Here is a 57,295-nt window from a genome sequence, read left to right on the forward strand (position 1 = left end):
GTCGATCCGCAGGCCTATATCGCCGATGTCCTCAATAAGATCGTCGATGGACATCTCGCCAGCAAGCTCGACGAGCTCATGCCCTGGGCTTACGCGCAGCCGATCGCTCTCAAAGACGTGGCCTGAAAACAGCGCTTACGAGTAACCGACTGAGGCGGGAGCTTTGGAGAAGAGAGGCCGCTGCCGCGACTCGGTGAGAGGCGACGCTTGCATGGAGGCTCTTGCAGGGAGAATCGGAACGGTCTTCCGCGCCTAGCGGTGTCGTCGCCGCGCAGCCAGACGACTTGAGGGAGCCTGACACGACTCTCCAACGGGTCCGTTACAGGTCCTCTGGAAGTTTTTGCTGGCTCGGCGACTTGCCTAAGCTATTGATTTCATTGGTGGGCGCACTAGGGCTCGAACCTAGGACCCGCTGATTAAGAGTCAGCTGCTCTACCAACTGAGCTATGCGCCCGTCCGTCGGCGAAGTCGCCCTCGGAACGTGGGGAGCGAATATCAAATGCCCGCCCCCCTGTCCAGCGCCGTCTCGCCGGCCCCGCGAAATTTTTGTGACCGCGACGGGCGCTTATTTGCGGGGCCAGCCGTGAACCGCCCGCACGCGGGTCACGAGATCCGACCACGGCCCCTTGTAGGCGTTTCCGGCCTCGGGCGTCGGCGCGGCCTGTTTCCTGGCGCAAACCTCCTTCGCCCCCTCGGACTTCGGTCCGTCGGCGAAGAAATAGATCACGTTGAGGCGCAGCGCCGAATAGTACTGGTCCAGCACCGTGCCGCGCTTCAGCACATTCGTGCCCCACACCGTGTTCTTGCGCTCTCCCGGAGCGCCGGCGGGCTTGAAGCCGTAGCCATAGTCGCCCTCGCCGTGCACAAGGTCGAATCGCACGTAACAGAGCTCGCCCTTGGGGGGCTCGGGCTGGAAGACCAGCTCCCGCGCCACCACCGCGTCCTGGTCATTGTAGCGAACCGTCGTGTCGACTGGAAAATGCCAGACGTCCACCCGCTCGAAATGCTTGAGAAACTCGGCCTCGTCGGGGTCCGTCGCCGCGCCCGCCGGGCCAGTCGTCAACGCGGCCAGTCCCGCGATGGCGGCCAGTGTGCAGCGCAAAAAAGAAATGCCCATTTCCTGATCCCTCAGGCGCCCTGAACGGCGCTCCGCTTGGCAGGTGGGAAACGCCCGCGTCCCTCGCAAGCCCTGCGACATTTGCGCCCGCACCGGCCCGGCGGCCCCGCGCGGGACCGGGCCAATGATCGCAGGCGCGGCCGAAACCCACGTTTTGCGAGACAGATGCGCCGCCTTGCTCCGATCGAGCTTGGCTTGGGTGGAAAAAGCGGCCCCGCGTCTTCCCTCGCGCGCAAAAGCGCGCTAGCAGTTTCGTGGAAATAACAGCACGAGATTGATTATGTCGCGGAAAAAAATCGCTCTGATCGGCGCCGGAAATATCGGCGGAACGCTCGCCCATCTGGCCGGCCTGAAGGAGTTGGGCGACATCGTGCTGTTTGACATCGTCGACGGCGTGCCGCAGGGCAAGGCCCTGGACATCGCCCAGGCGTCGCCGATTTCCGGCTTCGACGCCAATCTGTCGGGCGCCTCGGACTATTCGGCCATCGCCGGCGCGGACGTCATCATCGTGACCGCGGGCGTGCCGCGCCAGCCGGGGATGAGCCGCGACGACCTCCTCACCGTCAATCTCGGCGTGATCGCCAAGGTCGGGGCCGGCATCAGGCAATACGCGCCCAACGCCTTCGTCGTCTGCATCACCAACCCGCTGGACGTGATGGTCTGGGCGCTGCAAAAGGCCTCGGGCCTGCCCACGAATCGCGTCGTCGGCATGGCCGGCGTGCTCGATTCCGCCCGCTTCCGCTATTTCCTCGCGGAGGAATTCAAGGTCTCGGTCGAGGACGTCAGCGCCTTCGTGCTGGGCGGCCATGGCGACGACATGGTTCCCTCGGTCCGCTACTCCACCGTCGGCGGCGTCCCCCTGCCCGATCTCATCGCCATGGGCTGGACGACCCAGGCCCGCATCGACGCCATCGTCGACCGCACCCGCAAGGGCGGCGGCGAGATCGTCGGCCTGCTCAAGACCGGCTCCGCCTTCTACGCGCCAGCCACCGCCGCCATCGCCATGGCCGAGAGCTATCTGAAGGACAAGCGCCGCGTGCTGCCCTGCGCCGCCTTCCTGAACGGGGAATATGGCGTCAACGGGCTTTATGTCGGCGTGCCGGTCATCATCGGCGCCAATGGCGTCGAAAAGGTCATGGAAATCAAGCTCGACGCGGCGGAACAGGGCATGTTCGACAAATCCGTCACGTCCGTGAAGACGCTGATCCAGGCCGCGAAAGCGCTCAATTCCAATTTCGCCTGAGCCAGCCGCGGCGCATCCCCCGGCGCCGCGCCCCCTGCCGCCGCGCGAGGGGGGCGGGCGAGGCGATTCGGCCCTCGCGGCGGCGCCTTGCTGAGCGCTTCCATACACGCGCCCAATGGCGCCGCGTCGCACCCCCGCCCCTGAAACGTCTGAACGTCTTCCCCTTTTCGAACAGCGGCGGCGCCGGCGCGGCCTGTCGCCGGGCTGCCCTTTCGCCGCGAAGTTGACGCTGGCCCGCTCCTTGCTGAAAAACATTGCTGCGCTTTGCGTTACAGAAAGTCCGGGAAAGCCCGCCGCATGTCCAAGCACACGATCGACCATCTCCTCGACGGCAATCAACAGTTCGTCGCGGAGGAGTTTCATCCGCACGCCGCCTATTACCAGGCGATCGCCCGGCGTCAGGCCCCGAGGGTGCTCTGGATCGGCTGCTCGGACTCCCGCGTCAGCGAAGACGTGATCACCGGATCGCGCCCCGGCACCATGTTCGTGCACCGCAACGTCGCCAACATCGTCGCCTTCAACGATGTCAACATCGCCTCGATCATCGAATACGCCATGGCGCATCTGAAGATCGAGGACATCATCATCTGCGGCCATACGCGCTGCGGCGGCATTGCGGCGATCGAGGACGGCGTGCACGAGAATTACATTGCCGACTGGCTCTGCATCGCGAGCGGAGCCAAGGCTGTCGCCGACCGGATCGCCACGGAACGGAAGCTCTCCCGCGAGCAGAAGCTCGAAGTGCTCACCGAGGAGAATGTCAAATTGCAGATCAAGCATTTGCGCAGCCTCGCCATCATCCGGAACATGCGTGAGAAGGGGACGCTGCCGCGCATTCACGGCTGGCTCTACCGGGTCGAGACCGGCAAGATCGACGTCCTCATCGATGGCCGCGAGGGGCATGGCGCGCCCCCCTGACGCCCTTCCCGCGCGGCCTCGAGGCGGCGCGGAAAGGCGCTTTCCACGATTTGCGCCAGACCGCAGCCAAGCCTCCCTCTTCCCGCCCCGGCGGGGAGAGGGTCCGGGTGAGGGGCAGGCCGCTTGTCCGGGCGCCGCGAAAGGTCCGGCCAGCGGCGCGCCCTGGACGTCACAGGCGCAGCCACGCCCCTCACCCCAGCCCTCTTCCCGCATGCGGGAAGAGGGAGGAACGCCCCGCGACCTCCCGTCCGCTTGACGTAGCTTTCGCGCCATGGCCATTAGTCGCCAAGCCCGAGCGGCGCGCCGTTTTGCTTTGAGGAGAGACTTCGGCATGAATATCCACGAATACCAGGCCAAAGCCATTTTGCGCGCATTTGGCGCCCCGGTCGCCGCTGGCATTCCGGTTCTCAAGGCCGAAGAGGCCGCCGCAGCGGCCAAGCAGCTCCCCGGCCCGGTTTACGTGGTGAAGGCCCAGATTCACGCCGGCGGACGCGGCAAGGGCAAATTCAAGGAAGGCTCGGCCGGCCCGCAGGGCGGCGTGCGCATCGCCAAATCCATCGAGGAGGCGGAAGCCTTCGCCAAGCAGATGCTCGGCGCGACCCTCGTCACGCTCCAGACCGGCGAAGCGGGCAAGCAGGTCAACCGCCTCTACATCGAGGACGGCGCCGCCATCGACAAGGAATTCTACCTCTCCATGCTGATCGATCGCGCCACCTCGCGCATCGCTTTCGTCGTCTCGACGGAAGGCGGCATGGACATCGAGACCGTCGCCCATGACACGCCTGAGAAGATCGTGACCTTCTCGGTCGATCCGGCCACCGGCCTGATGCCCCATCACGGCCGCCGCGTCGCCGACGCGCTCAATCTCAAGGGCGACCTCGCCAAGCAGGCGGGCGACCTCGTCGAAAAGCTCTATGCGGCCTTCGTGGCCAAGGACATGGAGATGCTCGAAATCAATCCGCTCATCACCACCAAGGACGGCAAGCTGCGCTGCCTCGACGCCAAGGTGAGCTTCGAGAACAACGCGCTCTACCGCCATCCGGAGCTCATGGAGCTGCGCGACCTCTCCGAAGAGGACGAGAAGGAAATCGAGGCCTCCAAGCACGACCTCGCCTATATCTCGCTCGACGGCAATATCGGCTGCATGGTCAACGGCGCCGGCCTCGCCATGGCGACCATGGACATCATCAAGCTCTATGGCGCCTTCCCGGCGAACTTCCTCGACGTCGGCGGCGGCGCCACGGCCGAGAAGGTCACGGCGGCGTTCAAGATCATCACCGCCGACCCGAATGTGAAGGGCATTCTCGTCAACATCTTCGGCGGCATCATGCGCTGCGACACCATCGCGACGGGCGTGATCCAGGCGGTGCGGGAAGTCGGCCTCAAGGTGCCGCTGGTCGTGCGCCTCGAAGGCACAAATGTCGAGCTCGGCAAGAAGATCATCGGCGAATCGGGCCTGAACGTCATCGCCGCCGACGACCTCGACGACGCCGCGCAGAAGATCGTCAAGGCGATCTCCTGATCGAAGGACAGACGGCGGCGATCCGCCGCCTCGCGATCGACGAAGGGACGGCGAGGGCCGTCCCTTTTCTTTTGGGCGGCCCCACGCCGCAGGGACGCCCCGCCCTTTCGCCTTGCGTCCGGAGCGTAAAACGGCCATCTTCTGGCACGACTCTCGGCATTCCCGGCCACTCGTCCAGGCGGTCCGGTCGCGCCTTGCCATGGGCCGCGCCGCCTCTCTTCTAGGAAAGCGCCTGTGCTCCAATTCGCTCGTCCGCTCGCCTCCCTTTCCCGCGGCGTCAGGCGCCGGCTGCTGCGGCGCGGCGCGGCGCTGGCCGCCCTGTCCCTCGCCTGCTGCGCCTTCCCCCACGCGGGCTTCGCGCTGGCGCGGGAGGGCGGGAATCCTCTGTCGGTTTCCCGGCCTTTCGAGGTCGGCGCCAGTCTCTCCGGCAATTACCTCGCGGCCATCGTCGCCGGCGCCGAGCGGGACACTCTGGCCGCCTCGACCTTCTTCCGCGAGGCCCTGCGCGACGATCCCAACAACCAGGATCTGATCGACCGCGCGTTCGTCGCCGCGCTCGCCAACGGCAATATGGCGGAGGCGGCGTCGCTGTCGTCGCGGGTCATCGCCCATGACAAGAGCAACGGCCTCGCGCATCTCACCAAGGGCGTCGATCTGTTCAAGAACCGCCGCTATGCGCCGGCGCGGGCGGAATTCGCCAAGGGCGGCGGCGAGCGGCGCCAGGACATCACCACGACGCTGCTGACCGCCTGGACCTACGCCGGCGCCAAGGACACGCGCAAGGCGTTGCAGACGCTCGACAAGCTCAATGACGAGCCGTTCATCGTCTTCCGCGACTATCACGCGGCGCTCATCGCCGATATGGGCGGGGACAAGGCCGAGGCCGAGAAGCGCTTCAAATCCGCCTATGCGGCCGAACGCAACACGCTGCGGCTCGTCGACGCCTATGCCCGCTTCCTCGCCAGCCGCGGACAGCGGGACGAGGCGAAGAAGATCTACGAGGGCTTCAACGAAGTCGCCCCCAATCATCCGATCATTCTGGCGGGCATTGCCGCGCTCGACGAGGGCAAGCCGCTGCCGCCTTTCGTGCGCACGGCAGATGAAGGCGCCGCCGAAGTGCTCTACGGGCTCGGCGCCGTCGGCGGCCGCCAGGGCGACGAACTGGCCTCGCTGATCTATCTGCGGCTGTCGCTCGCCCTCGCGCCGGAAAACGCGCTCGCCATCATCACGCTCGGCGACGTTTACGAGCGGATGAAGCAGCAGGAGGCGGCGATCGACCTCTATGACAGCGTGCCAAAGGACAGCCCGCTGCGCGTCAACGCCGACGTTCAGGCGGCCCTGATCCTGGAGACGATCGGCAAATCGAAGGAGGCGACCGACCATCTCTCCGCTGTCGTCGCCGCCAATCCCAAGAATCAGGAAGCGCTCACGGCGCTGGGCAATCTCCAGCGCTCGCGCAAGCTCTTCTCCGACGCCGCCGCGACCTATACCCGCGTGCTCGATCTTCAGCCGAAGAACGACAAGGGTCTCTGGCTGATCTATTACTATCGCGGCATCGCCAATGAGCGCCAGAAGGACTGGAAGGCCGCCGAGACGGATCTCAAAAAGGCGCTGGAGCTCAATCCCGACCAGCCGCTCGTGCTCAATTACCTCGGCTATAGCTGGGTCGATCAGGGCGTCAATCTGGACGAAGCCTTCAAGATGCTGCGCCGCGCCGTCGATCTGCGGCAGCGGGACGGCTATGTCGTCGACAGTCTCGGCTGGGCCTATTACCGCCTCGGTCGCTATGACGACGCCGTGCGCGAGCTCGAACGCGCGGTCGATCTCAAGCCGTCCGATCCGGTGATCAACGACCATCTGGGCGACGCCTATTGGCGCGTCGGCCGCAAGCTCGAAGCGCAATTCCAGTGGAATCATGCGCGCGACCTCGGCCCGGACCCTGAAGACCTGCCGAAGATCCTCGACAAGATCAAGAACGGCCTCAACGACACCCCCGCCGTCGCCAACGCCAGCGGCAAGTCCGGCGGCTAATCCGGCTGCTCACGCGGGAGATGCTCGAGGAACCAATCGCCCGAGAGGGCGACGACATCCTCGAGCTTGCCCGGCTCCTCGAAGAGATGCGTCGCGCCGGGGACAATGGCCAGCTCCGCCCGACAGCGCAGGGCGGCCAGCGCCTGCCGATTGAGCGCGAGAACCTCCACATCGTCGCCGCCGACCACGAGCAGCGTCGGCGCCGCGACGCGCGGGAGCGCTGCGCCCGCAAGGTCCGGACGCCCGCCGCGCGACACGACCGCGCCGATGTCATCGGGCGCGTCGGCGGCCGCGACCAGAGCCGCGCCGCCGCCCGTGCTGGCGCCGAAGAGCCCGATCGGAAGACGCCCCGTCTCCTCTTCGCGCCGCGCCCAGTCTACGGCGCCCCGCAACCGCTCGGCGAGCAGGGGGATGTCGAAGACGTTGCGGCGGTCGGCGGCTTCCCCGGGCTGCAGCAGATCGAACAGCAGGCAGGCGAAGCCGCGCGCCGAGAGCCTCTCCGCCACCCGCGCGTTGCGCGGGCTCAGGCGCGACGATCCCCCGCCATGCGCGAAAATGATCAGGCCGAGCGGCCGAGCGGGCAGATAGAGGATGCCCGGCAGGCCGGGCGGCTCGATTTCAACGTCCCGGATCGCGGCCCGCATCCCTGCCTCCTCTCGCCAGACGCCCGCGGTGGCCCCGCCGCGTCGTGACCAAGACGCGCTACAGGAGCGGCGGCGTGAAGCAGCCGAATTCGCGCTCCATGAGCATGGCGACCATCAGCGGCGTGCGATCCTCCAGATAGGGTCCGATGATCTGCACGCCGATGGGCAGGCCAGCCGCCTGGCCGATTGGCGCGACCGTCGCGGGAAGCCCGGGCGGCGTCGCCAGCGTCGCCCAGACGAGCTGCGCGTCGAGATAGGAGCGGGACATCCCATCCACCCGCAGCCGGCGGGCTTCGAGCGGCAGCGCGTGATTGTGCGGAAAGGCGAGCGTCGGCGCCGCCGGACAGATGACGGCGTCCAATTCCTGGAAGAGCGCGGCCCAGCGCCGGCGAAGCTCCGCACGCTCGGCCTCCGCCGCGAGCCAATCGCGATAGCTCAGCACCGCGCCGCGCGCGCGCTCGGCGGCGAGACTGCGGTCCTTCGGCGCGCGCGCGGCGGCGGCGGCGAAGAGTTTCTCATACTCCAGCGCCGGAAGGCCCGCGCCCCAATAGGCCGACATGAGCCGCGCATGAAGGCGGGCGGATTGCCCGAGATCGGGCAGCAAGGACGACTTGTCGGAAACGCGCGCGCCGGTCCGCGCCAATCTTGCCGCAAGCGCCGCAAGCGAGTCCCTGATCGCCCGCGCCGTTGGCCCGAGCGGATGCGTGTCGATGACGAGGACGCGAAAATCCCCGAGTCTGCCCTGCCGCGCCGGCGGCAGGTCCAGCCTGTAGCCCGGCTCCTCGGGCCCCGCGATCAGATCGAGCGCCAACGCGAGATCGGCGGCGCTTCGCGCCATCGGTCCGACCGCCGCAAGGACGTTTTCCGGCGGCGTCGCCGGCCCGCCGGGCGGCGCGTGGCCACGGCGGGGCGCGAGGCCGTAAGTAGGCTTGTGCGCATAGACGCCGCAATAATGCGCCGGCGCGCGCAGCGACCCGCCCATGTCCGAGCCCAGCGACAGCGCGCCGAAGCCTGCGGCCAGCGCCGCCGCCGAACCGCCCGAGGAGCCGCCCGGCGTCAGCCGCCGGTTCGAGGGATGATTGGTCGTGCCGTAAACGCTGTTGTAACTCTGCCAGTCGCTGAGCCAGAGCGGCACGTTCGTCTTGCCGAGAACAATGGCGCCCGCCTTCTTGAGACGCGCCGCCGCGACGGCGTCTTCCACCGGCGTGAAGTGACGGAAATGCGGATCGCCCCAGCAGGTCGGCAGGCCGGCGATGTTGAAGGATTCCTTCACCGTGACCGGGACCCCGAGCAAAGCGCCCGTCTCGCCGCGCGACAGCGCCGCATCGGCGGCCTTCGCCGCCGCCCGCGCGCGATCGAAATCGCGGACGACGACGGCGTTGATGGCCGGGTCGAGCGCCTCGATGCGCTTGATCGTGAGGTCGATCAGTTCGACTGCGGACATGTCGCGCCTGCGCAGCGCGTCCGCGAGCGCGCGCGCCGAGGCGTACTCCCATTGCGAGCCTGAGATTTTTTCGGCGCATGCGGGAGCCAGAGGCGCCGCCGCCAGCGCGCCCGCCCCGATCAGAACCTCGCGTCTCGTCGCGCTCATGGATTACAGTCGGTCGGACCCGCCGTCCGCCGCGCGAGACCCGATGGCCATATGGCCGACTGGCCCTTCGACATGGAAGGGCAGTCCCGTGATGCGCGAAAACAGGTCGATGTCGCCAACCCCGATGGCGCAGGCGCCGAGATTCATTTCAGTCGACATCAGATAGAGAGTCTGCATCAGCACGCCGACATGCTTCAGGATCAGCGCATAGGCGAAGCCGCTGTATTTCCAGGACACGCGGCCGAAGCGCGCGGCGATGGTGATCAGGATCTGCGGCGGCCACGGCGCGCCCATGGCGAACTGGCCATCGTCGATCAGCGCGCCGAGCTGGCGGTCGTTTGCCGCGATGGCGACGAGCGCATGGCGCTCGGCGTCGTAGTGATAGAAGCCGCGCGGCAGACCCTCGCATCTGCCAACGGCGAGATAGAGTTCGAGCTCATAGCTCGCACCGCCCGAAGGATAGGGACGCGCGGCGATGTCGAGCCCCGGCTCGTCGCCCCCGCCGTCGCCGATCGACTGGCGCGACACGATCCGCGCGGCGCCGTCGAGAAGGCGCGCCACCTCGGCCAGCGTGATCGGATGCTGATCGTCATAGACGCGTTCGGAATGCCGCGCGCGCAGCAGCGCCGCGCAGGCCGAGTCGGACGCGCCGGGAAACTTCGTGAGGTCGATCGCGGGGCCGGGCCAGGCCGGCCGCACCGCCGGCGGTTGCGGGACGAGACGCGCATGGGCGTAGAGCCCCCCGGTCGGATTGGCGTGGCGTCCGTTCGTGCTGCGCGCATGAAAGAGCAGATCGTGAAACTCCCACAGGAGGAGCGCGTCGTCTCCCTCCGACGCGCGCAGGCCCTTCCCGGCGTCGAAGGGATGGAGCATCTGACAATCGCACAGCAGCGCGAGCAGTTCCGCGCCGGGGAACATTCCCTCCGCACGCAGTTCGGCCGCCGTCCTTGGCTTTGCGAGGCTGGCAAGAGCGGATGCGAGACGCGCGTCGCAGAGCATGACGGCGGCGTTGGCGCGCGGCGACTCCAGCACCATGTCCTCCCCGCGCCGTCGCAGATAAGCGAAACGCGAGAGGACGAGCGGCGTCGCTTCATCGATGTGAGGCAGGCGCGGCGCGTAGTCCCGCATCTGCGGTTCGATGATCGCCATATCCTTGCCGTCGGCGCCGACGAGCCGGTATTCCACCAGTCCGTGAAGGGCGAGCCTGCGGCCCGCGTCGAGGATTTCCTTGTCCTCGGGCGCATCGCGCGCGCGCGCAGGGAAGATTTGCACCCCGGAGGCCAGTTCCGCCGCGCGGCTCCGCGCCCCGGCGCTGAACTTGCCCAGCGGAAGCGTCTCGCGGTCATAGCGCGCGGAAAGAATCCCGCCGGCCTCTTCCTTCAGCGAAACGCCCGGACAGAGTTGCAGCAGGAGTCGCGCATGCGCGTGGGTGTCCGGGCTCAAATCAGGTCCGTGGGAAAAGTGGATTGAGATCCGGCTCCCGCGTCGGCCGCTTGCGCAGACCGAGCGCGACAGGCACGTCGTAAAGCCTGCCGGGTCCGAAGCGGCGGTAGAAATGCCGCAAGCCCGGCACGATCACGCGCACGACAGGAACCTCGACGTCCGGCCGCGTCTGATCGAGAACCAGAAAATCGAACCCTTTGCGCGCCATATGCGTCACACAGGCGAGCACCTGCTCGCGCCGGTCGAGCGTGGCGAAGGTCTTGAACGGCGAACGCGCAAAGGACGCCTTGCCCTTGGGGCGGACATAGGGGTGTTTGCGCAGGGGCAAGGGATCGCCGCCACCTTCGCCCTCCACGGGCGCGGGCCGGCCTCTCAGCTTTTCAATGGCGAGAAACTGATTGAGCTCGGTCATCGCGCGCAGCGTCGCGATGCGCGGATCGAAATGCGCGCCGGCGGCGACTTCGATGAATTCCTCATCGCCCTCTGTCCAGTGCGCGATGGCGACGACGACGGGCACGCCAATGTCATTGGTGACGTCGAGCGCCCAGACGTCGCGCCCCGTTGCGGCGAACGCGGCGCGCAGGTCGCGGATGTAACTGTCGCCGAGCTTGTCGAGATCGACCTGCGGGCATTGCAACCGGTTGTACCACCAGATGGCGTAGGCGTCGCGTTCGACCAATTCGAGGAAGCCCTGGAGAATGGCCTCCTCGATGGTGTTGCCAGCGGCGCAGCCATTGGAATCCGCGCTGAAGCTGCTGTCGCAGCCGGCCTCGTGAAAGAAATACAGAAGGCCGGTCGGCGCATGTTTGAACCGCTCGTCGCGCAACGACCAGACCGGCGACCATTCCATTTCGGCGGAGGGATCAAAGCGTCGCGGCGCGCCGTCGCTTGTGCAGCAGCCGCTGGCGCTCTCCTGATACTGCGCCTCGCTGAAGTGGATGATCTCTTCCGGATGAATGGCGTCGCCGGCCGGGAAGTCGATGAAGCGGCGGGTCGCCCGGACTTCGTCGCCCTGGAAAATCCCGCAGTAACGCTCGATCGCCTCCATCAGGGCGCTGGCCTCGCCCTGCTCCGCCGTGCTGCCCTTTCCATAGCTGTCGCCGCTCAGCCCCGCCTGCAACGCGTCGACGCTGTCGGGACGCGGCGAGAAATTGTGGCGGGCGACGAAGCTCGCGTCGAGCGGCTGATCGCTCCTGATCCGCTCCAGATGCGACACCACGCCCGTGAGCGGGCTGACATGTTTGCGATACCGCGAGACCGTCTCGGCGGGCGCCATCGATCTGTAGCCGCCGCTCGTCACCACGATCCGGCCGCCGGCGCGCAGCCGGATTGGAAGCGGCCTGCGCGCGGGGTCGCGCAATTCGGCGGCGCCGCAGACCGGGCATTGCGGCCGGGTCGGCACATAATGGCGCGCCACCTCGGAGCCGAGCATGTCGAGGCTGACGATATGCTCGTGAAGATCGGTGCGGAAGCCGCTGGCGATGGCCTTGCCGATCTCGGCCGCCGCCAGGCCGAAGCCTCCGCGACCCAGCGCATTGGCGCCGAGCGGCGACGCCGAAACGCAGCGCGCCGACGCACGGTCGAGAAAGGCCCTGACCTGGCGGTTCCATCTCATCCGGTCGGCGAGACATTGCCAGCACGGCCCCTTTCCGGGGCTGAACATTGGCCCGACCAGCGGAAACACGCCCGTCGGCTGAACGAGAAGCCAGTCCCTCTCCTCCTGAAGGCGGCGTCGATTGACCGCGTCGAGGGCCTCGTCGAGATAGTCTCCGACGAGCACCGCCGTCAGATCGGCTCCCTCGTCGACGACACGAACGCCGAAATCGCGCAGGGCCTCCGCGAACGCGTCGCGGCCGGCGACGCCGATCGCTTCGATCCCGACGCCGACCTCGCGCAGATTCTCCGCCGCCGACTGCGGCTTCAGACCCAGGCTCGCCCAATAGGCCGCCGTCGTGTCCTGCGCCGCGCCGCCCGGCAGGAGAAATCCGCGATCAATCAGCCTCCTGAAAGCCTCCTCGATCTTGGCCACGGGAAACTGCGCGGCGAGCGCATGGACAATCTGCGGCTCGGTCTCGCCGGCGCCGATCCGCTCGGCGAGCGCGCAGTAGAGCGCGCCGCGCAGGAAGAATTTGCGGTTCTCGGAATAGAGGCAGACCGCGTCGGGCGGGAGAAGGTAAACGGAATAATTGGGCGAGAAGCGCGGCGCGCTGTCGGCCTGCTCCTGCAAATGCCGCGTGGGGGCCTCTAAGGTCATTCGAACGCCGCGAGCTGACGCCACAAAACCGCCGCCAACAGGGCGACGCGCCTGGCGTTTCCGGATCGACATGTCATGCGGGGCGGGCGCGTCTTTCCGGACGATGGCGGGGAATCTCGACTCTCAGCCAAACGCGCCCGGCTGTCCCGATCCGGTTTGCATCGGATCGGGTTTTTCGTCCGCTTGCCCGTTCGCAGGAAAGCGCGCCGAATGCCGGACTAGCCGCCGCAGCCGCGGCACCCACGGCACCCGCCGCAACCGCGACACCCGCGACACCCGCCGCAACCACGGCAGCCGCGACAGCCCCAACCCCACCAGGCGACGGTTTCGGGCTTCGCGTCCTTGACCTCCTCGCGGTCGAACAGGCGGAACGAGCTCATGCCGACGTCGAACGCTTCCTCCTCGTGGAGGTCGACGTCGAGCGCGCGCATGTTGGGATTTGTGGACGCGGGATCAACGGCGGCTTCGGCCGGAGCATTGGCGTAGACGGCGCCAGCGAGCGAAACCGATACGCCGATCGCGCCGAGGGCTTTCTTACCCCGTTGTGAATCCTTCGTGTGGTCTGATGAACGCGCCATGTTTTCGCCTCCACAAAGGTGATCTGATCTGCAAAGCCCCGCCGGAAAATTGTAGCAGCCGTCTGACGATCGTCAATGCGTCTCTTCCACAGGCGCCGAGGCGCCGCGCCCCCCGCCATCCGCGCCCCGGCACAGAAAGGCATTCCTAACCAACATGTTGGGACGTTTCCTGCTCACGTTTCCGATGTGAGGAGAATATCGCCCATGAACAGCGCGTCCAGACCGGCGCCGCGGAAGGTGGCGATGGCGTGCGCGGGGGTGCAGACGATGGGCTCGCTGTCGTTGAAAGAGGTGTTGAGCACGAGCGGCACGCCGGTGCGTTGATAAAAATGCGTGATCAGCGCGTGATACCGCCGATTGGCGGCGCGGCGCACGATCTGAACGCGGGCGGTGCCGTCCTCGTGGATTACGGCCGGGATGCGCTCGGCCCGTCCCGGCCGGGTTGGGCAGGCGAACAGCATGAACTCCTGGCTTGGCGACGGCGGACCCATATCGAACCAGTCTTCCGCATGTTCCGCGAGCACGCTGGGCGCGAAGGGGCGGAAATCCTCGCGACGTTTCACCCTCCGGTTGAGAATGGCGCGCGTGTCCGGGCGACGTGGATCGGCGAGAAGGGAGCGATTGCCGAGCGCGCGCGGCCCAAATTCCATGCGTCCCTGAAACCACCCGACGATATTGCCGTCGGCGACCATGTCGGCGGCTTCTCGCGGAGCGTCCTTGCACTTGCGCGGCGTGAGCCCCGCGGCCCGGACGGCGGCGAGAATCTCGCTTTCGTCGAACTCCGGGCCGAGATAGGGCGAAGCGCCGCCCGTCGGCTGGCGCGCGCCATGCTGCGCGCAATGGGCGGCCAGCGCGGCGCCAATGGCGGTCCCGGCGTCATGCGGGGCCGAGGGAATGAAAATCTCCCGGAACGGCGACATGCGCGCGATCCGCGCATTGGTGACGCAATTGAGCGCCACGCCGCCCGCAAGGCACAGGCGCTCGCCGCCGGCGACCTGTTCCAGACGACGCAGCAGCGACAACACGGCGGCATCGGTCGCCTCCTGCAACGCCGCCGCGACATGCATGTGATGCGCGAGGAAATCGCCGTCGGGCGCGCGGCGCGGGCCGAACAGCGCGTCGAGCCCGCGCGGATCGACGGACTCGAATCCGACAGCCTGAGCATCCACGCAATAGCCCTGCGCGCCCGGCTGCAGGATGTCGGCGAACTCCCGGCGGAACACCGCCGGGTCGCCATAGGCGGCCAGTCCCATGACCTTGGCGGCGTCGTAAGGCGAAAAGCCCAGATAGACGCTCGCATGCTCCCACAGGAATCCGAGCGAGTGCGGATAGCCCAGGCTCTCGATGACGCGAATATGCGTTCCCTCGCCCCGCGCCAGCATGGAACAGTCGGCTTCGCCGATGCCGTCGATGACGAGGATGGCCGCCTGCTCGAATCCGGAGGGATAAAAAGCCGAGGCGGCGTGCGCGACATGATGCGGCACATATTTGAGCGCGCGGCCCATGGACCGGCCCATCATCTTCGCGACGGCGCCGTCGACCTGCTCGAGCGACGTCAGAAACACATCTTCGAGACTTTTGTCCGGCCACCACTCGGGCTTGAATTTCGCGCGCCTCAGCTTCGGTTCGAAAGAATAGGCGACGATGTCGATCTCCTCGGGCCTCAGGCCGGCGTGATCGAGACAGAAACGCACCGCCTGTTCGGGAAGCTCCTGCGGATTGTCCACCCGCGCCTCCTTGGCGTGCTTGACGCGTGAAAATCTCTCCTCCTCGCAGGCGGCGCGCACCTTTCCATCGACCACGATGGCCGCCGCGGACTCGTGAAAGACTGCGTTAATCCCGAGAATCTTCATCTTGCGCTCACTCGTTCCGCCCTCTCCGGGCGCCCATCACGAAACGGCGCCCGCCCGACCCGAGCGCCCGGCTCCCGGCGTTTCGGGCCATGTCTCCCCTTTGATGATGCCGCAGCTTTCCCGAAACGGAAACCGCCTCCGCCCCGCGCGCAAAGCTCGCGCCCGCCGGCCCGCAGGTGCGCGGAGCCGCTTCACAAGCGGGAAAAATTGACGCATTCAGGCAATCGGTTACGGACCAGGAAACAAAATGTTCGCCAGATCGTCTTTCGCCTCCCGCCTCGTCGCCCTCGTCACAGGCTCGGTGATCACCTCGACGCTGCTCGCGTCGGGTCTCTCGGCGTGGTCCTTCTACAGTGACAATCTCGTTGAAATCGAACGTCAGGGTCTGACCGTCGCGCGTCTGCTCGCGCGCGCCTCCGCCGTCGCCAACCAGACTCCCAAGGATGTCGAGCAGGTGATCGCCAAACATATGATCGTCGCCGCGACGTCCTTTGCGGAATTCGTCGCCGCCGCGGAAAAGGCGGGGTTTACGCCCGCGCAGATCAACGACCGGCTGACGCGCGCCGTCGACAGAACCATCCTCGATGAAATCTGGATCACGGATGAAAAAGGCTTCGCCTATCTCCATACCAATACATCCTCGGATTTTCAGTTCAGCCCCTCTGCACGCGACCAACCGCAGGCGCATCAGTTCTGGGAGCTTTTGACCGGCGGGAAGGAGTCCATCGTTCAGGATATTCAGAAGCGCGAAATCGATAATGAGAAATTCAAATATGTCGGCGTTCCCGGCGTCGACAAGCGGAGGATTGTCGAAGTCGGTTATAATGCGCGCTACTTCGACAGCCTCGAAGAACAGATCGGCCTGCAACGCGTCGTCGACAGCCTCCTTGCCGGCGACGAAATCGACGCCATCTTCATCTTCGACACCGGCTCCCGGCTGATCGTGAGCCCGCGCCCTGGCGCCGAGCCAGAACCCGGAAAACTCAGCGACGCGGAAATCTTGCCGGTCGCCGGCGTGCTGAGCACCGGCGTGCCGAAATCCATGCAATCCGACACGAGCCTGAGCGTGATCGCGCCCATCAATCGCGAGGACGGCGCCCTGCTCGGCGCGGCCCTGATCCGGCTGCCGATCACCCGGCTCGGCGAACATGTTCGCGCGCAGCTCCAGGCGGCGCTGGCGATCTCCGTTGCGACCTCGCTGCTGGGCGCGGCCATGGCCGCCTGGATCGCTCGCCGCCAGACAGCTCCCATCGAGGCCATCACCACAGCCGCCAGCAATATTGAGCACGAGCATGTGCTCGACGAGGGCCTCGCCGCCGTCGCCGCGCGCGGCGACGAACTTGGTCAGCTCGCGCGCGTCTTCCGAACGATGGCGCAGGAGTTTCTCACGCGCGAAAAGACTCTGGACGCTCTCGTGGTTCAGCGCACCGCCGCGCTCGAGGAAAAGAACAGCGAACTCGAACGTCTCTCCGCCCGACTGTCGAAATATCTTTCTCCGCAACTTTATGAAACGCTTTTCCGCGGCGCCAAGGTCGCGCCGACCTCCTCGCAACGCAAGAAGCTGACCATCCTGTTCGCCGATATCGTCTCGTTCAGCGAAATCGCGGAATCCCTCGAATCCGAGGATCTTACCCGCGTCCTCAACGAGTTTCTCAATGAGATGGCGGAGGTCGCGCTCAAACATGGCGCGACGATCGACAAATATATCGGCGACGCGGTCATGGTCTTCTTCGGCGATCCGAAAACCCGGGGCGTGGCCGAAGACGCCCGCGCCTGCGTCTTCATGGCGATGGAAATGCTGGAGGCCGCCCGCCGCCTCGACCACAAATGGCGCGAGTCCGGCCTGGGCTGTCCGCTGCAGATCCGCATCGGCGTCAATACGGGCTACTGCACGGTCGGCGACTTCGGCAGTCAGCAGCGCATGGACTACACGATCATCGGCCATCAGGTGAATCTCGCGGCGCGCATCGAAAAGGCCGCGGCGCCCGGTTCGATCCTGCTGTCGCACGAGACCTGGTCGCTCGTCCGCCGGTCGATCAGATCAGAGGAGCAGGCGCCGATCGTCGTGAAAGGCATCCACGCGCCCGTGCAAACCTATAAGGTCCTCGGACCCGCCAAGGCGCGCGGCGACGCCCTCATTCACGAAGAGAGCGAAGGGGTCCTGCTCAAGGTCGATCTCGACGCCGCCGACAGGCGCGAAGTGAAGCGGATATTGAGCAGCGCGCTGAAGCAGATCGACGCCAGGACCGACGCTGGCGAGGATGGGCGTATCGACGGCAGGCGTGCGCCGGCAATCGAGGAAGAGCGATAACTAAATGTAACTTTTATTCACAACATACCTGGCCGCAGAGGCCTTTCCTGGGTGCGTCGACTGCGACGCCCCATCGGCCTGGCCAAGGGGCCGCGATGTTCAGTTGGCCTCCCACGATGAAGCCATGACAGACATGGACCGCCTCTCGTGAAAAGCCGACAAAATCAGGATAGTGCAAGCGTTCAGCGGCGGCCGGACGAACCCCGCCCGCACGCGACCTGGCGTCAGCCGAGCTGATAAATATAGGAGGGGCTGATTCCATGCTTCCGTGCGAGGTCCGCGACGGGGACGCCGGCCTTACGCTCGGCCTTCAACATCTTGCGGAACGCGGTGAGATCCTTCCCGGAGCGACGGATGCGAGAAGGGCCGTTGCTGGAAGCGGAACGGCCGCCCTTCGTCTCCTTCTCGCCCGCCTTCTCAAGAAGTGTCTGGGCGATCGAGATGATCTTTTTAAGCTGGGCGGCGTCTGCGGCAGTCAACTGCATCGGGTCCTCATAAGTAACTGGATAACGCATTAATATGCCCCACCAAGGACTTTGTAAATCACGCTTTCGATAATTTTTTACTACTAGTGCGACGCCTGGCCGCCACCTTCGACACATGAAGCGCACATCACCCCTAAGTGAGAATGTCAACTAATGGACCAATATAATAAAATCGTCTGCGAACGCTTCAGCGCAGTTGACGCGTTTATTCTTTGCTAACTGTCGCTAAGTTACAGCAATTGCGAGGCAATTGGCGCCGGCGCTCCCTCGTTGATCGACAGTGCGGCGGATCAGCAGGAGCGCCCTGTTCAGCTCGTGACGCCGGCGCCGGAGGGCCCGGCGCCAGCGAGCGCCCTCTCAGGCTGCTGGCGCGTTCGCTGGAACGAGGCCATGAAGACAGGCGATGCGACACAACCGCAATACACCGGGTCTGGCCGTCTGGGTTCTTTGGACAGCGGGGTTCACATTACTGTCGGGACCATTCTGGCCCCGCGCCCCGGGGCTTGTCTTCATGGGGCTGGGGCTTTTCGGCGTTCTTCATCTCGGCGTTCTGATTTTCGAGCGGATTTCCCTGCCGCAATTTGACGAGAAGATGACCCCTGCAGAATTCGAACACTATTGCGCCGAGGTTTTGCGCGCCTGCAACTGGACAGCGCGCGTCACGGCAATCAGCGGCGATCAGGGCGTCGACATTGTCGCAGAAAAGCGCGGCGTGCGGATCGTCCTGCAATGCAAAAAATACGCGAAGCCGGTCGGCAACCGCGCCGTGCAGGAGATCGTCGCCGGAATCGCCCATGAAGAGGCCGAGCGCGGCGTCGTCGTGACGACGAGCGGTTACACGCGCGCGGCAGAACGACTGGCCGCCTCCAATAACATCCTGCTTTTGCACCACAACGACTTGCCCCGCCTCGACAGGCTGCTCGGCCGCTGACGAGGCGGCCGCGTCACGACAGGATCCGCGCCATGTCCAGCACCATGCCGATTTCGCCGTTCGACAGAAGCGCGCAACCCATGACGTTCTTGATTGCCGAGAGATACCCCTTCATCGGGCGCACAATGACCAATTGTTCGCCCACCACCTCGTCAATGGACAGAGCAATCTGGCTGGAATTGCTTTCGGCGATGACAAACAGGCATTTGAGCTCCGCGCCCCTGTCCCGCGGGGCGAGAATCAGCGAGCGTGTTTCGGAACTGTCCGAAAGAAAGCGGATCGGCACGATCCTGTCTGGTCCGAGTTTCACCTGAATGTTGCGGCCATCCGCCGAAAGGTAAATGAGATCGCGCAGGTCGCAATGCACGATTCTCTGGATGGCGTGAATCGGCACGACATACATGATCGGCCCGGCGCGCACGATCATGCCGCCGAGCACAGTCATGGACAAAGGAAGAACAACATCGAAGCGCACGCCGCCCGCCGCCGACGCGCCAACCTGCACCTCTCCGCCTCTGGACCGGATCGACTCCTTCACCGCCTCCAGCGCGGAACTGGATCGCGTCGCCTCGTCGAGCCCGGCGCCGTCGTCTTCGACGGTCGCCACCACGCGATCCAGATAGCGCACGATGCCGACGCGCATCTCGGCTTCGGCCGCCTTTCCCTTTCCGAGCCGCACCGCCGGCGGCTCGACGCTATGGGTGATGGACATGGAAATCAGCGACCGCAGCGGTTCGGCAAGCCTCTCCAGAAGATCCAGATCGATCTGGTCGGTCTGATGAAAGGGCGAGAAGCGCAGCGCGCGGGCGTGACGCTGGGCGGCGCCCGCCGCATATTCGATCAGGAACTGGATCAGAGTCGACGCCGGACGCGAGCGGGCGGAGACTGTATCCTCCTGGAGCTGATGCAGCCGTTTGTCGAGCTGGGTTTCAATCTGGATCAGACGCTCGAAGTCATCCTGCCAGTCCTGAAGCTGACGATTGACAACGTCGCGCGCCCTCCCCCAGGTCCCGTGAACCGCCATCGCCTGATCAATGATGGCAAGCACGCGCTTCTGCTCGAAGCCGGCGAGAATCTCGCGAATGGCGCCATGTCCGGTGACGATCTCCTCGATCGATTCCAGCATTTGCGCCGACGACGCCGATGATCGACCCGCGCCGCCATCGAAGCGACTGCCGCGCGAGGCCTCTTCCACGGCGCCATCCACGCCCTCGACGCAGGCATGGCCGAGCACTTCCATGATGCGAAGCGCGTCGCCGCTCGGATCCAGCTCGAGAAGCTCCGCCGTCACACCCTCCGGATCAATCCGCGACGTCAGCAGGAAGTCGAAAATCGGCTTGTCGGCGGGAACGGTGATGCAGCCGATCATCTTTCCGCTGGCGTTGACCCAGTCGAAAAAGCGGTTGGTGAGCTCCGGAAAGGGATCAATGTCCGCGCGGACGATGAAGAAGCGTTCGCCCCTGGCGTAGGCTTCAGCGGCCGCCTTCGCGCTTTCCGGCGTCAGAATGCCTTTGAAGCTTGCCGGCAGCCGGAGCAGGTTTTCCATCGATCGCACGGGCGCCGCGCCGCTCAGCACTTCCGTGACTTCCACGGTCTCACTGAGGAGGCGCTGCATCGCCTCCCCATCTTCGGAGCGCAGGGCTTTCTCCGAGACAAAGGCGCCGATGGCGCCGTTGAACGACGCCATCACCTTCAGCAACACAGGGTCGGGAGGGATTTCTCCGGACGCCACGCGAGCCGACAGATCGAGCAGAACGACCGCCACGCGGCCGGCGACCTCCATGCCGAGATAATGGCAGGCGCGTCGCAACCGCTCCTGGAGCGCGACGACTTTTTCCCAGTCCACCTCCTCCGGCGAACGATCCAGCGCGGCGCCCAGTTCCGACAGCGTCACCGGCATATGGTTGGCGTGCCAGGATTTGAGAAGCCGCGCGGCCTTTCTGGATGTCCCCGCCGAATGCGCCAGGCCGAGTTCCGAACTTTCGATGAGGCACAGATCCTCGTGAAACTCGGAGAAAAGCTGTTCGAATTTGCGGAAATCCGCAAGCGACGCCGGCAGCCCCGCCACCGTGTCGGCGATGCGAATATAGCCCTGCCTGGACGCGGCCTTCTGCATGGGCGCGCAAAAGGCGTCGATGCGGCAGCCTCTGGGATCTTCCGCCGACAACAGCAAATCGCAAAGCGCATCGAGGGGCCCCGCGATCTCTCTCAGAAATGCGCCCGCGCCGAAGCCGCCGGTCTCTTCCACCATGAACGAGTCCGTCTCATGCGCCGGAGCCATCTCCGCAACATCGGCGTCTACAAGCACGTCGTCGCGAAGCGCGGACATCCCCTGTGCGATGGGCGACGGCGTTTCCGCTGGCGCCTGGGGCGCAGAAGCGGGCGCCGGAGGGGGGGCCTCTGTCTCCGGAAGTCCGCTCGCGCGACGATAGAGTTTCTGCGCCCTGTCGAGCAGCTCCAGCAGACGCGCCTCGTCGGACGCCGCCGAATAAAACTCGGCGGCGAGCTTCGGCCATTCGGCGATGCCGATGCGCGTCGCCGCGTTATTCAACATATCCGCCGCGTCGAAGATCGCGCGAACCTTTGCATCAGCCTCGAGCTGCGGCGCCCTCACCGCCGCGGAAATCGTCGCGATGGACTCGCTTGCAATTTCGAGGAATATCTTGAGATACATGGGGATCGGTCGACAGATTTTCCCCGGCGCCGGCGAAAACCACCGCCGTCTCGAATGAGTCCCCCTTGTCGGCGGGCGCGGCGGTTGGCTGCGCGCGCGGAAGCGGCGTTGCGCCTGCGTCGTCCGGCCGCCCTGTCGCGCCCGCGTCCGCCTCGCGCAGCCGCGCATATTTGTCCTTCATGCGATATGTGATGTCCGCGCTCACCGCTTCATCCGCGTCGCGGCGCGTCGACACGGCGAGCTCCATCATCTCACGCAGACGATCAGAGGCCTCGAGAAGCAGTTCGAGCATTTCGGCGTCGAGTTCGACACCCTCATCGCGGACAAGCCCGACAAGATCCTCGGCGATATGCGCGCAGGATTCGATCGCAACGAGCCCAATGAGCCTCGAATTGCCCTTGAAGGTGTGCATCGCCCGAAAGAGCTCGGCGATCGCGTCGCGGTCGCAAGCGTCTCTGCGCAGCTTAAGAAGCGCCGCCTCGACCGTATCGAGCGACTGGGCCCCATCGTCTGCATACAATGCCCAGATTTCGTCAAGATCTTCGGACAAGCGGCGGTCTCCGTCGGAACGCTGTGGCGGATGCTGATCAAAAAACTCCGGCGACCCGCTCAGGCCGCCAGCACACGGGACATGACGCGCGCGAGCTCGGCGCCGCGCTTATCCGCCAAATCCATGGAAACCGCCCCAGACGGCTTGGTGATGATCGCGTCGGCGCCAAGCGAACGCGCTTCCGAAGCCTGCCGGGACCCGGCCGAGGCGACGGATGACAGAATGACGACTTTCGCACGCGTCCTCATCTTGGCGTGACGCAGAAACTCCAACCCGTTCATACCGGGCATCTCGATGTCCAGCAGGATGAGATTGAGGTCGGGGAATTTTGACAGGAGCTCCAGCGCCACCTTTCCGTTCTCCGCTGACGCCACCACCTTGAACTCCGGCAGCGACGAGACGAAATTCGAAATCACCACGCGCATCATGGCGGAGTCGTCGACAACCATAACTTTGTGCATCTTTCTCTCCATGGAACGGCGGCCACGCTGTCGCGCGGGCGCCCAAGCGATGGGTCGCGTCAGAACCCGGCGAAGCCGCGCTCATCCTGATCAAGCGGAATGATCGCGCCCGGAGACTTGCGATGCTTGCCGCCCGCGCTCGCCATCTTCGCAGGCGCCTGCAAGCCGCGCTGTTGTGCGCCGAGAAGCGCCTTGAGCTGCTCCACCATCTCCGCCGTCATGCCGTTGAGGCCCGGCAGACCCATGCCGCCGCCATGTGCGCGTTCCCGAAGCCGGAAGCGGCGCACGCCCTCGTTCATCACTTCGGCGAGCTTGCCGAGTTCGGAGGCGGAGGCCGCAAGCTGCTCGGCCTGCTGGCTCCCTTCCTGCGACGACTTGCTGACCTGATTCATCGCGATGTTGATCTGCGAGATTCCGCGCGACTGCTCCGCGCTCGCCACCGCGATTTCCGCGACGAGATCCTTCACCTTCACCACATTGCCGACGATCTGATCGAGCGCGTCGCTGGTCTCGCGGGCGATGGTGACGCCCTCATTCACGCGCTTGACGGAATCCTCGATCATTTCCGCGGTTTCACGCGCCGCCTTCGCGCTGCGCCCGGCGAGATTTCGCACCTCCTGAGCGACGACGGCGAAGCCCCGTCCATGCTGGCCGGCGCGCGCCGCCTCCACCGCGGCGTTGAGGGCGAGCAGATTCATCTGGAACGCAATTTCGTCGATGACCTTGATGATCTTGCCGATGCTCTGAGCCGAGGCGCTGATCGCGTTCATCGCTTCGCTCATGACTTCCATCTTCGCCTGGCCATGGCTGGCCGCCTGCGAGGCGCTGATCACGAGCTGATTGGCCGCATTGGCGTTCTCGGTGTTCGCCTGCACCTGGGAATTGGTTTCCGTCACGCTGGACGTGACTTCCTGAACGGCCGCCGCCTGCTCCTCGGAATTCGACGCCATGCCCTGCGACGCCGAGTTGAGCTGCTCGGAAGAAAGTCCGACCTGTTCGACGGCGTCGACGATCTTGTAAAGCGAGTTGTTGATCCCCGTCATCGCCGCGTCGAACGCTTTCTTCACCGCAAGGAAATCGCCGCGGAAGTCGCCGTCCAGATTGGCGCTGAGATCATTGCGTCCAAGCGCCTCGATCGCCCCCGCGATGTTGCGAACCGGCCCGATGACCGAGTCGAGCGTCTCGTTGATGCCCTGAATGATCTTGCGAAAATCACCTTGGTGACGCCGCGCGTCGGCACGCTCCTGAAGCTGACCCTGCGTGCCGGCGACCGAAAGCCTGTTGACGTCTTCGACCAGCGCCTCGAGATTGGAGCGCACTTGTTCGGCGTCGCTCTGCAGCGAGCCGAACGCGCCCTCGAGCGGCGCATCGGCGACCTTCGTCAGATCGCCATTGGCGACGCGGTTGAGACCCGCGCCGACTCTGGCGAGACAGGCGCCGCTGATTTCGATCAGCTTGTTGATGGATTCGCCCAGCAGCTTGAAAACGCCGTTTGCGCCGCTCAAATCGACGCGACGCGAGAAGTCGCCCCGCCCGGCCGCCTCGATCGCGGCGATGAATTCCTTTTCGATGCGCGCCTCGACCGTTCTGTCGATCCACTCGACCGCGACGGCGGCCTTCCTTCCGCCATTGTCGAAAATCGGCGAGGCCACAAGCGAGAAATTTCTGCCGCCGACGACGATCTGAGTGCGATAGGTTGACATCAAGCCTTCGAGCACGCGGCGTTGATGGCGCGGATCACGATGAAATGTGTCGATATTGGAGCCCACGACGCGGCTCGCGCTGAAATTTGGCAGATCCCTGCGCACGTCGGACTCAGCCGTAGACAGCATGTCCAGAACGGAACGGTTGGCGTAGAAGATGCGTCCGTCCGTGTCGGCGATCATCATCGAAACCACCGAATTGTCCAGCGCCTGTCGCGCACGCTGATTTTCGGCGATGTTCACGGCGGTTGTCTCCAGCGCCGCGTTCAGCTCGCTCACAAGCTCCGCCCAATCGCCGCTGACGCCCGCGACATTGGCGCGCGCGTTCAGATCGCCGGCCTTCAAGGCGCGGATGGTGCGAATGACTTCGCGCAGCGCAGGCGTATATTCCACATTTGACATGACGCTTTCCTTCATTTCATCTGGCAAGGATCGGACCGAGGAGCCCGACATGCTGAGGGGGTCATCATCCGGGTTCGGCTTCTGAGATCCCGGAGCGGGCGTTTCAACGGTCCCCCCAGGGGGATCGGGACAATCATCGGCGGCGCTCATTGGACGGGTCCGGCGTCGGCCATGTCCTGGAGTCCCTCGCCAACGAGTTTGCGAATATCGAGCAGCACGGCGACCCGGTCGCCCGATTTGCCGAGACCGCGAATGAGACTCTCATGCGTGCGGCCCGAATTGAACTTCGGAGCAGGGTCGATCTGGGACGGCGGAATTTCCAGCACGTCGCTGACATTATCGACGACGAGGCCAATCGGCACCGAGTCGACGTCCAGAACGATGATCACGGTCCGCTCCGTGTAAGGTTTCTCCACCATCTCGAAGCGGCAGCGCACATCCATCACGGGAATAACTTTTCCTCGCAGATTGATCACGCCCTTGATGAATTTCGGAACGTCCGGAACCTGCATGACACGTTGCATGCCAACGATCTCGGTGACAAAGGCGATCCCGAGGCCATATTCTTCCCCGGACACGCCGAAGGTCAGGAACATGTCCTCGATATTATTTTCTTCGTTGAAGATGAGGTCGGCGGTCTCATTTTCGAACTTGCGCGACGGCGCACGTCCTTCCCCGCTCTCTCCCGTAACGGCTTCGGCCATGATCGTCTCCATATCAGTTTCGTTTGGTCGCTCTCGTCAGGAACGCGGGAATCTTCTGTAGAGGCGCGACCAGCTCGGCGGCGCCGATTTCATGCGCCGCTCTTGGCATTCCGTAGACCACGCAGGTTGCCTCATCCTGAACAACTGTGCGCCCGCCTGCGTTTCGGATCGACAGCAGCCCCGCCGCGCCGTCCCGTCCCATCCCCGTCAGAACGGCGGCGGCCGCATTTCCGCCCGCGGCCTTGGCGACGGAATTGAACAGAACGTCGATTGCGGGCCTGGGAATTGACCTCCGGGCCATCCTTCAACTGCACACGGTATTCGCGGCCGGAGCGAGCGACCGTCATATGCTTCGATCCACCCGGAGCGATGAGAACGAGGCCGGTCATCACACGGTCTCCTTCCTCCGCCTCCTTCACACGCATCGCTGAAATGCCGTTGAGCCGCTCCGCGAATTTCGCCGTCACGCCCGCGGGCATGTGCTGGACGAGAACGATTCCGCAGTTGTTGGCGGGGAAAGTCGGAATAATATGATTGAGCGCCTCGACGCCGCCGGTAGAAGAGCCGATCGCAATCAGCTTGTCGGTCGTCTCATCCAGCGCCGCCTCTTCCCGTTCGATCGGACTCGATGCGATCCGGCCGAAGCGCGAAACATCCACGCGCGCAGCGTCCTTGACTCTCCGGCAGATGTCATCGAGCATCAGCGGCAGATCATCCACGAGCCCGGATCCGGGCTTGGTGATGACGTCCACCGCCCCTGCTTCCAGCGCCTCGAGTGTAATTCGCTTGCCTTGCTGGGTGAGCGAACTGATCATGACGGTCGGGGTCGGCATGGTGGGCATGAAGTGCTTCAGAAACGTCGCGCCGTCCATGCGCGGCATCTCGACATCGAGCGTCACGACATCCGGTTTCAACTCGACCAGAAGATCGCGCGCACGATAGGGGTCGCTTGCCTGTCCGACGACTTCGATCCCGCCATTGCGGTTGAAGCCATCCACGAGGAGTTTGCGCACCAGCGCCGAATCGTCGACGACAAGGACGCGAACGGGCCGATTTTGAGCGAACATCATGCCGGTTTCCTGTGCACGCCGCTGGCGACCGTGACCCAGGACACACCCAGATCGCGAAGCGTGAAACTCACGTCTGTCAGCAGCCATCCATTCGGTTGTGTGACCTCATAGATCAACTCGAGCACTTCACGCTGCGTCGCGGGCCTGAAGTAGTACAGAACGTTCCGACACAGCACGATGTCGAACCTCTTCTGAAACGGGTAGGGACGCGATTTGAGATTCATGCGCCTGAATGTGCACATGCGCTTGATGTCGTCGACGATGGCGAAGCGACCGTCGGCTGTTGGCTTGAAATAACGGCTCTTGATGTGGAACGGCACATTTTCCAGGCTGGACGGTCGATAGGCCCCGGCTTCCGCCAACTGGATGACGGGCCCGCTGATGTCGGTGCCGAGGATCTTGATCCGTTCCGATGCGACAGACAAATCCATCGTTTCGGCGCTGAGCATCGCACAGGTATAGGCCTCGTCTCCGGTCGAAGCGGCGGCGCTCCAGATCCGAATTTCCGGTTGAGACGCGAGCCCGGGCAATATCCGGTCGCGAAAGACATTCAGTGTGTCCATCTCCCGGAAGAAATAGGTGTGATTTGTCGAGGCCGCGTGCACCACCGCGGCGGTCACGTCGTCGCGTTTGCCACGTTCGATTTCATCCGCGAGGCGTTCCAGAGTCCCCAAGCCGAACTGGTCCAGCACGCGCCCGAGACGTTGTCCCATGACCTCGAGATCAGCATCACCGAAGTGCATTCCGCAATGATCGTGGAGCCAGGCGCCAATGCGGCGAGTGGCTGCGGCTCTTCCATGGCCGAGAAGGAGGGCTGACGGATTTGGACTCACAGTGCGCCGTCCGTCAATTTTTCGCAGTCGAGCATCATCGCAACCTCCCCCGTGGCCAAGAGAGCGCAGCCGAAACTCGCCCTGATTCTTTCAAGATGCCCCTGCAGGGGCTTCATCACGACTTGCTGCTGATCGAACAGCTCATCCACGGGCAAGCCGATTTTGCCCTGGCTGGTGTGAAATACGAGAATGATCTTCTGATCGAGCGCGTCCGGGCATCTGTCCTTCTCGCCGTAAAATCGCTCCAGGCGACAGATGGGAATCATGGCGTCGCGCACCTTCACGAGCTCGCCGCCGCCATCCGCGGTGATCACCGTGAGCTGCTCGTAGACCGGGCGGAAGATCTCCGCGACAACGGCAATCGGCGTTGCAAAGAGCCGGTCGCCAACACGCATCACCAGACTGTCGATGAAGGCCAGTGACAGCGGAATCGCCAGCACGACCCGCGCGCCCGCGCCCCATACGCTCTCGACGACAATTCGCCCGCGCAGGCGTTTGATCGTCGTTTCCAGCACGTCCATGCCGACGCCCCGGCCAGAGAGATTGGTGACCGCTTCCGCCGTTGAAAATCCCGGCTTGAAAATAAGCTGCCACAGCTCACGGTCCTCAGGCTGCTCGTCCGGACCGATCAGGCCGCGGGCGCGACCGCGCGCGAGGATCTTTTCCCGGTTCAGGCCCCGTCCGTCATCTGCAATCGTAATGCGGATGTCGCCGCCGACTTGCGCGGCTGAAAGCGTGATCCTGCCGCGCCTGCGCTTGCCGGCGGCCTCACGCTCCTCTGGGGTCTCCAGCCCATGGTCGACTGAATTGCGAACCACATGAACCAGCGGCTCGAAGAGCTGATCGACGACGATCTTGTCGATTTCCGTGTCCTCGCCCTGGACTTCGAGATCGACTTCCTTGCCCGTCTGACGCTCGAGTTCGCGCACGAGTCGTCCCATGCGCTGGAAAACGTCGCCGATCGGCACGAGACGCAGCTCGGCCGCCGCCTCCTGCACCTCCCTCAAAACGAGCTTCAGTCGATGCGCCGACTTCTCGAATTCGCCGAGGTCGAGGTCGACAATATCAGAACTGTAGATCGTATCAGAAACGCTGAGGCTGAGCTCGCCCACGAGATCCATCAGGCGGCTTACCTTTTGCGCCGAGACGCGCAACTGGCTGGCGGTCGTCGCAGAGGCGTCTTTGACCATTGTGGAGGTATTCGCTTCCCGTTTTGTCACGGCCAGAACTTACCTGCTGTTTGCAACATCTCCGCCGCCCACCACCGCGAAGCGGCGTTCGCGGCTGCTTGCCGGGGCTGCGCGCAGGCTACCAACACGCCTGTCATTGTAATTGGGAGAAAGGAGTTCGGATTTGCACCGAAGCGGCGACTCGGCCTCATGCCCGCGATCATCGCCTGCCGCTACACTTGCGAGTAAACCACGCGAAGCTTATCCTTGTCTGAACACGCTGACTGGCGTGAAAATTTCTCCACGCTCAAACCATCAAAACATCTGGAAATCACCCGAACCATGCGGGTCGTGGGACTCGCCCGCGCGGATGTGACTGAGGCGCTCGCGCAACTTCGACAGTTTCACCTTGCTGATCGCGTCTCCACTTTCCACGCGCCAGGACTCCGGCGTCGTTTCGGACAGCTCGGATACGAAGGCGGCGAGCGCAAAGAGGTGCTGTTGCAGAATGTCGATTGTTTGGGCCTGGTGTAGGAACGTCTCATTCGTCCCGCCGCATTTCACCGTCGCGTCGACCAGTGCGTGCAGATCGTCAACCGAGGCCGCCGCCTCTTCGAGCTCAACGCTGATGCGCACGAGAATTTCGACCAGGGGTCTGTCGGCGTATTCGTTTTTCATTGCGTTGCTCCTGTGTGACGGCGGAGACCGATGGAGGCGAAGCCGATCAGAACAGCTCCAACGTTCCATGCGTGTCCGGCTTCGGCGCGCGCTTTGGCGGCGGCTCCATGATTTGTGGCGTAGTGGGCAACAGAATTTGCCGAGCCCGCCCCGAAAGCGGGTAGTATTCGAGCCGGCGCCCGTGCCTGCCGCCGAGATTCTCAGCGACAATGCGAATCCCCTCGTTCTTGAGGAATTCTCTCGCAAACGCTGCATTCTGTGCGCCAATGTCGGAGAGCCCTTCGACCATGCGCGCGCCGCCGAACAGCTTGGCTTCGATTCGCTCGCGCCGCGCGCCGCGCTTCAGCAGTCCGTTGATCAGCAACTCCATCAGATAGGCCCCGTAGCGTTCGGCCTCGAGCGGACGGGCGGCCTGCGCGCCGGGGAGCAGGAAATGATTCATGCCGCCGACGCGCGCCTCGGCGTCTCTCACGCAGGCGGCGACGCATGATCCAAGCACAGTGGAAAGCACCACGTCGGCGTCGGTCACGACCTGATACTCGCCCTGGATGATGTGGATCTTCCGGAGGGGTTTGTTGGCGCTTTCCTCCATCACAGCTTCCCAAATATTGCTTCGATTGCGGATTTCAGTTTCGTCACGGTCACCGGCTTGACGAGATAATTGTTCACGCCGAGTTTCGCCGCCGTTTCGATGACGCTGCGGTCAGCCTGCCCCGTCAGCATGATGAATGGGACACGCTGCGTGGGCTTGTATCCCCGCACCGCCTTCAACAGGCCCATGCCATCCATGATGGGCATGTTGACATCGGAAATGACGAGATGCGCCGGCGTGTCCATCATGAATTTCAGAGCCTTTTCGCCGTCCGTCGCGAAGAACACCTTATGCACGCCGATCTGATCCAGCGCATCGCGAAGGAGCAGCCGGCTCGTGCTCGTGTCATCGACGATGAGCACCCGCGGTGGTCCGCTACACTCATCTCACCTCATCCTCGTTTTATTCGTCATGGCCAAGATGCGTTCCGCGATGACGCCGAGCGGGAGTTGCACGCCCACGGCGCCCATGTCGAATGCGGCTCTCGGCATGCCATAGACCAGAGATGTTGCTTCATCCTGACCGATCGTCTCCGCGCCGCTTTGCCGAAGTGTATGCAATCCCTGCGCGCCGTCGCGACCCATGCCCGTCAGAATGACTCCGATCGCACGCGGCCCAAGCGTGCGGGCGACAGACTGGAACAGAGCGTCGACAGAGGGCCTGTGGCCTGAAATCAGCTCGCCTTCCTGGAGTCGGCATCTGGGCCGATCAGAACCGGACACGAGCATATGCCTCCATCCCCCCGGCGCGATGTACACGTGGCCGGGAGTCAACGCCGCGCCATCCTCGGCTTCCATGACCTTGGGCCGGCACAGACGGTCGAGACGATCAGCGAAGCTCTTGGTGAACAACGCCGGCATATGCTGCGTGATGACCGTGGGCGGGCAGTTTTCGGGAAACCGGCTCAGCAGCGCGCACAGAGCCTCCACCCCGCCCATGGAAGCGCCAATGGCGACAACACGGCCATCCGACATATAGGACCCGACCGCAGAGCTGGAATCGGAGGGGCGGCGCATGGCCGGCGCCTTGACCAGCCTGGCGCCAGCGGCGGCCTTCACACGCGCGCCGAGATCGTCAAGAGAATCCCGGTTGCGGGCGGATGGTTTCGCAATGCAGTCGACAGCGCCGATTTCCAGGGCGCGGATGCTGGTTTCGGTGCCACGCTCCGTCAGACTCGAAATCACGATCACGGGCGTCGGACGCAGGCGCATGATGCGCTCGAGGAAGTCGAGCCCGTTCATCTTGGGCATCTCGATATCGAGCGTCACGACGTCCGGACTGAGTTGCTTGATCGCTTCCCGGGCCTCGAACGCGTCCGATGCTTCGCCGACGACATTGATCTGCGGGTCCATGGCGAGCGTCGCAGCGATCAGCGACCGCATGGTGCGGGAGTCGTCGACGACGAGAACACTACAGGGCTTCACGCGGCGGCTCCTTTCACGGCTCGGTAGGTTGTCACCCCGTCGGCGACAAGATCATGCGACGCGGGGCCGGATATGCGCTCGGAATGGCCGATGTAGAGAATGCCGCCCGGATTCAGCAGCGGAACGAAGCGGCTCCATATCTGCTGCTGGGTTTTCTCTTCGAAATAGATCGCCACGTTTCGGCAAAAGATGGCGTCGAATTTCCCTCTCATCGGCCAATTGCCAATCAGATTGAGCTCGCGAAAGGCGACAATCGAGGCGAGCTTGCGGTCCACCTTCCACATGCCGTTGTTTTGCGGCAACAGCCACTTGCGGCGAAGGTCGTCGGGCACCGCGGTGACGACGTCCTCCGCATATTCTCCCGCCGTCGCGGCCGCGATCATATGCGTGTCAATGTCAGTGGCGAGAATGCGGATATTGAGAGTGTCCGCATCTGGCAGTTGTGAAAAGACCGTCATCGCGATGGAATAGGGCTCCTGACCATTCGAACAGGCGGACGACCACACGCGCAGGCGCCCGCCCGAGCGCAGAGCCGGCGTCAGTCTTTCAACGACGTTCCTCCTGAAATGGTCGAAGTGATGCGGCTCCCTGAAAAAGCGCGTAACGTTCGTGGTCAGCGCGGCGATCATCTGTCGACGCTCTTCAGCGCCTCCCGCGCCTGTGATCAGAGAGCAGTAGTCCTGAAAGCTTTCCAGTCCGAGAGCTCTGAGCCTCTTTGTCAGTCTTGAGTAGACGAAGGGAGCTTTTGCGTCCGAGAGATAGATGCCCGCTTCGGTGTTCAGAACGCGCGCGATCTGACGAAAGTCTCCGTCGGTGAACTTGAAGGGAGACATGATTTCGGACTGGCTTGCCCGTATAGAAGGGTCCATTTCTTCTCGAACTCCGCTTTCCTATGTTCCGACGGACGCCAATCGGCCCCGGCGGCTCCCGATGACCTCTAGAAGGTTTCCAGAGACGCCTCGCTCATGTGATAGTCTCCTCGCGAGAGGCTGAGGACAGCGTCCACGTCGACGATGAGCGCGACCCGGCCGTCGCCAAGTATCGTCGCCGCGGCAATTCCAGGAACCTTGCCATAATTGGCCTCCAGGCTCTTGATCACGACCTGACGCTGGCCCTGAATCGCATCGACCAGCAATGCGCATTTTTCGCCGCTTTCGGACTCGACAAGCAGCGCGACTTGCGTCGTCGGATCGATCTCCTGGAAGCGGTAGGAAAGGATCATGCCAACATCGATGAGGGGGATGAAGGCGTTGCGATTTCCGATCACCCTGATGCCCGAGCCGAGCGCATGGATGTTCCCCGTTCTGGGTTGAAGCGTCTCGATCACGGCGGTGAGCGGCAACACCAGAATCTGGCCCGCGACATTGACGACCATGCCGTCGAGAACGGCGAGCGTGAGCGGCAGACTCATCGAGAAAGTCGACCCGCTGCCCTGGCGTGACGAGATGGAGATGCGGCCGCCGAGCGCCTGAATGGCGCGCTTGACGACGTCCATGCCGACGCCGCGCCCGGAGATGCTCGAGGCGGTCGTGTTCGTCGAAAAGCCAGGGAGGAAGATCAGCCCGTCGGTCTCTTCATCGGAGAGCACCGCGTTTTCCGGAATCAATCCCTTCCGCACGGCAATCTCGCGAACACGCGCGCGGTTGATCCCGGCGCCGTCGTCGGTGACTTCGATGATGATCCGGCCGGACCGGTGCGTCGCCGACAATCGCAGCGTGCCCTCCTCCGGCTTGCCCGCGGCGATACGGCCTTCCGGACTCTCGATGCCGTGATCGACCGCATTGCGCACCATATGGGTCAGCGGATCGGTCAGCCGTTCGATGACGGTCTTGTCGACCTCCGTGCCCTCGCCATCGACGACGAGACGCACGGCTTTCTTGGTGATCGACGCGACCTCGCGGACAATGCGGGACATGCGCTGGAAAATCGGCTTGACGGGCTGCGCCCGTATCGCCATCACGCTGTCCTGGATGTCGCGCGTGAGCTGCTCGAGCTCTTCGAGACCGATCATGACGGAAGAACCGCGCGGCAGCCCGGCTTCCGAAACCCGTTGCGACAGCACGGCCTGATTGATCACCAGTTCGCCGACGAGATTGACGAGGCGGTCGATCTTGTCGAGATCGACTCGGATGGTCTCCTGCGCCGGTTGCGGAGGAGGCGGGGGCGCCTGCTCCTGCGGCTTGGCGCCGGCGGGCGCGGGCTCGGGGAGCGCCGCCGCGGGCGCTTTCACGGGCTCCGCATCCAAAGGCGCCTCCGGCTTGATCTCTTCCACGCACAGATCGATCGGAGCTTCCGGCGGCGGCTCCTCCGGCTCCTCGTCGAAGGCGAGCTCGATCGCATAATCGCAATCCGCCGCCACGAATTCGAAGATTTGCTCGACATCCGAGGCGAGGGCGTCCGTCTCAAGCTCGATCGACCAGGCGAAATAGGCGCCCTCGGCGTCGATCTCCGTGAGCAACGGCAAATCCGTCAGGTCGCAGGTGATGACGACCGAGCCGAGCGCCTTGATCTCGCGAAGGATGCGGATGGCTTCATTGGCCCGCGCGTAAAGCGTGGGCTTTGGCCGAAAGAAGATCCTGAATCTGCGCTTATCGATCTCCTCCTCTTCACCGCCGAATATGGCGTCGAGGGAAATCGAAATGGGCTTGAAATCGATCTCGTTCGCGTCTGCCGCCGGCCCGGCCGGCGCAGGGGCGCCGGCGCCCTGCGCTTCTCCGCCGCACACGGCTTCGAGGCTGACCTTGGCGGACGCGACCTTCTGCGTGTCCCAGGTGGTCTCGTTGCGAACGCCGTGGATCAGATCCGACAGCACATCCGAGGAATGCAGCAAAACCTTGGTGACGGCCGGCGTCGGTTTCAACTGCTCCGATCTGAGCAGGTCGAGCGTCGTTTCGAAAACATGCACGAATTCGACAAGTTCGTCATAGCCGAACGCGGCCGCGCCGCCCTTGATCGAATGCACGGCCCGGAACACCGCATTGATGATTTCCGGATGATGGTTGCCGTCTTCGATCTTCAGGAGACCGCTCTCCAGTTCCGCGAGCTGTTCCTCGCATTCCTGGAAGAAAGTCTGCTTGATGGCTTCCAGATGGTCCAAGACCGCCTCCGCGTTTCTAGGCGCTTACACGCTTGATCGCGCTCACCAGTTTGGCCGGATCGAACGGTTTCACGATCCATCCGGTGGCGCCCGCGCGCCGCGCGCGCTCCTTCTTCTCGGCGTCGCTCTCGGTCGTCAGCACGAGAATGGGGATCGCGCGATGACGCTCATGCGTTCGGACTCCCTCTATGAATCCGAAGCCGTCCATCCGCGGCATATTGATATCGGTCACAATGACGTCCGGCGTGGTCGATTCGAGCGTTTCGAGGCCCTCCACGCCGTCGCCGGCCTGCACGACCTCGAAGCCTGCGGATGTCAGCGCCACTTCCAGCATTTGGCGCATCGTCTTGGAGTCGTCCACGGTCAAAATCTTCTTCGTCATCTGGCTGGCTCACTTTCTACGATGCTGTCGATGTCCAATCCCGTGTCCGCGCAAGCGGCGAGAAAGTCCTCCGTTGGATTGACGATGGTGAGCGGAAAGCCATCGCGTTCCCAGGTCTGTCGGGCCGAAATGATGACCTGCAGACATTGTGCGCCAACGGTCTTGACCTGCGAACCATCCAGTCTCATCCCGCCGCCTCTTGCCGAGAGCAGCGCCGTCGCGAGTGGCACCGCGGCTCTCAGATCGAGGGACGCCGGCAGGTTGATTTCGTAAAGAGATGCGTGCCCTGTTGTGCTCTTCATGACGTCTATCGCCTCTTCGCGCGCCATGCGTCAGGCCGCGAGCTGCAAGCTCTCGGGCAGCAGGTTCTTGACGATCAGCACGCTGATCACCTGCTGCTCCGCGGCCACGATGCCCCGAATGAAGGATTTCGACAGATCCGACGCCACCTCAGGCGTCGGCTGGATGGCGTCGGGCGCGATCGTCATGATGTTGGACACCGCCTCGACCAGCAGCCCGACAACCTGCCCATTGCTCTGCACGACGATGACGGCGTGCCGCGCGGTCGGCTCCTTGATCGGCAGACCCAGACGCGCCGCCAGATCGACCACGGGCAGCACCGATCCGCGCAGATTGATCACGCCGCGCACGAAAGACGGCGCGTGCGGCAATGGGGTCGCCGGAGTCCAGCCTCTGATCTCGCGCACGGCGATAATGTCGATGCAGTAGGTCTGCTCGCCGACATGGAAGGCAATGAACTCTTGCGGCTCCACGCCCTGAGCTGACTGAATGGGCGCTCCGGTCATAATCAGAATTCCTCCCAGTTCTGCGTGTCGGGCATCGTTTCAACTTTTCGCGCGGTGGCGGCGCCGCCACGTGGTTGCGAGTGAGTGCGTTGAGGCGGCGGCGGGGCCGCCCGGACAGGCGGCGGAGTCTTGATGAGCGGCTGCATTTCCAGCGATCTCGGGAGCTTGAAGGAGGAGACCGCGCGGATGACGGCGCTGATCTCTCCCTCGAGATTGCGCGTCGCGGCCGCGGTCTTCTCGACCATGGTGGCGTTTTCTTGCGTGAATTTATCCATCTCTGCCAGCGCGCTGTTCACTTCGAGCAGAGCGCTGGACTGCTCCCTGGCCCCTCCGGCGATTTCTGCGACGACGTCATTGGCCCCTGTCACCTGCGAGACGATGCGGGTCAGCACGTCACCCGTTTCCGAGACGAGTTGAACACCCTCGCGCACCTGCGTCGTCGAACCTGCGATGAGGCTCTTGATCCCCTTCGCCGCTTCGGCCGATCGCTGCGCGAGCGCACGCACTTCCGAGGCGGCGACCGCAAAGCCTCGCCCGGCTTCGCCGGCGCGCGCCGCCTCGACGCCCGCATTGAGGGCGAGCAGATTGGTCTGGAACGCGATTTCATCGATGACGCCGATGATCTTCTCGATTTCCTCGGAAGAATTCTCGATCCGCTCCATGGCCTTGATCGCTCTGCGCACCACCTGGCTGCTCGCTTCCGCATTGCTGCGGATATCAGAGACGAGCGAACTCGCGTTTTGCGCGTTCTCGGAGGTTTTGCTGACAGTGGTCGTGATCTGACGGAGCGCGGCGGTCGTCTCCTCGAGGCTCGCCGCCTGCTGGCAGGTGCGCTCCGAGAGCGTTCCGGAGGCGGAAGCGATCTGGTCCGTCGATGAGCCAAGACGATGCACGCCGGAGATGGTCGCGCGGAAGGCCGTGTTCAGCCGATCGACGCTCTCATTGTAGCAGACCCGCAATTTCTCATAATCACGCGAGAAGGGCCTTTCGAGACGCACGTCGAGATTGCCGTGGGAGAGTTCGATGAGCGCGTCGCAGAAGGTCGTCATGAAGAATTCATGGGCCTCGACGTAGCTCTTCGAAAGCTCGCGATCCTCGGTCTGTCGCCGCTTGTCGGCGTCTCTCTCCGCGACGAGCTCCTCGCACACGTCGACGAGCTGCTGGCGGAGCGCCTTGCGCATCCTTTCGACCTCGAGCATCAGCTCGGAGGGAGCCGGCCCCACGTCCAGCGGAGAGTCATAGCCGGCGGCGGCGCTGGCCGCGATCGCCTGGCTCAGCCCGCTCGTGTCCGAAAGCGCGTCGTCTCGCGTCATGTAGAACAGCACGAAGAACGAAAATACGACCGTCAGCGCGACGAAGGCGGCGAACCACGGATGCGCAAGCAAGACGCTTCCGGAATAGCCCATGACGATCAGCATCCAGGGCGTCACGGTCAGACCGATGATCGGCGCCAGCAATCTGAGCAGAACGCGCATTCTTGCCTCGTTTGAGATGCGATACGTCAGGGTGGTTTCGGCAAGGCTGGCTGGCCCTGCTCGCCGGGAATGTCAGGCAGAGGTCTCGGCGTCCCGCAGCGAGACGGCGAGTGTGGCTGCTGAAGAGTTGGGGAAATTCCGGATCGCCGGCATACCGGTCGCGGCCTCATGCCTTTGGCGATCCGTCGTCGGCGCCAAGCCCGGTATTGGAGAAGTTATAGCGGTAGAAGGTTAAGCGAAGCTTAGTCGCAGCCCTTGAAAAACAAATGATTTTGACGCCGCCGTCGCTTTTTCGCCGCGTCGCCGCCTGCGCGTCGACATGCGAAACGCCGCACGCTCGAGGCGCGCGGCGTCCGTGCGAACAATTGGAGAGTTCAGTACTGGCCCGCGGCCTCCAGCCGAGCGCCGAAGGCGTCGGCGATCCGCGCATGGGCCGAGGCGACGGCGTTCTCGGAGTCCCGGCCCGAGTCGACGCCCGTGCGGAACTGCGCCACACGTTCCGCAAGCTGGCTCGATTCGGATTTGAGATTCGATGCGGCGGCCGTCGCTTCCTCAACCATCGCGGCGTTCTGCTGCGTGACCTGATCCATCTGCGCAATCGCCTGATTGATCTCATGCAGGCTCGACGCCTGATCTTCGGAAGAGGTCGCGATGACGGCGACAAGCTTGTCGATCTCGGCGACCCTGCCGACAATCGCATTGAGCGTGTCTCCGGTTTCCCCCACGGATTTCACGCCGCGATCCACATGCGTCGAGGAATTGGCGAGAAGGCTCTTGATGACCTTCGCGGCTTCCGCCGAGCGCTGCGCGAGAACGCGAACTTCCTGGGCGACCACCGCAAAGCCGCGGCCCGCCTCCCCCGCGCGCGCCGCCTCGACGCCGGCGTTGAGCGCGAGCAGATTGGTCTGGAAGGCGATTTCGTCGATCATGCTCAGCGTGCCGCTGATCTTCTCGAAACTCGCCTTGATTTCGGCCATGGCGACATTCGCGCCCTGCATGACGTCGCTCGACCGCGCGGCCTCGACGCGCGCGCCCGCCACGATATCGGCGACCTTCTTGGCGCCGTTGGCGTTCTGAACCACCGCCTCGGTGACCTGGTTGAGCGCGGCCGCCGACTCCTCGAGACTCGCCGCCTGCTTCTCCGTGCGGCTGGAGAGATTGTCGGACGCCACCGCAATCTCGCCGGCTGTTCCCTGAAAGGATGCGACGGCGGCGCCGATCGCCGTCATGGCGTCGGACAGGCTGTCGAGCGCCGAATTGAAATTGGTCCTGAACTTCTCGTATTCGCCCGAAAGCGCCACGTCGATTCTGGCCGTGAGGTCGCCATCCGCGAGGCGCTGCAATTTTTCGTCGAAGGCGGCGAAGATCGTGCGCTGCTCGTCCTCCGACTGCACGCGGCCTTTCTCGCTTTCCTTCCTCTGCGCATCCAGTTCCTCGAGATAGACGGAGATTGCGAGCTCCATGTCGAGCAGGGTCGCCTTCACAAGGGCGCCGAGCTCCTGCGCCACCTGCTTGCTGTTGGGGCCGCGCGCGCCGAAGACAACCTTGGGCCAGCGCGATTCAATGGCTCTGCCGACGAGTTGCTCCAGGATGAGCGCATAGCCGCCGATATACCAGCGCGGCGAAAGGCCGAGCCGCGCATGGGTGCGGCCGATCGCGACGCTGGTCTTGAGAAATTTTTCACTGAAATCCGCGTTGGCGATGGCGATCCAGTGCTGGATTTGCCGGCCCTTCGCCGCCTCGGTGGCGTTCTTGTTGGGAAAGAAATGACGCAGACGGCCCTGAGCGAGGACACGCTGGTAGAATTCATCCAGCGCCCCCGGCAGTTCCTTCTCGACAACCGGTTTCAGGGCAATCAGATTTTGTCTGGCGGCTTCGTCCAGACCCATGAATCTCAGGCGCTCGGTGATTTCGGGCAGGTCGTTCAAGGCGGTCGTCCTCTTGGCAAGAGCCCTTCTTCGCGCCATCAGGCGTACAAAGGCCCGTCCATTGAACCGCACCAGCATTGCGCGGGCGTTGCGGCCGCGGCGACCACATTCAGAAACTTGTGCGACCGGGCGCCCCGCAAGCTCCCGGCTCCTCGCGTCCCTGCCCGGCAAAAAGACGCCCGGGCGAAAGCCCGGGCGAGTTGGAAGAAGGGAGGTTTCTATCCAAAATCATAACAGCCTGCGCAAGGCGCGACAGGGCGGCGACGGTCAACATGCGCGCAAAATCCGCCACGCGCGCAGCGAAGGCATATAATGCGGCGCGTTTTTCCCTGAAGGGGCCACATATGTCCTACTCGCTCATGATCCATGGCGGCGCGGGCGCCATTCGCGCGCCCGAGCGCTATGCGCCCTGCCTGCGGCGCATCATTGAGACCGGCGCCGGCTTGCTCGCCGGGGGCGCCAGCGCGCTCGACGCCGTCACGCGCTGCGTGGCGCTGCTGGAAGACGATCCGCTTTTCAACGCCGGCTGCGGCGCGGTCCTCAATGCGGACGGGGAGGCGTGTTGCGACGCCTCGGTGATGGACGGACGCACGCTCGCGGCGGGCGCCGTGGCGGGGGTCAAGGGCGTCCGCAATCCGGTGCGGCTGGCGCGGCTCGTGATGGAGACGACCCCGCATGTCTTCATGATCGGCGCCGGCGCCGAGCGGCTGGGCCGCGCGCATGGCCTCGCCTTCGAGCCGGACTCCTATTTCGCCACGCCGGAGCGGTGCGAGCAACTGGCGCGCGCCAGGGCGCGTCGGGACATGACGCTCGATCACGCGTCGCCCACGGACGGCAAGCTCGGCACGGTTGGCGCTGTCGCGCGCGACGCGTGCGGCCATCTCGCGGCGGCGACTTCGACGGGCGGTCTCGTCAATCAGATGAGCGGGCGCGTCGGCGACTCGCCGGTCATCGGCGCCGGGGTCTTCGCGGACAACGAGTCCTGCGCGATCTCATGCACCGGAGTGGGCGAGCAATTCCTGCGCACCTGCCTGGCGCGCACCGCCGCGTTCTACGTCGAGTCGCAGCGCATGACGGCGCAACAGGCCGCCGCCGCCGCGATCAATTATCTGACGCGCAAGGTGCAGGGCTCGGGCGGGCTCATCATCGTGGATCGGGAGGGGCGATGGGGCGCGGCGCATTCGACCCCCGGCCTGCTGATGGCGTCCGCCGAAGACGGCGACATCCACGTCGGTGGGGCTTGACGCCGCCGCCACTGCCGCGCGCAGGAAACAAAAAGCCCTCCTTGCGGAGGGCTTTGTCGGGGGTCTAGTAATTGTAGAAGGCGACGCAGGTGCGGTTGCCGTAATAATCATAGCCCCACCTGGCGCAGCGCTGCGGCGGGGCCGTCGCCGCGCCGACCACCGCGCCGGACGCCGCGCCGATCGCTGCGCCGGCGAGCGTGCCGCCCGCGCTGCCGCCAGAGGCCAGCGCGCCAATGCCCGCGCCCCCCAGACCGCCGATGACCGCGCCGCCGGCGGCGCGCTCGCCGGGCGAATAACAGCCCATCAGCGGCGCCGCCATGACCACCGCCGCCGTCAGCAGCAAAACCTTCTTCATGCCTGTCTCCTCCTGGGGATGACGCCCGCCGCGCACGCGCGCCTGGACCGGCGCAGCATTGCTTATGGGTTTCGAAAAAAGCGTAAAGAAGGCGTGGACGAAAAGCTGTCGCCGGTCGGCAACAGGCGGAAGCTTTCGCTTTTCCAATGGCCTAAGAACCGCCACAGCTTTGCCTTCCCGGCGCGCTGTTTGGCGCCGGGGCGGGAGTTCCGGCGCGCGGGCCTTGGGCTTTCCCGCCGAATTTGCTAGCAGCGTGACGAACGGGTTTTGCAGAACAAAGGACAGCAGATGAACGCCGCCAATCGCGCCGAGGAGTTTCGCCGTCGCCTGGACGCGGCCGCCGAGGCCACGGAGGCCGCGCTCGACGCGCTTCTGGCGCCGACGGCGCTGCCGGGGGAGATCACCCGTCCGGCGCGGCTGCTGGAGGCCATGCGCTATTCGACGCTCGGCGGCGGCAAGCGGCTGCGGCCCTTTCTGGTGATCGAAAGCGCCCGTCTCTTCGGCGTGGAGGGCGCGGGGGCGCTGCGCACGGCCTGCGCGCTGGAGATGATCCACTGCTATTCGCTCGTCCATGACGATCTGCCGGCGATGGACGACGACGATCTGCGGCGCGGGCGCCCGACCACGCACAAGGCCTTCGACGAAGCAACCGCCATCCTCGCCGGCGACGGCCTGCTCACTTACGCGTTCGACGTGGTGGCCGATCCGGCGACCCATGCCGACGGCGCCCTGCGCGCGGCGCTGGTGCTGGCTCTGGCCCGCGCGGCGGGACTGGGCGGCATGGTCGGCGGCCAGGCGCTCGATCTTGCCGCCGAAACCGCCGCGACGCCGCTCAACCAGGCGGAGACGCTGCAGATGCAGGCGATGAAGACCGGCGCCCTGCTGCGCTTCGCGGTGGACGCCGGCGCCATTCTGGGCGCCGCCACGCCGCAGCAGGCGGCGGCGCTGCATCGTTATGGCAAGGCGCTGGGCGCGGCCTTTCAGATCGCCGACGACATTCTCGACGCCGAGGGCGACACGGCGGCGCTCGGCAAGCGCGCGGGCAAGGACGCCGAGCGCGGCAAGGCGACGCTGGTCGCGCTGCTGGGCCTCGACGCCGCGCGGGCGCGCTGCGACGCGCTGGTCAATGAGGCGACGGCCGCGCTGGCCGAGACGGGGCTCGGCGAACGCACGGACGTGCTGGCGGAAGCCGCGCGCTTCGTCGCCGCGCGGCGCAACTGAGCCGCGCGCGTGGCGGCGCGGGGCGCAACCCGTTCGTGGCTGCTCGCGCCCCTGCGCGTGCTGCGCGGCCATTACCGGCTCGCGATCTGCGGCGCCATCGGCGTCATCGTGGGCGTCTCGCTCCCGGCGGCAATTACCCCGCCGCAGGGCGCGCCCGACTGGCTGCCGTTCGAATTCAGCGCGATCACGCGCGGTCTGATAGGCTGGAACGTCGCGGTGGCGCTCTACCTCGTCGCGGTGACGCGCATGATCATGCGCTCGACGCATGAATCCATCCGCCGTCGCGCCATTCTCTCGGATGAGGGACGCAGCGTCGTTCTCTTTCTCACGGCGACCGCGACGTGCGTCGCCATCGGCGCCATCGTCGCAGAGCTGGGACAATCGAAAGCGCTCATCGGAGAGGAGAAGGGCGCGCATATCCTGCTCGCCGTCTTCACCGTCTTCGTGTCATGGGCCTTCATGCATCTGATCTTCGCGCTCCACTATGCGCATGAGTTCTACGCGGAGACGACCGCGCCGCCGAACGCCGGGCCGCACACGTCCGGCGGCCTGCATTTTCCGATGACGCAGACGCCGCAATATCTGGATTTCCTGTATTTCTCCTATGTGATCGGCGTCGCCTGCCAGACCGCCGACGTCGAAATCTGCTCGCGCCGCATGCGCCTGGTCGCGCTCTTGCATGGCGTCGTGGCCTTCTTCTTCAACACCACCATCCTTGCGCTGATGGTGAATATCGCGAGCCAGTTCGTCTGATGCTCACGCGCGCACAACCGGCGCCCGACGACAGGGCGCGGATCGGCGCCATTCTCATCGGCTCCGCCGGCAATCTGGTGGAATGGTACGATTTCTACGTCTATTCCGCCTTCTCGCTTTATTTTGCCGACGCCTTCTTTCCCGGCGACGATCCCGTGGCGCAAATGCTCTCGGCCTCGGGCGTCTTTGCGCTGGGCTTCTTCATGCGCCCGATCGGCGCCTATACTTTCGGCCGCATCGGCGACGGGCGTGGACGGCGCGCGGCGCTCATGCTGTCCGTCCTGCTGATGTGCGCCGGCTCGCTGATCATTGCGGTCGTTCCGACTTATGCGGCCATCGGCGCGGCAGCGCCGGCGCTGCTGCTCCTCGCGCGACTGTTGCAGGGACTGAGTCTCGGCGGCGAATACGGATCGAGCGCGGCCTATCTGGCCGAGACGGCGCCGGCGGCCCGCCGCGGTTTCTATTCCAGTTTCCAGTATGTAACGATGATCGCCGGGCAACTGCTCGCGCTTGGCGTGCTGCTCGTCCTGCAGAACATCCTGCTCGACGAGGCGGCGTTGCGCGACTGGGGTTGGCGGATTCCCTTCGCGCTTGGCGGCTTGCTCGCCGTCGTCGTTCTGATCATGCGCCGCGATTTGCCGGAGACAGCGGCGTTCGAGACGGCGCACGAGGAAGCCGGCGGGTTGCGCGGGCTCCTCGCGCACAAGCGCGAGACCGCGACGGTGGTAGGGCTGACATTGGGCGGCACCATCGCCTTTTACGTCTATACGACCTACATGCAGAAATTCCTCAAGCTCTCGGCGGGGCTGAGCGCGACCCAAACGACATGGATCACGGCGGGCGCGCTGCTGTTCGCGCTCCTTCTGCAACCTGTTTACGGCGCGCTGTCGGATCGCGTCGGGCGTCGGCCCATGCTCATCGGCTTCGGCGTGCTGGGAACGCTTTTCACGACGCCGCTGCTCACCGCCATCGAGAAGACCCGCGACGCCTGGTCCGCCTTCGCGCTGATCTGCTGCGCCTGGCTGATCGTGGCGCTTTACACGTCGATCAATGCGGTGGTGAAGGCGGAGCTCTTTCCCGCCGCGATCCGCGTGACGGGCGTGGCCTTGCCTTATGCCGTGACGGTCTCGCTGTTCGGCGGCTCGGCGGAATATCTCGCCTTGTGGTTCAAGGCGCGGGGGCATGAAAGCTGGTTTTACTGGTACGCCAGCGCGGCCATCTTTGTCTCACTGGTGGTTTACGCGACAATGCCCGAGACGAAGGCAAGGTCGCGGATGGAGGATTGAGGGCTCGCCTCTCTCCCACAATTCGCTCTTGCGGCCTAACCCTCTCCCCGCGTGCGGGGAGAGGGTTAGGGTGAGGGGCAAGGCCACTCATGCGCATGCAGGAAGACGCCAAGACGGCGCGGGATCAGTTGTCCAGAAAGCTTCTCAGCTTGCGGCTGCGGCTCGGATGCTTGAGCTTGCGCAGCGCCTTCGCCTCGATCTGGCGGATACGCTCGCGCGTCACCGAGAACTGCTGACCAACCTCTTCGAGCGTGTGGTCCGTGTTCATGCCGATGCCGAAGCGCATGCGCAGGACGCGCTCCTCGCGTGGCGTCAGCGACGCGAGCACGCGCGTCGTGGTCTCGCGCAGATTGGACTGGATCGCCGCCTCGATCGGCAGCACCGCGTTCTTGTCCTCGATGAAATCGCCGAGATGCGAATCCTCCTCGTCGCCGATGGGCGTTTCGAGCGAGATCGGCTCCTTGGCGATCTTCAGGACCTTGCGCACCTTTTCGAGCGGCATCGCAAGCTTTTCGGACAGCTCCTCCGGTGTCGGCTCGCGGCCAATCTCATGCAGCATCTGGCGCGAGGTACGCACGATCTTGTTGATCGTCTCGATCATGTGCACGGGAATGCGGATGGTGCGGGCCTGATCCGCGATGGAGCGCGTGATCGCCTGACGAATCCACCAGGTGGCGTAGGTCGAGAACTTGTAGCCGCGGCGATATTCGAATTTGTCGACCGCTTTCATCAGGCCGATATTGCCTTCCTGAATGAGGTCGAGGAACTGAAGACCGCGGTTGGTGTATTTCTTGGCGATGGAGATCACGAGGCGCAGATTGGCCTCGACCATTTCCTTCTTGGCCTGACGCGCCTCGCGCTCGCCCTTCTGCACCATGTGCACGATCTTGCGGAACTCGGAGATTTCGAGGCCCGTTTCGGTCGCGAGCGCATGGATCTCGGCGCGCAGATCGCGAATGCGGTCTTTCTCTTCCGAGACGAATTCCTTCCAGCCCTTCGAACCGAGCTTGGCGACGCGCATCACCCATTTGGGGTCGAGCTCGGAGCCGTGGAACTTGTCGATGAAATCTTCGCGCGCCACGCCATGGCCGTCGGCGAGGCGCAGGAGCCTGGTTTCATAGCCGATGAGGCGCTTGTTGATGTCGTAAAGCTGCTCGACCAGCGCCTCGATGCGGTTCTGGTTCAGCGACAGGGACTTGACGTCCGTGACGATCTCTTTCTTGAGCTGCTTGTATTTGCGTTCCTGCGCTGGCGTCAGCGTCTCGTTCTTGAGCTTGTTCTCGACGTTCTGGTCCTGAAGGCGGCGCAGCTTCTTGTAGGCGTCGGCGACGCGCGCGAAGGTTTCGAGCACGCGCGGCTTGAGCTCCGCCTCCATCGCCGAAAGCGACACGGAATTCTCCATGTCCTCTTCTTCCTCGAACGCCTCCTCTGGCGGCGCGCCCTCGGCGAGGCCGGCCGGCGGCGTGCGCGGCGCGGTCGCGGGGGCCATGTCCACGCCCTCCTCGCCGGCCTCCGCCGCTTTCGCGGCCTTGCCGTCGGGACCGGCGTAGGTCGCCTCGAGATCGATGATGTCGCGCAGCAGAACCTTGCCCGCCTCAAGCTCCTCGCGCCAGATGATGATGGCCTGGAAGGTCAGCGGACTCTCGCACAGGCCGGCGATCATCGCCTCGCGGCCGGCCTCGATGCGCTTGGCGATGGCGATTTCGCCCTCGCGCGAGAGCAACTCGACCGAGCCCATCTCGCGCAGATACATGCGAACGGGGTCGTCGGTGCGGTCGGCGGGCTCGGAGCTGCGGGTCGCGACGGTCGTCGTGCGCGGTCCCTCGACGAGCTCGCCGCCCTCGGCCTCCTCTTCCTCGGCCGCCTGCTCTTCCTCCACGTCGTCGGGATCGTCGCCCTCGGAGACGGTGATGCCCATCTCGGAGAGCATCGCATACACGTCCTCGATCTGGTCGGAGGACACTTCTTCAGAGGGGAGAACGGCGTTCAACTCGGCATAGGTGACGAAGCCGCGCTTTTTGGCGAGCTTGATCATCCGCTTGACGGCGGCGTCATTGAGATCGAGAAGCGGCCCGTCGGCGGCGTCTACCGTCGCGGCGCCCTCATTTTCGACCTTATCTTCGTCTTTCTTCGCCATACACAGCTCCAAAGGGCCCCCGGACGCGGTCCCTCAGGGACGACGGCGACCGGGCCTCGCATCTCTCGACATCGTCCAGGGACAGCCCGCCCCGGCTCCGCCCCCCATCCGGCGCGCCGGCGCACCGCCAGCCGCCGATTCGATCCCAACATTCCCCAAGTGGCCTTAACGTCCCGCTAACCACATTCGACGGCGACAAGAAAAACAAGGATATCAAAGCGATCGCGTCGATCGGCCCGAGGAGGCCCCAAACCCCTCGACCGCCGCCTCCGCGCCATCTAGCGCGGACAGTTGCGTTTGAATATCCCTCAGTCGCGCCAAATCATATTCGCTGGCGTTCTCGGCCAGTCGGGCCTCCACCGCGCGAAGCTCTTTATTTAACGCCCAAAAGCGCCGATGCAAGACCAAAGCCTGACGCAGGCTCTCCGCCGCGTCCGACGGCGCCGCGTCGGGGCGTACGTTCCAGAGCGCCGCATGGGCCACCATGCCCGACAGGCGGGACGCGACGCCGGCCAGACCCGCGGCCTCGAGCGACCGCTGGAGATCGGCCCGCTCCACCCCGCCGGACTCGGCCCAGCGCAGCATGCCGTCCCGCAACGCCACGGCTTCGGCCGACGAAAACTCCAGGCCCGCGACCTCCTCGACCTGGGCGGAGAGCACCTCGGGATGGTTCATGAGGATCAACAAAATCAACGCGTCGCGTGGCGCGATGGGGGGCCTGACGCCCCGAAACAGCGGCGAATTGGCGAGCGCCGGGCTGATCCGCACCGGCCCCGGCTCCGGCTCGCCGCGGCGGGGGAAATTGCGCGGGCGTGGTGCGAAATCCCGCCCGCGCCCTCCGGATCTGCCAGCTCTCCCGGCCCCCAGCAGGCGGGCGAGGCGGTCGCTGAAGTCCTGGGCGTAGTATCGGCGCAGGGTCTCGTCGCCGATCTGGCCGGCGATCTCGCGCAGGCGCCGCTCCAGCCCGGCCCGGCGCTCGGGCGTGTCGAGCAGCGCGCCCTGGGTCTCGCGCATCCACACAAGGTCGACGAGCGGCAGCGGCCTTTCGAGCGCCTGCGCCAGCGCCCCCGGCCCGCCGCTCCGCAAGAGCTCGTCGGGGTCCTGCCCGTCGAGCAGCAGCACGAAGCGCAGCGTCCGGCCGGGGCCGAGAAGCGGCAAGGCGGTGTCCACCGCCCGATAGGCGGCCTTGAGCCCCGCCTTGTCGCCATCGAAACAGAGGATCGGCTCCTCCGACAGGCGCCACAGAAGCTGGCACTGATCCGCCGTCAGCGCGGTGCCGAGCGGCGCGACGGCCTGTGGGAACCCGGCCGCCGTGAGGGCGATGACGTCCATATAGCCTTCGACGGCGATGACGTTTCCCGCCTCATGCGCCGCCTTGCGGGCGTTGTGCAGATTGTAGAGCGTCGCGCCCTTGTGAAAGAGCGGGGTCTCGGGGGAATTGAGATATTTGGCGACGGACCGCCCGTCCGGGCCCTGGGCCTCCGCCGCCATCGCCCGGCCGCCGAAGGCGATGACGCGGCCGCCCCGGTCGCAGATCGGGAACATCACCCGGTTGCGGAAGCGGTCATAGGGGACGGCGATGTCCGCGCCATGGATCAGAAGCCCCGCTTCGATCATGGTTTCGACCGAGACGCCCTTGCCCGCGAGATGGTCGCGCAGCGCATGGCGATCGGGCGGCGCATAGCCGAGGCGGAAGGTCTCGCGCGAGGCGGCCGAGACCTGGCGGCGGTCCAGATAGGCGCGCGCCTCGCGGCCGGCCGGGGCGGCGAGCTGCTTCATGAAGAACGCGGCCGCCCATTCCAGCGCGTCGCCCAGCGTCGCGCGGCGGGCGTCCTGCTCGCGCTCTTCCGCGGTTTCGACGGGCATGGTCAGGCCGGCGACGGCCGCGAGCCGCTCCACCGCCTCGGGAAAGGTGAGCCCCTCGGTCTCCATCAGAAAGGCGAAACCGTCGCCATGCTTGCCGGAGGAGAAATCGTGGAAGAAGCCCTTCTGGTCGTTGACGTAGAAAGAAGGCGTCTTTTCAGCGTTGAAGGGCGAGAGGCCGCGCCATTCGCGCCCTTCCTTTCTGAGCTTCACCTTCTGGCGCACGACCTCGGACACGGGCACGCGCGCCCGTATTTCGTCCAGGAAGGAGGGTGAAAAACGCATGGGCGGGTTTTAGCAGGTCCCGGGGGCGGCCGCACGTTCGCGTTTTTGGCTGGCTCACGCTCAGGCCGGGCCGCCCTCCCCATGCAGGGGTGGGAGGGGCTCGCGATCGGCGTTCTCGGCTTCCGCCTCCGCCGGGACGACGACAAGCTGGCCATAGCGCACGCCGCGCTCCCCGACGATGTGGCTCGCGAAATGCTCGACCTCGGATTTCCTGCCTTTCAGCAGAGAGACTTCGAGACAGCTCGCGGCGTCAAGATGGACATGCAGCGTCGCGATCGACATGTCGGCGTGGCTGTGGTGATCGTGGACGAGCTTCTTCGAGAGCTGGCGCGTCTCATGGTCATAGACATAGACCAGCGCCGCGACGCAGGCGCGCCCGCCGTCGTCGACCCTCGGCTCCTTGAGTAGCCCCGCCCGGACGAGGTCGCGCACCGCTTCCGAGCGGTTCTGATGGCCGCCCGCCTCCATGTAGCGGTCGAGCGCGCTCATCAACTCGTCGTCTATGGTCACCGTCACGCGCTGCATCCGCCCTGCCCATCATGGTTACCCGCCCGACTTTTTTAGCTCTGGCGGAGGAGCGCCGCAACGCTGGCGCCGGCAGGCCGGCGCGCGGCCGGCTGTTTCCGCTTGGGCGGAACGGGCAATTTTGCTGGCGGAACGCTTTTCATCCTGCGGCCCCGGTCTTGTCCGAGACCCGCGCCTTTGGCATGGTGCGCGCCAACCAAAATAAGAAGGAAACGCCAAAGATGACGGGGACCTGGAGGAGGCTTGCGGCCTTCGTGTTGTTTTGCGTGGGCGTAAGCCTCGGGCTCGCCGGACCGGCGCGCGCGCATACGCCGGATATTTCGACCGGCAAGATCGCCCCGAAGGGCGAGCGCGTCTATCTCGTCGACGTCGGCTTCCTCGCCACCGACCTCGAACGCATGTTTCAGGAGACCATGGACGAACGAACCGGGGTCGACCTCTCGCCGCCGGGCGTGCTCGAGGAGGAGATCGGCAAATTCGTCGCCAGGCGCGTCGCCATGCGCGACGAGGCCGGCCGCGCCTGCATGGGGAAGATCGAGAAGGCGGGCGAAGACCCCACGAACCAGGACAGCGCCCTCGTCGTGATGCGCTTCGACTGCACCGGCAATACGGGCAAGATCTTCTACGATCCGACCCGGCTGCTCCAGGCGCAGGGCTCGAAGGGCAAGCATCTCGTCTCGCTCATCGGAACGCCCAACGCCGGCGAGACCATGCGCTATCCGCAGGACCCGCCGCTCGACCTGGCGCAGCCGATGGAGACGACCGGCCAGCTCATGAAGAAATTCTTCGAGGCGGGCGTCGAGCACATCGTCACCGGCTACGACCACCTCTGCTTCCTGTTCGCGCTGATCCTGTGGGCGCATCGGGTCTGGCCCGTGGTGAAGATCGTCACCGCCTTCACCGTCTCGCACTCGATCACCCTGTCGCTCGCCGCGCTCAACATCGTGACGCTGCCCTCGACCATCACCGAAGCGGCGATCGCCTTGTCGATCGTCTATGTCGCGGCGGAGAATTTCTGGTCCAAGGACGTCGAAAAGCGCTGGCGCAACACCTTCCTGTTCGGCTTCATCCACGGCTTCGGCTTCGCCTCGGCGCTGACCGAAATGGGCGTGCCGCAGGGCGCGGTGGTTCCGGCGCTGGCGGCGTTCAACATCGGCGTCGAGGCCGGCCAGATCGCCATCGTCATGGCGGTTCTGCCGGTGCTGCTCTACATCGACCGCCACACGGCCGGAAAGCGCCACGACAAGCTGGTCTACGTCCTGTCCGGGCTGATCGGGCTCGCCGGCGCGTTCTGGTTCCTGCAACGGATCGGGGTCATTCCGGGGGCCTGAGGCCCCTCCCCACCCCTGCGCGGGAGAGGGAGCAGAGCAGCGCCGTCATCGAGACTGCGGATCGCAGGCGTCCCCTCTCCCGTGAAACGGGGGAGGGACAGGGAGGGGGTCTTGCCGCGTCATGGCGCGCCCCTATCTCCCGCCGCTCACCGGAGCAGCGGCGGCCATGAACACCCTCAATACCGACGATTTCCGCGTCGAACGCAAAGACAGCGAGTGGGTCGTCACCTTCACGCCGACGGGCGCCCGCTTTCACTTCGGCGACGACGGGATGGAGACGCGCGCGGGCGACGCCGACGCGCCTGTGGAAGCCCCGCCGATGGACTATGACCCGCTCGAAGTCGAGCGCATGGCCGCGCTCATCGCCTATGCGGCGCGCGGCCACGCCACCTGAGGGTCAGCCCTTCACCCGAACATATTCGCCAGGCGCGTCGCAGAGCGGCTTCAGCCTGCCGCCGCCGGGCGCGCGCGCGGGAACCCTCTGGGGCGCCTGCGAGGTGACCCACGACAGCCAGTGCGGCCACCACGACCCCTTGGTCTCCTTCGCGCCGGCGACCCATTCGTCGAAGGTTCCCTTCACCGGCCCGCCGGTGAGGTAATTATACTTGCCCTTCGAGGGCGGATTGATGATCCCCGCGATGTGGCCCGAGCCGCCGAGCACATAGGTCACCTCGCCGCCGAAGAACTTCGCGCCCCGGAACACCGAGCGCGCCGGCGCGATGTGGTCCTCGCGCGTCGCGATCTCATAGACCGGGATGCTCACCTGGCGCAGGTTGAGCCGCACGCCGTCGATCACCATTTCGCCGCGCGCGAGCCGGTTCTCCAGATAGCAGCCGCGCATGTAGAAGGAGTGATTGGCGCGCGGAATCCGCGTCGAATCCGAGTTCCAGTAGAGCAGATCGAACGCCGCCGGCTCGACGCCCTTCATGTAGTTGTTCACCACATAGGTCCAGATCAGCTCGTTGGGACGCAGCATGTTGAAGGCGTTCGCCATCTTTACGCCATCGAGATAGCCGGTCCTGGCCATGGCCTCGTCCAGCGCCTCGAGCCGCCCCTCGTCGATCAGGATCTGAAGGTCGCCGGCCTCGCTGAAATCCACCTGTGTGGCGAAGAAGGTGACGCTGTCGATGCGGTCGTCGTTCTTGGCGGCCATATAGGCGAGCGTCAGCGCCAGCAGCGTGCCGCCGACGCAATAGCCGGCCGCCGTCACCTTGCGCTCGCCCGTGGCTTTCTCGATCACGTCGAGCGCCGTCAGCACGCCCTCGTGCATATAGGCTTCAAAGCCCTTCTCCGATTTGCTTTCATCCGGGTTGACCCAGGAGATGATGAAAACCGTGAAGCCCTGCTCCACCGCCCAGCGCACGAAGCTCTTCTCGGGGTTGAGGTCGAGCACGTAGAACTTGTTGATCCACGGCGGCGTGATCAGCAGGGGACGCTTGTAGACGGTCTCCGTCGTCGGCTCGTACTGGATCAGCTCCATCACGTCATTACGCCAGACGACCTTGCCGGGCGTCGTCGCGAGATCGACGCCGAGGCGGAATTTCGTGTCGTCGCTCTGGCGAATCTTCAACATGCCATGGCCGGCGGAAATGTCCTCGGCCAGCATGGTCATGCCGCGAATGAGATTTTCGCCCTTGTTTTCGATGGTCGCCCGCAACAGCTCGGGATTCGTCGGCACGAAATTCGACGGCGACACGGCGCTGGAGATCAGGCGCGTGTAGAAGGCCGCCTTGGCGCGCGTGTGCGGATCGAGCCCCTCCGCCTTTTCGACCATGTCCCCCGCCCAGCGCGACGTGTGGAGATAGGACTGACGCAGCCAGTCGAAGAAGGGATTCTGCTCCCATTCGGGCGATTCGAAGCGCTTGTCGCCGGGCTCCGGCGCCACGATCGGCGGCACATCCTCGCCCGTGTAGCGGCGCATGGTCTGCCGCCAGATTTCGCTCAGACCCGCATAGAGCTCGGCCTGCGCGATGGCGGCGCGCTCGGGCTTGGCCAGCCAGTATTCGGCGACGACGCCGAGCGTCTTGGTGGCGTCGGCGACATTGGCGGCCAGTTCGCTGCGCGGCCCCCCGGCCTCGGCATTGCCGATCGCCGCCGCCAGCGCCTTGCGCCCCTGGTCGACGAGCTGGGCCATGTTTTCCGCCATGACCTCGAAATCCACCGCGGTCAGCGGCGTGGGGATCGGCGGCGCGGCGACGGGGGAAGCCCGCTTCCTGCCCGCGCGCGGGGCCGGCGCCGGCTTTGGCGCCGCCTCGGCAGGCCGTTCGACGACCGACACTGCCGGCGCCGCGGCCTTGTCCGCTGTCTTCTGCGCCTTGGCGCGGCTTGCCGACGTCTTGACCGACTTCGCCTTTCGCGCCGCGCCCTCTCCGGTCTTCGGCGGGGTTTTCCGCTCTTTGACCGTGGGTTCGTCGTCGCGGCTCATGGTCATGCGCTTTCCTGTCCTTAACTGTCGCGGCTGAGAGCCGGTTTGTCATTATGCCCGCATTGGCGACCCGCGTCTTGGTCTAACGCGACTCTCGGGGCCAAAAAACGGGGCCCGGCACCCGGGGCGGGCGGCGCGAAAGGAGGCTAAGCCTTTTATATGACGAGGAAACGGAGCTCAAAAGCATCAGCGGCGAGCCATGATGTCGCGGCGCCCTCTCCGAGGAAGGCTTCGCGCCAGCCTCCGCGCCGAAAAAAGGAGCCGACAGCCGCACGCCGAACGGCGCGGAGAAAGAATGCAACAGACCCTGCGCGCGCCCCTGGCGCCTCTTGTCGCCGCCGCCCTGATCGCGGGCTGCGCCCTGCGGCATGACGAGATCGCCCCGGACCCCATTCCTCCGGCCGCCTATGCGTCGGCGGACTGCCGCCAGCTCGCGCAGATGCAAGCGAAGACAAACCGGACGCTGATCTTCTCGGAAATCGCGCAGGACCATCGTTACGCCGAGGACCGCACCCGAACCTTCGGCGTTCCCATGCCCATGGCGCTGCTGTTCGAGGAGAGGGGCGAAGCGAATGTGGCGCGACTGAAGGGCGATTCGCTGGCGCTCGCCGCGCAGCTCGAGCGCGGAGGCTGCCTGCGCGACGGCGGGTGAAAGAGTTGCGCGAGCCTTGCAGCCAGCGCGGGCGGCGCGGCTCGAACAAGCGTTTGTTTAGGCGGCGTCCACACAGTGGCGCCGCCAGCGTATCGGAGAGGCATCATGAGTAGGAGGCAAGGCGCCGGGATGACTGTGATGACAATTGAAGAATGTCAGAAGCTCGACAAGCCTCTTCGTCAGGATCTCGAAGTGCTCGACTATGAGGTGCGCAGCCTCATTCATCGCATTCGCAGAGAGTCGCGCGAGGCGGGCGGCGACGACGCCACCTTCGTCAAGGCCTCGACGACGGTGCTCCTGTCGATCGCCGCCGCCCTGTTGGCGCGCGCCGCCGAAGACGAGCGCGCGCCTTTCGACGCAAGCTCCTTCGCCGCAGGCGCCGGAAACGCCGCCCGCTGGGCGGAGCAGCGCCGGCTGCGGTATTTCGTCGCCGGCGAAGCCTGATCAGAGCGCGTAATAGCGCCCCTTCATCCGTTGCGCGACATGCGCCTTGTCGCGCAACGGCGAAAGCGACAGACGGCAGCCGATCTCCGCCCCCTGCCGCCAGACGATCAGCGCCGCGTAGACGGCGCCTTCGGCTTCGTCGAACAGGTAGAAGCGCGCCGGCGGCGTGATGTTGCGCACAAGATGCAGACGCGCGCCTCCAGTGGCGCGATCGACGATCCGGCAGTCGCACAGGAAGCGCTCCGAGACATCCAGCGCCTTGCCCCAGTTGAGCCGGACGCCGCGCCGCTTCTCGCGGCGCCGCTCGGGCGCCGACTCCGACAGGCGCTCGAACAGCGCCGCGCCGCTCCTGCGCAGGCGCCAGCGCGACAGCGCCGACAGGCCCGCATGCACTCGAGTCCCTTCGACAATCATCTTGCCGGCCATGCTGGCTCCAGGCTCCGTGTCAAGAATATGTGAGAGTGTTAATCGCCAGCGTGCGTCGCCGGCAATGCCGCGGCGCACGCGGCTGACAGCTTCAGACAAGGCCGTCGGCGTTTAATCCGTCCCAGCCACGCTCTCAGGTCGGTGCAATGTCCAACTCCTTCGGCTTGTTCTCAACGTCCATCATGGGCATGTCCGCCCAGGCCGCCGCGCTCGCCAATATTTCCGAGAATATCGCGAATTCGAGCACGACCGCCTACAAGCATGCGACAACGCATTTCCTGACCGTGCTCAACGGGTTTCAGGACCCGAACCAGTTCGGCGGCGGCGTTTATACGCGCAGCCGCTACGACATCACGCAACAGGGCGCGTTGACCAGCACGGGCAACCCCACCGACCTCGCCATACGCGGCAACGGCTTCTTCGTCGTCTCGGACAATTCCGGCGCGACCTTCCTGACGCGCGCGGGCTCCTTCACGACCGATACGCAGGGCCGTCTCGTCAACGCCGCGGGCTATTTCCTGATGGCCGTGCCGGCCGGCCTGCAACCCGACTCGCTCGGCAATCTGCAGGTGGTGAAAATCCGCAACGACCGCCTCTATTCCAATCCCACGACTTCAGGCGCGCTGTCGGTCAACCTTCCGTCGACCGCCGCAAACGTCGCCCCGGCCAATCTCCCGTCGACAAACGCTCCCGGCGCCGTCTATACGGCCAAATCGTCGCTCACCGTTTACGACAATCTCGGCGCGCCCGTCGTGCTGGACGTCTATTACGCCAAGAACGGGCCGCAGGACTGGGAAGTCTCGATCTACGAGGCCAGCGGCGCGACGAATGGCGGCTTTCCTTACGCCGCCGGCCCGCTCGCGACCCAGAACCTCCTTTTCGATCCCACCAACGGCTCGCTCCTGTCCGGGAGCCCGGTCTCGCTGACGCCGACCGGAAGCCAGACGATCACCCTCGATCTCTCGAACACGACGCAGCTCGGCGCGCCTTTCGCGGTCAACGACTCCCACGCTAACGGCAACGCCGCCGGGTCCGTCGCGCAAATCCAGGTCAGCGCGGACGGCGCACTCAATTATCAGCTCGACAACGGCCAGCTCGTGCCGGCCTATACGATTCCGCTCGGCAATGTCCGCGCGCCGACCGCGCTCTTCAACTACACGGGCAATGTCTACGCAGCCAACGGGGACTCGGGGGAAATTTCAATCGCGGCGCCCGACGCGGCGGGGCGCGGCAGCATCGCGGCCTCGATGCTGGAAGCCTCCGGAGTCGACCTCGCCTCGGAGCTCTCCTCCATGATCATCGCCCAGAGAGCCTACACCGCCAACACGCAGAGCTTTCAGGTCGCCTCGGAAATTCTGCAAGTGCTGAATAATCTGAAATAACGGAGCGCGCCATGTCTCTCAGCACGGCCGGCGCGATCGCCCTGAGATCGCTCGGCGTCGTTTCCAGCCAGATCAGCGTCGCGTCCCGCAATGTCTCGGGAGCCGGCGTCGCGGGCGTCAGCGCGAAATATGCGAAGGTCGTCCACGGCGACTCGGGCGTCGCCTTTCTTGGAGTCGCGCGCGCCACCGATGTCGCCCTGTTTCGCAACCTGCTCTCGGCGAATGCGCATCAGGAGTCGTCGACCGTCGTCGCGGACGCGCTCACCCGTATCGACAAGGCGCTCAACCTGTCGGATTCGCAAAACAGCCGTTCGCCCTCGTCCCTGATCTCGAAGCTCAAGAGCGCGCTCCAGTCGTTCAGCACGACGCCCCAGAACGAAACGGGCGCGCAACTGGCGATCAGCAGCGCGCAGGACCTCGTCTCGTCGATGCACGATGCGACCCAGGCGGTCCAGAAGGAGCGCACGAGCGCCGACGCCGGCATCGCCGCGGCGGTCAATGACGTGAACGAGATCCTCGGGAAATTCGCCACCGTGAACTCCCAGATCGTTTACGGCTCGGCCATCGGCGCGGACGTCACTGACGCGCTCGACCAGCGCGACGCTCTGCTGACGGACCTCTCAAAGAGAATCGGCGTCTCGACGGTGAGCCGCCCGAACAACGATATGGTGCTCTATACGGACAGCGGCGTCACGCTGTTCGAGACGACACCGCGCAAGCTCTCCTTTCAGGAGACGCCGACCCTGTCGCCCGGCGTCAATGGCGCCGCTGTCTATATCGACGGCGTGCAGGTGACCGGCCCCGGCGCGCCGCTCGCCGTGCGGTCCGGCTCCATCCTCGGTTTGACTCACCTGCGCGACGACGTCATGCCGCAGTATCAGACCCAGCTCGACGAGATTGCCCGCGGCCTCGTCGTCGCGTTTTCGGAACACGATCAGAGCGGCGGCGGCGGGCCGGATCTCCCCGGCCTCTTCACCTATCCGGGCGCCGCTCAATCGCCGCCTGCGACGCTCATTCCAGGATTGGCCGGCCAGATCGTCGTCAACGCGACGGTGGACCCGGCGCAGGGCGGAGACGCCACGCTGCTGCGCGACGGCGGCGCTTCCGGCAACCCGGCGTACGTCTCCAATCCGAGCCATGCGCCCGGATACGCCGACCATCTGATCTCGCTCGTGAATGTGTCCGCGCAGACGATGGCCTTCGATCCTGTCGCGGGACTGGGCGCCACAGGCACGCTCGAATCCTTCTCGGCCGCCAGCAACGGGTGGCTGGCCGCGCAGCGGCAGCAGGCCGACAATGCGACGACCTATTACGACGCGGTCGTGTCGCAAACCACGCAGGCGCTTTCCAACGCCACCGGCGTCAATCTCGACGATCAGATGTCGCAGATGCTGGCGCTGGAAAATTCCTATCAGGCCTCCGCCAAATTGCTGGAGGCCGTCAACTCCATGTTCGACTCGCTCTTTGCCGCGATACGCTGAAGCACGACCATGTATCTGACATCGACCTACACCATGACGGCGTCGCTCCGACGCACGATCGGCCTGCTGCAATCCGGTCTGACGCGGGGGCAGACCGAAGTGACGACCGGGCGCCATGCCGATCTTGGCCTCGCACTGGGAAGCCGCGCGAGCGAGAGCTACACGCTTGTGGCCGCCCGCGCGACGATCCAAACGACGCTGGCCTCGAACAGCATGCTGACGACCAGACTCGACTCGACGCAGGTGGCTCTCTCCGCCCTGCTGTCCGACGCCCAGGACATACGCTCGACGCTGGTCGGCGCGCAGACCAACGGCGGCGACCCGGGAGCCATCGTCACCCAGGCGAGAGAAGCGCTCACGACATTCGTCGCAAAGCTCAACAGCTCCAACGCGGAAGGGTTTCTCTTCGGCGGCGTCAATACGGATCAGGAGCCCCTGCGCAATTATTTCGCCGATCCGCCGCAGGCGAACAAGGTCGCGCTCGACGCCGCCTTCGTCGCCCAATTCGGATTTTCCCAGTCCGATCCGGCAGTGTCGACGATCACCGCGACGCAAATGCAAAACTTTATCGACGGCTCCTTTTCGTCGCTCTTCTCGGCGGCGAGCTGGAAGACGG

General features: G+C 65.0%; 51 protein-coding genes, 1 tRNA gene and 1 pseudogene (1 of these 53 cut by a window edge). 18 read left to right on the forward strand and 35 right to left on the reverse strand.

Annotated features, from left to right (window positions below; genetic code table 11):
- On the forward strand, nt 1–126 hold a 126-nt coding region (locus tag ACR652_RS16455), incomplete at its 5' end, for a transposase domain-containing protein (RefSeq protein ID WP_434507738.1).
- Between the two features lie 252 nt (nt 127–378).
- Here ACR652_RS16455 and ACR652_RS16460 read toward each other — a convergent pair.
- Together ACR652_RS16460 and ACR652_RS16465 are read right to left on the reverse strand one after the other, a co-directional pair.
- Nucleotides 379–454, reverse strand: a tRNA-Lys gene (locus ACR652_RS16460).
- Between the two features lie 111 nt (nt 455–565).
- On the reverse strand, nt 566–1,117 hold the full coding sequence (locus tag ACR652_RS16465; protein WP_434507563.1) for a hypothetical protein: 552 nt from the start codon (nt 1,115–1,117) through the stop codon (nt 566–568).
- Between the two features lie 280 nt (nt 1,118–1,397).
- Here ACR652_RS16465 and mdh point away from each other — a divergent pair, with 280 nt between their 5' ends.
- From mdh to ACR652_RS16485, 4 genes are all read left to right on the forward strand, one after another.
- Nucleotides 1,398–2,360, forward strand: coding sequence for a malate dehydrogenase (gene mdh, locus ACR652_RS16470; protein WP_434507564.1), 963 nt, complete (start codon nt 1,398–1,400; stop codon nt 2,358–2,360).
- 297 nt (nt 2,361–2,657) lie between these two features.
- Nucleotides 2,658–3,278 (forward strand): carbonic anhydrase, encoded by a 621-nt coding sequence (locus tag ACR652_RS16475; protein ID WP_434507565.1) that lies wholly within the window; start codon nt 2,658–2,660, stop codon nt 3,276–3,278.
- Nucleotides 3,279–3,609: 331 nt separating this feature from the next.
- Entirely contained in the window at nt 3,610–4,800 is a 1,191-nt protein-coding gene (gene sucC, locus ACR652_RS16480; RefSeq protein ID WP_434507566.1) for an ADP-forming succinate--CoA ligase subunit beta, read from the forward strand.
- Nucleotides 4,801–5,034: 234 nt separating this feature from the next.
- A complete protein-coding gene (locus ACR652_RS16485; RefSeq protein ID WP_434507567.1) occupies nt 5,035–6,831 on the forward strand; it encodes a tetratricopeptide repeat protein in 1,797 nt (598 codons plus the stop codon).
- Here ACR652_RS16485 and ACR652_RS16490 read toward each other — a convergent pair.
- The 6 genes from ACR652_RS16490 to ACR652_RS16515 form a co-directional block, all read right to left on the reverse strand.
- On the reverse strand, nt 6,828–7,475 hold the full coding sequence (locus ACR652_RS16490; RefSeq protein ID WP_434507568.1) for a dienelactone hydrolase family protein: 648 nt from the start codon (nt 7,473–7,475) through the stop codon (nt 6,828–6,830). The two genes, ACR652_RS16485 and ACR652_RS16490, sit on opposite strands and share 4 nt — an antisense overlap.
- Nucleotides 7,476–7,533: 58 nt before the next feature.
- A complete protein-coding gene (locus ACR652_RS16495) occupies nt 7,534–9,066 on the reverse strand; it encodes an amidase (protein WP_434507569.1) in 1,533 nt (510 codons plus the stop codon).
- A gap of 3 nt (nt 9,067–9,069) precedes the next feature.
- The gene (locus ACR652_RS16500) at nt 9,070–10,509 is read right to left on the reverse strand and encodes a SagB/ThcOx family dehydrogenase (RefSeq protein WP_434507570.1); all 1,440 of its coding nucleotides are present in this window, start codon (nt 10,507–10,509) and stop codon (nt 9,070–9,072) included.
- A gap of 1 nt (nt 10,510) precedes the next feature.
- A complete protein-coding gene (locus ACR652_RS16505; RefSeq protein WP_434507571.1) occupies nt 10,511–12,763 on the reverse strand; it encodes a TOMM precursor leader peptide-binding protein in 2,253 nt (750 codons plus the stop codon).
- Nucleotides 12,764–12,981: 218 nt separating this feature from the next.
- Nucleotides 12,982–13,341, reverse strand: coding sequence for a hypothetical protein (locus tag ACR652_RS16510; RefSeq protein WP_434507572.1), 360 nt, complete (start codon nt 13,339–13,341; stop codon nt 12,982–12,984).
- A 173-nt stretch (nt 13,342–13,514) separates the two neighbouring features.
- Nucleotides 13,515–15,194 carry a carbamoyltransferase family protein gene (locus ACR652_RS16515; protein WP_434507573.1) on the reverse strand — a complete coding sequence of 560 codons (1,680 nt, stop codon included), beginning with the start codon at nt 15,192–15,194 and terminating at the stop codon, nt 13,515–13,517.
- A gap of 247 nt (nt 15,195–15,441) precedes the next feature.
- Between ACR652_RS16515 and ACR652_RS16520 the strand changes: the two genes are divergently transcribed.
- A complete protein-coding gene (locus ACR652_RS16520) occupies nt 15,442–17,505 on the forward strand; it encodes an adenylate/guanylate cyclase domain-containing protein (protein WP_434507574.1) in 2,064 nt (687 codons plus the stop codon).
- Between the two features lie 224 nt (nt 17,506–17,729).
- Here the strand turns inward: ACR652_RS16520 and ACR652_RS16525 are convergent, their stop codons facing one another.
- Nucleotides 17,730–18,020, reverse strand: a complete 291-nt coding sequence (locus ACR652_RS16525; protein ID WP_434507575.1) for a hypothetical protein — start codon at nt 18,018–18,020, stop codon at nt 17,730–17,732.
- Between the two features lie 373 nt (nt 18,021–18,393).
- Between ACR652_RS16525 and ACR652_RS16530 the strand changes: the two genes are divergently transcribed.
- Nucleotides 18,394–18,921 (forward strand): restriction endonuclease, encoded by a 528-nt coding sequence (locus ACR652_RS16530; RefSeq protein ID WP_434507576.1) that lies wholly within the window; start codon nt 18,394–18,396, stop codon nt 18,919–18,921.
- 13 nt (nt 18,922–18,934) lie between these two features.
- Here the strand turns inward: ACR652_RS16530 and ACR652_RS16535 are convergent, their stop codons facing one another.
- The 20 genes and pseudogenes from ACR652_RS16535 to ACR652_RS16630 all read right to left on the reverse strand — a co-directional run bounded on the left by ACR652_RS16535 (nt 18,935) and on the right by ACR652_RS16630 (nt 38,869).
- The gene (locus tag ACR652_RS16535) at nt 18,935–21,595 is read right to left on the reverse strand and encodes a chemotaxis protein CheW (protein WP_434507577.1); all 2,661 of its coding nucleotides are present in this window, start codon (nt 21,593–21,595) and stop codon (nt 18,935–18,937) included.
- On the reverse strand, nt 21,510–22,145 hold the full coding sequence (locus ACR652_RS16540; RefSeq protein WP_434507578.1) for an Hpt domain-containing protein: 636 nt from the start codon (nt 22,143–22,145) through the stop codon (nt 21,510–21,512). Before ACR652_RS16540 ends, ACR652_RS16535 begins: the two co-directional genes overlap by 86 nt.
- Nucleotides 22,146–22,204: 59 nt before the next feature.
- Nucleotides 22,205–22,606, reverse strand: a complete 402-nt coding sequence (locus ACR652_RS16545) for a response regulator (RefSeq protein ID WP_434507579.1) — start codon at nt 22,604–22,606, stop codon at nt 22,205–22,207.
- A gap of 59 nt (nt 22,607–22,665) precedes the next feature.
- Entirely contained in the window at nt 22,666–24,711 is a 2,046-nt protein-coding gene (locus tag ACR652_RS16550) for a methyl-accepting chemotaxis protein (protein ID WP_434507580.1), read from the reverse strand.
- A 146-nt stretch (nt 24,712–24,857) separates the two neighbouring features.
- A complete protein-coding gene (locus tag ACR652_RS16555) occupies nt 24,858–25,415 on the reverse strand; it encodes a chemotaxis protein CheW (RefSeq protein WP_434507581.1) in 558 nt (185 codons plus the stop codon).
- Nucleotides 25,416–25,428: 13 nt separating this feature from the next.
- Nucleotides 25,429–25,716, reverse strand: coding sequence for a chemotaxis protein CheB (locus tag ACR652_RS16560; RefSeq protein WP_434507582.1), 288 nt, complete (start codon nt 25,714–25,716; stop codon nt 25,429–25,431).
- 46 nt (nt 25,717–25,762) lie between these two features.
- Nucleotides 25,763–26,572, reverse strand: a pseudogene (locus tag ACR652_RS16565) (chemotaxis protein CheB); the annotation flags it as partial.
- Nucleotides 26,482–27,228, reverse strand: a complete 747-nt coding sequence (locus ACR652_RS16570; RefSeq protein ID WP_434507583.1) for a CheR family methyltransferase — start codon at nt 27,226–27,228, stop codon at nt 26,482–26,484. The pseudogene ACR652_RS16565 and the gene ACR652_RS16570, both read right to left, overlap by 91 nt.
- A gap of 86 nt (nt 27,229–27,314) precedes the next feature.
- Nucleotides 27,315–28,508, reverse strand: coding sequence for a chemotaxis protein CheA (locus ACR652_RS16575; protein ID WP_434507584.1), 1,194 nt, complete (start codon nt 28,506–28,508; stop codon nt 27,315–27,317).
- A 294-nt stretch (nt 28,509–28,802) separates the two neighbouring features.
- Nucleotides 28,803–29,165, reverse strand: coding sequence for a hypothetical protein (locus ACR652_RS16580; protein ID WP_434507585.1), 363 nt, complete (start codon nt 29,163–29,165; stop codon nt 28,803–28,805).
- Between the two features lie 46 nt (nt 29,166–29,211).
- Nucleotides 29,212–29,757, reverse strand: a complete 546-nt coding sequence (locus ACR652_RS16585) for a chemotaxis protein CheD (RefSeq protein ID WP_434507586.1) — start codon at nt 29,755–29,757, stop codon at nt 29,212–29,214.
- A complete protein-coding gene (locus tag ACR652_RS16590; RefSeq protein WP_434507587.1) occupies nt 29,757–30,119 on the reverse strand; it encodes a response regulator in 363 nt (120 codons plus the stop codon). Before ACR652_RS16590 ends, ACR652_RS16585 begins: the two co-directional genes overlap by 1 nt.
- Nucleotides 30,120–30,143: 24 nt before the next feature.
- The gene (locus ACR652_RS16595) at nt 30,144–31,181 is read right to left on the reverse strand and encodes a protein-glutamate methylesterase/protein-glutamine glutaminase (protein WP_434507588.1); all 1,038 of its coding nucleotides are present in this window, start codon (nt 31,179–31,181) and stop codon (nt 30,144–30,146) included.
- The gene (locus ACR652_RS16600) at nt 31,178–32,050 is read right to left on the reverse strand and encodes a CheR family methyltransferase (RefSeq protein ID WP_434507589.1); all 873 of its coding nucleotides are present in this window, start codon (nt 32,048–32,050) and stop codon (nt 31,178–31,180) included. The genes ACR652_RS16595 and ACR652_RS16600 overlap by 4 nt, the downstream gene beginning before the upstream one ends.
- Nucleotides 32,051–32,118: 68 nt before the next feature.
- Nucleotides 32,119–34,278 carry a chemotaxis protein CheA gene (locus tag ACR652_RS16605; RefSeq protein ID WP_434507590.1) on the reverse strand — a complete coding sequence of 720 codons (2,160 nt, stop codon included), beginning with the start codon at nt 34,276–34,278 and terminating at the stop codon, nt 32,119–32,121.
- 16 nt (nt 34,279–34,294) lie between these two features.
- The gene (locus ACR652_RS16610; RefSeq protein ID WP_434507591.1) at nt 34,295–34,660 is read right to left on the reverse strand and encodes a response regulator; all 366 of its coding nucleotides are present in this window, start codon (nt 34,658–34,660) and stop codon (nt 34,295–34,297) included.
- Nucleotides 34,657–34,989 carry an STAS domain-containing protein gene (locus ACR652_RS16615; RefSeq protein WP_434507592.1) on the reverse strand — a complete coding sequence of 111 codons (333 nt, stop codon included), beginning with the start codon at nt 34,987–34,989 and terminating at the stop codon, nt 34,657–34,659. The genes ACR652_RS16610 and ACR652_RS16615 overlap by 4 nt, the downstream gene beginning before the upstream one ends.
- 3 nt (nt 34,990–34,992) lie before the next feature.
- Nucleotides 34,993–35,466: a chemotaxis protein CheW gene (locus ACR652_RS16620; protein WP_434507593.1), complete on the reverse strand. Its 474-nt coding sequence runs from the start codon at nt 35,464–35,466 to the stop codon at nt 34,993–34,995.
- Between the two features lie 2 nt (nt 35,467–35,468).
- Nucleotides 35,469–36,941: a methyl-accepting chemotaxis protein gene (locus ACR652_RS16625; protein ID WP_434507594.1), complete on the reverse strand. Its 1,473-nt coding sequence runs from the start codon at nt 36,939–36,941 to the stop codon at nt 35,469–35,471.
- Between the two features lie 374 nt (nt 36,942–37,315).
- Nucleotides 37,316–38,869, reverse strand: coding sequence for a methyl-accepting chemotaxis protein (locus ACR652_RS16630; protein ID WP_434507595.1), 1,554 nt, complete (start codon nt 38,867–38,869; stop codon nt 37,316–37,318).
- Nucleotides 38,870–39,213: 344 nt separating this feature from the next.
- On the opposite strand from ACR652_RS16630, the gene ACR652_RS16635 reads away from it, so the two are divergent.
- A complete protein-coding gene (locus tag ACR652_RS16635; RefSeq protein WP_434507596.1) occupies nt 39,214–40,113 on the forward strand; it encodes an isoaspartyl peptidase/L-asparaginase family protein in 900 nt (299 codons plus the stop codon).
- 64 nt (nt 40,114–40,177) lie between these two features.
- On the opposite strand, the gene ACR652_RS16640 is transcribed toward ACR652_RS16635, so the two are convergent.
- Nucleotides 40,178–40,468, reverse strand: a complete 291-nt coding sequence (locus tag ACR652_RS16640) for a hypothetical protein (protein WP_434507597.1) — start codon at nt 40,466–40,468, stop codon at nt 40,178–40,180.
- A gap of 288 nt (nt 40,469–40,756) precedes the next feature.
- On the opposite strand from ACR652_RS16640, the gene ACR652_RS16645 reads away from it, so the two are divergent.
- The 3 genes from ACR652_RS16645 to ACR652_RS16655 are packed head-to-tail and all read left to right on the forward strand — an operon-like array spanning nt 40,757 to nt 43,728.
- Nucleotides 40,757–41,689 carry a polyprenyl synthetase family protein gene (locus tag ACR652_RS16645; protein WP_434507598.1) on the forward strand — a complete coding sequence of 311 codons (933 nt, stop codon included), beginning with the start codon at nt 40,757–40,759 and terminating at the stop codon, nt 41,687–41,689.
- A gap of 9 nt (nt 41,690–41,698) precedes the next feature.
- The gene (locus ACR652_RS16650; RefSeq protein ID WP_434507599.1) at nt 41,699–42,442 is read left to right on the forward strand and encodes a DUF1345 domain-containing protein; all 744 of its coding nucleotides are present in this window, start codon (nt 41,699–41,701) and stop codon (nt 42,440–42,442) included.
- Nucleotides 42,442–43,728: an MFS transporter gene (locus ACR652_RS16655; RefSeq protein WP_434507600.1), complete on the forward strand. Its 1,287-nt coding sequence runs from the start codon at nt 42,442–42,444 to the stop codon at nt 43,726–43,728. The genes ACR652_RS16650 and ACR652_RS16655 overlap by 1 nt, the downstream gene beginning before the upstream one ends.
- 124 nt (nt 43,729–43,852) lie before the next feature.
- Here the strand turns inward: ACR652_RS16655 and rpoD are convergent, their stop codons facing one another.
- From rpoD to nikR, 3 genes are all read right to left on the reverse strand, one after another.
- Entirely contained in the window at nt 43,853–45,865 is a 2,013-nt protein-coding gene (gene rpoD / locus ACR652_RS16660; protein ID WP_434507601.1) for an RNA polymerase sigma factor RpoD, read from the reverse strand.
- A 213-nt stretch (nt 45,866–46,078) separates the two neighbouring features.
- Nucleotides 46,079–48,013, reverse strand: coding sequence for a DNA primase (dnaG, locus tag ACR652_RS16665; RefSeq protein ID WP_434507602.1), 1,935 nt, complete (start codon nt 48,011–48,013; stop codon nt 46,079–46,081).
- A 60-nt stretch (nt 48,014–48,073) separates the two neighbouring features.
- On the reverse strand, nt 48,074–48,538 hold the full coding sequence (gene nikR / locus ACR652_RS16670; RefSeq protein WP_434507603.1) for a nickel-responsive transcriptional regulator NikR: 465 nt from the start codon (nt 48,536–48,538) through the stop codon (nt 48,074–48,076).
- 221 nt (nt 48,539–48,759) lie between these two features.
- Here nikR and ACR652_RS16675 point away from each other — a divergent pair, with 221 nt between their 5' ends.
- Both ACR652_RS16675 and ACR652_RS16680 read left to right on the forward strand, forming a co-directional pair.
- Nucleotides 48,760–49,869 (forward strand): HupE/UreJ family protein, encoded by a 1,110-nt coding sequence (locus tag ACR652_RS16675; protein WP_434507604.1) that lies wholly within the window; start codon nt 48,760–48,762, stop codon nt 49,867–49,869.
- 166 nt (nt 49,870–50,035) lie between these two features.
- Nucleotides 50,036–50,263: a hypothetical protein gene (locus tag ACR652_RS16680; protein ID WP_434507605.1), complete on the forward strand. Its 228-nt coding sequence runs from the start codon at nt 50,036–50,038 to the stop codon at nt 50,261–50,263.
- Nucleotides 50,264–50,266: 3 nt separating this feature from the next.
- Here the strand turns inward: ACR652_RS16680 and ACR652_RS16685 are convergent, their stop codons facing one another.
- Entirely contained in the window at nt 50,267–52,300 is a 2,034-nt protein-coding gene (locus ACR652_RS16685) for a PHA/PHB synthase family protein (RefSeq protein ID WP_434507606.1), read from the reverse strand.
- A 289-nt stretch (nt 52,301–52,589) separates the two neighbouring features.
- Here ACR652_RS16685 and ACR652_RS16690 point away from each other — a divergent pair, with 289 nt between their 5' ends.
- Entirely contained in the window at nt 52,590–52,946 is a 357-nt protein-coding gene (locus tag ACR652_RS16690; protein ID WP_434507607.1) for a hypothetical protein, read from the forward strand.
- A gap of 138 nt (nt 52,947–53,084) precedes the next feature.
- Entirely contained in the window at nt 53,085–53,390 is a 306-nt protein-coding gene (locus ACR652_RS16695; RefSeq protein WP_434507608.1) for a hypothetical protein, read from the forward strand.
- Here ACR652_RS16695 and ACR652_RS16700 read toward each other — a convergent pair whose 3' ends face one another.
- A complete protein-coding gene (locus ACR652_RS16700) occupies nt 53,391–53,816 on the reverse strand; it encodes a PilZ domain-containing protein (protein WP_434507609.1) in 426 nt (141 codons plus the stop codon).
- Between the two features lie 146 nt (nt 53,817–53,962).
- Here ACR652_RS16700 and ACR652_RS16705 point away from each other — a divergent pair, with 146 nt between their 5' ends.
- The 3 genes in view from ACR652_RS16705 to ACR652_RS16715 are tightly spaced (at most 11 nt apart) and all read left to right on the forward strand, a layout consistent with a single transcriptional unit that may run on beyond the window.
- Nucleotides 53,963–55,198, forward strand: a complete 1,236-nt coding sequence (locus tag ACR652_RS16705) for a flagellar hook protein FlgE (RefSeq protein ID WP_434507610.1) — start codon at nt 53,963–53,965, stop codon at nt 55,196–55,198.
- Between the two features lie 11 nt (nt 55,199–55,209).
- The gene (gene flgK / locus ACR652_RS16710; protein ID WP_434507611.1) at nt 55,210–56,679 is read left to right on the forward strand and encodes a flagellar hook-associated protein FlgK; all 1,470 of its coding nucleotides are present in this window, start codon (nt 55,210–55,212) and stop codon (nt 56,677–56,679) included.
- 9 nt (nt 56,680–56,688) lie between these two features.
- Nucleotides 56,689–57,295, forward strand: the 5' portion of a protein-coding gene (locus tag ACR652_RS16715; RefSeq protein WP_434507612.1) for a flagellar hook-associated family protein. 437 nt of this gene lie beyond the right edge of the window; 607 of the gene's 1,044 nt are visible here — the first part of the coding sequence; its start codon is at nt 56,689–56,691; its stop codon lies beyond the right edge, outside the window.

Origin of the sequence: Methylocystis sp. (assembly GCF_051061225.1) — a bacterium.
Taxonomy (GTDB): domain Bacteria; phylum Pseudomonadota; class Alphaproteobacteria; order Rhizobiales; family Beijerinckiaceae; genus Methylocystis.

Excerpts from the sequence above, each read along its gene's own strand:
- ACR652_RS16580 (WP_434507585.1), bottom strand. The coding sequence starts at position 29,165 with ATGAAAAACGAATACGCCGACAGACCCCTGGTCGAAATTCTCGTGCGC.
- ACR652_RS16495 (WP_434507569.1), bottom strand. The coding sequence starts at position 9,066 with ATGAGCGCGACGAGACGCGAGGTTCTGATCGGGGCGGGCGCGCTGGCG.
- rpoD (WP_434507601.1), bottom strand. The coding sequence starts at position 45,865 with ATGGCGAAGAAAGACGAAGATAAGGTCGAAAATGAGGGCGCCGCGACG.
- ACR652_RS16555 (WP_434507581.1), bottom strand. The coding sequence starts at position 25,415 with ATGGCCGAAGCCGTTACGGGAGAGAGCGGGGAAGGACGTGCGCCGTCG.
- ACR652_RS16545 (WP_434507579.1), bottom strand. The coding sequence starts at position 22,606 with ATGCACAAAGTTATGGTTGTCGACGACTCCGCCATGATGCGCGTGGTG.
- ACR652_RS16570 (WP_434507583.1), bottom strand. The coding sequence starts at position 27,228 with ATGCACTTCGGTGATGCTGATCTCGAGGTCATGGGACAACGTCTCGGG.
- ACR652_RS16690 (WP_434507607.1), top strand. The coding sequence starts at position 52,590 with ATGCAACAGACCCTGCGCGCGCCCCTGGCGCCTCTTGTCGCCGCCGCC.
- flgK (WP_434507611.1), top strand. The coding sequence starts at position 55,210 with ATGTCTCTCAGCACGGCCGGCGCGATCGCCCTGAGATCGCTCGGCGTC.
- ACR652_RS16600 (WP_434507589.1), bottom strand. The coding sequence starts at position 32,050 with ATGGACCCTTCTATACGGGCAAGCCAGTCCGAAATCATGTCTCCCTTC.
- ACR652_RS16510 (WP_434507572.1), bottom strand. The coding sequence starts at position 13,341 with ATGGCGCGTTCATCAGACCACACGAAGGATTCACAACGGGGTAAGAAA.
- ACR652_RS16655 (WP_434507600.1), top strand. The coding sequence starts at position 42,442 with ATGCTCACGCGCGCACAACCGGCGCCCGACGACAGGGCGCGGATCGGC.
- ACR652_RS16505 (WP_434507571.1), bottom strand. The coding sequence starts at position 12,763 with ATGACCTTAGAGGCCCCCACGCGGCATTTGCAGGAGCAGGCCGACAGC.
- sucC (WP_434507566.1), top strand. The coding sequence starts at position 3,610 with ATGAATATCCACGAATACCAGGCCAAAGCCATTTTGCGCGCATTTGGC.
- ACR652_RS16490 (WP_434507568.1), bottom strand. The coding sequence starts at position 7,475 with ATGCGGGCCGCGATCCGGGACGTTGAAATCGAGCCGCCCGGCCTGCCG.
- ACR652_RS16680 (WP_434507605.1), top strand. The coding sequence starts at position 50,036 with ATGAACACCCTCAATACCGACGATTTCCGCGTCGAACGCAAAGACAGC.
- ACR652_RS16465 (WP_434507563.1), bottom strand. The coding sequence starts at position 1,117 with ATGGGCATTTCTTTTTTGCGCTGCACACTGGCCGCCATCGCGGGACTG.
- ACR652_RS16560 (WP_434507582.1), bottom strand. The coding sequence starts at position 25,716 with ATGGCCCGGAGGTCAATTCCCAGGCCCGCAATCGACGTTCTGTTCAAT.
- dnaG (WP_434507602.1), bottom strand. The coding sequence starts at position 48,013 with ATGCGTTTTTCACCCTCCTTCCTGGACGAAATACGGGCGCGCGTGCCC.
- ACR652_RS16685 (WP_434507606.1), bottom strand. The coding sequence starts at position 52,300 with ATGACCATGAGCCGCGACGACGAACCCACGGTCAAAGAGCGGAAAACC.
- ACR652_RS16640 (WP_434507597.1), bottom strand. The coding sequence starts at position 40,468 with ATGAAGAAGGTTTTGCTGCTGACGGCGGCGGTGGTCATGGCGGCGCCG.
- ACR652_RS16535 (WP_434507577.1), bottom strand. The coding sequence starts at position 21,595 with ATGTATCTCAAGATATTCCTCGAAATTGCAAGCGAGTCCATCGCGACG.
- ACR652_RS16520 (WP_434507574.1), top strand. The coding sequence starts at position 15,442 with ATGTTCGCCAGATCGTCTTTCGCCTCCCGCCTCGTCGCCCTCGTCACA.
- mdh (WP_434507564.1), top strand. The coding sequence starts at position 1,398 with ATGTCGCGGAAAAAAATCGCTCTGATCGGCGCCGGAAATATCGGCGGA.
- ACR652_RS16615 (WP_434507592.1), bottom strand. The coding sequence starts at position 34,989 with ATGGCGCGCGAAGAGGCGATAGACGTCATGAAGAGCACAACAGGGCAC.
- ACR652_RS16620 (WP_434507593.1), bottom strand. The coding sequence starts at position 35,466 with ATGACCGGAGCGCCCATTCAGTCAGCTCAGGGCGTGGAGCCGCAAGAG.
- ACR652_RS16575 (WP_434507584.1), bottom strand. The coding sequence starts at position 28,508 with ATGGTCAAAGACGCCTCTGCGACGACCGCCAGCCAGTTGCGCGTCTCG.
- ACR652_RS16525 (WP_434507575.1), bottom strand. The coding sequence starts at position 18,020 with ATGCGTTATCCAGTTACTTATGAGGACCCGATGCAGTTGACTGCCGCA.
- ACR652_RS16585 (WP_434507586.1), bottom strand. The coding sequence starts at position 29,757 with ATGGAGGAAAGCGCCAACAAACCCCTCCGGAAGATCCACATCATCCAG.
- ACR652_RS16695 (WP_434507608.1), top strand. The coding sequence starts at position 53,085 with ATGACAATTGAAGAATGTCAGAAGCTCGACAAGCCTCTTCGTCAGGAT.
- ACR652_RS16610 (WP_434507591.1), bottom strand. The coding sequence starts at position 34,660 with ATGACGAAGAAGATTTTGACCGTGGACGACTCCAAGACGATGCGCCAA.
- ACR652_RS16675 (WP_434507604.1), top strand. The coding sequence starts at position 48,760 with ATGACGGGGACCTGGAGGAGGCTTGCGGCCTTCGTGTTGTTTTGCGTG.
- ACR652_RS16550 (WP_434507580.1), bottom strand. The coding sequence starts at position 24,711 with ATGTCAAATGTGGAATATACGCCTGCGCTGCGCGAAGTCATTCGCACC.
- ACR652_RS16625 (WP_434507594.1), bottom strand. The coding sequence starts at position 36,941 with ATGCGCGTTCTGCTCAGATTGCTGGCGCCGATCATCGGTCTGACCGTG.
- ACR652_RS16635 (WP_434507596.1), top strand. The coding sequence starts at position 39,214 with ATGTCCTACTCGCTCATGATCCATGGCGGCGCGGGCGCCATTCGCGCG.
- ACR652_RS16645 (WP_434507598.1), top strand. The coding sequence starts at position 40,757 with ATGAACGCCGCCAATCGCGCCGAGGAGTTTCGCCGTCGCCTGGACGCG.
- ACR652_RS16530 (WP_434507576.1), top strand. The coding sequence starts at position 18,394 with ATGCGACACAACCGCAATACACCGGGTCTGGCCGTCTGGGTTCTTTGG.
- ACR652_RS16515 (WP_434507573.1), bottom strand. The coding sequence starts at position 15,194 with ATGAAGATTCTCGGGATTAACGCAGTCTTTCACGAGTCCGCGGCGGCC.
- nikR (WP_434507603.1), bottom strand. The coding sequence starts at position 48,538 with ATGCAGCGCGTGACGGTGACCATAGACGACGAGTTGATGAGCGCGCTC.
- ACR652_RS16705 (WP_434507610.1), top strand. The coding sequence starts at position 53,963 with ATGTCCAACTCCTTCGGCTTGTTCTCAACGTCCATCATGGGCATGTCC.
- ACR652_RS16700 (WP_434507609.1), bottom strand. The coding sequence starts at position 53,816 with ATGGCCGGCAAGATGATTGTCGAAGGGACTCGAGTGCATGCGGGCCTG.
- ACR652_RS16475 (WP_434507565.1), top strand. The coding sequence starts at position 2,658 with ATGTCCAAGCACACGATCGACCATCTCCTCGACGGCAATCAACAGTTC.